At 70.3% G+C, this 56,281-nt stretch carries 58 protein-coding genes (2 of these 58 only partly in view); 40 read left to right on the top strand and 18 right to left on the bottom strand.

Going from position 1 to position 56,281, the window contains the following annotated elements; translation table 11 throughout:
* Positions 1-1,694: the 3' portion of a chromosome segregation protein SMC gene (gene smc, locus BJY18_RS13980; protein ID WP_184780394.1), read on the top strand. It extends 1,912 nt beyond the left edge of the window; 1,694 of the gene's 3,606 nt are visible here — the last part of the coding sequence; its start codon lies beyond the left edge, outside the window; it ends in the stop codon at positions 1,692-1,694.
* 44 nt (positions 1,695-1,738) lie between these two features.
* On the opposite strand, the gene BJY18_RS13975 is transcribed toward smc, so the two are convergent.
* A complete protein-coding gene (locus BJY18_RS13975; protein ID WP_184780393.1) occupies positions 1,739-3,304 on the bottom strand; it encodes a sodium:solute symporter in 1,566 nt (521 codons plus the stop codon).
* A 10-nt stretch (positions 3,305-3,314) separates the two neighbouring features.
* Positions 3,315-4,520, bottom strand: a complete 1,206-nt coding sequence (locus BJY18_RS13970; RefSeq protein WP_184780392.1) for an anhydro-N-acetylmuramic acid kinase — start codon at positions 4,518-4,520, stop codon at positions 3,315-3,317.
* A 154-nt stretch (positions 4,521-4,674) separates the two neighbouring features.
* On the opposite strand from BJY18_RS13970, the gene ftsY reads away from it, so the two are divergent.
* The 7 genes from ftsY to BJY18_RS13935 all read left to right on the top strand — a co-directional run bounded on the left by ftsY (position 4,675) and on the right by BJY18_RS13935 (position 10,252).
* The gene (gene ftsY, locus BJY18_RS13965) at positions 4,675-6,099 is read left to right on the top strand and encodes a signal recognition particle-docking protein FtsY (protein ID WP_184780391.1); all 1,425 of its coding nucleotides are present in this window, start codon (positions 4,675-4,677) and stop codon (positions 6,097-6,099) included.
* 100 nt (positions 6,100-6,199) lie between these two features.
* A complete protein-coding gene (locus BJY18_RS13960) occupies positions 6,200-6,793 on the top strand; it encodes a hypothetical protein (RefSeq protein ID WP_184780390.1) in 594 nt (197 codons plus the stop codon).
* Positions 6,793-8,109 (top strand): putative T7SS-secreted protein, encoded by a 1,317-nt coding sequence (locus BJY18_RS13955; RefSeq protein WP_184780389.1) that lies wholly within the window; start codon positions 6,793-6,795, stop codon positions 8,107-8,109. Before BJY18_RS13960 ends, BJY18_RS13955 begins: the two co-directional genes overlap by 1 nt.
* Positions 8,110-8,182: 73 nt before the next feature.
* Positions 8,183-8,653, top strand: coding sequence for a hypothetical protein (locus BJY18_RS13950; RefSeq protein WP_312873839.1), 471 nt, complete (start codon positions 8,183-8,185; stop codon positions 8,651-8,653).
* A complete protein-coding gene (locus BJY18_RS13945) occupies positions 8,650-9,138 on the top strand; it encodes a YbaB/EbfC family nucleoid-associated protein (RefSeq protein ID WP_184780387.1) in 489 nt (162 codons plus the stop codon). The genes BJY18_RS13950 and BJY18_RS13945 overlap by 4 nt, the downstream gene beginning before the upstream one ends.
* Complete coding sequence (locus BJY18_RS13940) at positions 9,135-9,926, top strand: hypothetical protein (RefSeq protein ID WP_184780386.1); 792 nt, start codon at positions 9,135-9,137, stop codon at positions 9,924-9,926. Before BJY18_RS13945 ends, BJY18_RS13940 begins: the two co-directional genes overlap by 4 nt.
* Before the next feature lie 11 nt (positions 9,927-9,937).
* Entirely contained in the window at positions 9,938-10,252 is a 315-nt protein-coding gene (locus tag BJY18_RS13935) for a DUF4333 domain-containing protein (RefSeq protein ID WP_184780385.1), read from the top strand.
* Positions 10,253-10,267: 15 nt separating this feature from the next.
* Here BJY18_RS13935 and BJY18_RS13930 read toward each other — a convergent pair whose 3' ends face one another.
* The gene (locus tag BJY18_RS13930) at positions 10,268-11,035 is read right to left on the bottom strand and encodes an IclR family transcriptional regulator (RefSeq protein WP_184780384.1); all 768 of its coding nucleotides are present in this window, start codon (positions 11,033-11,035) and stop codon (positions 10,268-10,270) included.
* A gap of 108 nt (positions 11,036-11,143) precedes the next feature.
* Here BJY18_RS13930 and aceB point away from each other — a divergent pair, with 108 nt between their 5' ends.
* Positions 11,144-12,718: a malate synthase A gene (gene aceB / locus BJY18_RS13925; protein ID WP_184780383.1), complete on the top strand. Its 1,575-nt coding sequence runs from the start codon at positions 11,144-11,146 to the stop codon at positions 12,716-12,718.
* Complete coding sequence (locus tag BJY18_RS13920) at positions 12,718-13,911, top strand: DUF6986 family protein (RefSeq protein ID WP_184780382.1); 1,194 nt, start codon at positions 12,718-12,720, stop codon at positions 13,909-13,911. Before aceB ends, BJY18_RS13920 begins: the two co-directional genes overlap by 1 nt.
* 67 nt (positions 13,912-13,978) lie before the next feature.
* Here BJY18_RS13920 and BJY18_RS13915 read toward each other — a convergent pair whose 3' ends face one another.
* Positions 13,979-16,963 (bottom strand): CARDB domain-containing protein, encoded by a 2,985-nt coding sequence (locus tag BJY18_RS13915; RefSeq protein WP_184780381.1) that lies wholly within the window; start codon positions 16,961-16,963, stop codon positions 13,979-13,981.
* A 281-nt stretch (positions 16,964-17,244) separates the two neighbouring features.
* On the opposite strand from BJY18_RS13915, the gene htpG reads away from it, so the two are divergent.
* Positions 17,245-19,152, top strand: coding sequence for a molecular chaperone HtpG (htpG, locus tag BJY18_RS13910; protein ID WP_184780380.1), 1,908 nt, complete (start codon positions 17,245-17,247; stop codon positions 19,150-19,152).
* A 65-nt stretch (positions 19,153-19,217) separates the two neighbouring features.
* Here the strand turns inward: htpG and BJY18_RS13905 are convergent, their stop codons facing one another.
* Positions 19,218-20,606 carry a helix-turn-helix domain-containing protein gene (locus BJY18_RS13905; protein ID WP_184780379.1) on the bottom strand — a complete coding sequence of 463 codons (1,389 nt, stop codon included), beginning with the start codon at positions 20,604-20,606 and terminating at the stop codon, positions 19,218-19,220.
* 124 nt (positions 20,607-20,730) lie between these two features.
* Here BJY18_RS13905 and BJY18_RS13900 point away from each other — a divergent pair, with 124 nt between their 5' ends.
* The 5 genes from BJY18_RS13900 to BJY18_RS13880 all read left to right on the top strand — a co-directional run bounded on the left by BJY18_RS13900 (position 20,731) and on the right by BJY18_RS13880 (position 26,596).
* Positions 20,731-21,585 (top strand): FAD binding domain-containing protein, encoded by an 855-nt coding sequence (locus BJY18_RS13900; RefSeq protein WP_184780378.1) that lies wholly within the window; start codon positions 20,731-20,733, stop codon positions 21,583-21,585.
* The gene (locus tag BJY18_RS13895) at positions 21,576-22,043 is read left to right on the top strand and encodes a (2Fe-2S)-binding protein (RefSeq protein ID WP_184780377.1); all 468 of its coding nucleotides are present in this window, start codon (positions 21,576-21,578) and stop codon (positions 22,041-22,043) included. Before BJY18_RS13900 ends, BJY18_RS13895 begins: the two co-directional genes overlap by 10 nt.
* Positions 22,040-23,380, top strand: a complete 1,341-nt coding sequence (locus BJY18_RS13890; protein WP_184780376.1) for an 8-oxoguanine deaminase — start codon at positions 22,040-22,042, stop codon at positions 23,378-23,380. Before BJY18_RS13895 ends, BJY18_RS13890 begins: the two co-directional genes overlap by 4 nt.
* Positions 23,377-25,641 (top strand): xanthine dehydrogenase subunit D, encoded by a 2,265-nt coding sequence (pucD, locus tag BJY18_RS13885; RefSeq protein ID WP_184780375.1) that lies wholly within the window; start codon positions 23,377-23,379, stop codon positions 25,639-25,641. The genes BJY18_RS13890 and pucD overlap by 4 nt, the downstream gene beginning before the upstream one ends.
* An 82-nt stretch (positions 25,642-25,723) precedes the next feature.
* Entirely contained in the window at positions 25,724-26,596 is an 873-nt protein-coding gene (locus tag BJY18_RS13880) for a TIGR03620 family F420-dependent LLM class oxidoreductase (protein ID WP_184780374.1), read from the top strand.
* On the opposite strand, the gene BJY18_RS13875 is transcribed toward BJY18_RS13880, so the two are convergent.
* The 6 genes from BJY18_RS13875 to BJY18_RS13850 all read right to left on the bottom strand — a co-directional run bounded on the left by BJY18_RS13875 (position 26,593) and on the right by BJY18_RS13850 (position 30,819).
* Positions 26,593-27,192 carry a TetR/AcrR family transcriptional regulator gene (locus tag BJY18_RS13875; RefSeq protein ID WP_184780373.1) on the bottom strand — a complete coding sequence of 200 codons (600 nt, stop codon included), beginning with the start codon at positions 27,190-27,192 and terminating at the stop codon, positions 26,593-26,595. The genes BJY18_RS13880 and BJY18_RS13875 overlap by 4 nt on opposite strands.
* Positions 27,189-28,532 carry a nucleobase:cation symporter-2 family protein gene (locus tag BJY18_RS13870; RefSeq protein WP_184780372.1) on the bottom strand — a complete coding sequence of 448 codons (1,344 nt, stop codon included), beginning with the start codon at positions 28,530-28,532 and terminating at the stop codon, positions 27,189-27,191. The genes BJY18_RS13875 and BJY18_RS13870 overlap by 4 nt, the downstream gene beginning before the upstream one ends.
* Positions 28,533-28,555: 23 nt before the next feature.
* Complete coding sequence (gene pucL / locus BJY18_RS13865; protein ID WP_184780371.1) at positions 28,556-29,446, bottom strand: factor-independent urate hydroxylase; 891 nt, start codon at positions 29,444-29,446, stop codon at positions 28,556-28,558.
* A gap of 12 nt (positions 29,447-29,458) precedes the next feature.
* Positions 29,459-29,773: a hydroxyisourate hydrolase gene (uraH, locus tag BJY18_RS13860; protein WP_184780370.1), complete on the bottom strand. Its 315-nt coding sequence runs from the start codon at positions 29,771-29,773 to the stop codon at positions 29,459-29,461.
* Entirely contained in the window at positions 29,770-30,255 is a 486-nt protein-coding gene (gene uraD, locus BJY18_RS13855) for a 2-oxo-4-hydroxy-4-carboxy-5-ureidoimidazoline decarboxylase (RefSeq protein WP_184780369.1), read from the bottom strand. Before uraD ends, uraH begins: the two co-directional genes overlap by 4 nt.
* An 87-nt stretch (positions 30,256-30,342) precedes the next feature.
* Positions 30,343-30,819, bottom strand: coding sequence for a helix-turn-helix domain-containing protein (locus BJY18_RS13850; protein ID WP_184780368.1), 477 nt, complete (start codon positions 30,817-30,819; stop codon positions 30,343-30,345).
* 134 nt (positions 30,820-30,953) lie between these two features.
* On the opposite strand from BJY18_RS13850, the gene allB reads away from it, so the two are divergent.
* Together allB and alc are read left to right on the top strand one after the other, a co-directional pair.
* Complete coding sequence (gene allB / locus BJY18_RS13845) at positions 30,954-32,282, top strand: allantoinase AllB (RefSeq protein ID WP_184780367.1); 1,329 nt, start codon at positions 30,954-30,956, stop codon at positions 32,280-32,282.
* 2 nt (positions 32,283-32,284) lie between these two features.
* Positions 32,285-33,301, top strand: a complete 1,017-nt coding sequence (alc, locus tag BJY18_RS13840; RefSeq protein ID WP_184780366.1) for an allantoicase — start codon at positions 32,285-32,287, stop codon at positions 33,299-33,301.
* Between the two features lie 36 nt (positions 33,302-33,337).
* Here alc and BJY18_RS13835 read toward each other — a convergent pair whose 3' ends face one another.
* Complete coding sequence (locus BJY18_RS13835; RefSeq protein ID WP_184780365.1) at positions 33,338-33,514, bottom strand: hypothetical protein; 177 nt, start codon at positions 33,512-33,514, stop codon at positions 33,338-33,340.
* 76 nt (positions 33,515-33,590) lie between these two features.
* Here BJY18_RS13835 and BJY18_RS13830 point away from each other — a divergent pair, with 76 nt between their 5' ends.
* Genes BJY18_RS13830 through BJY18_RS13820 form a run of 3 tightly spaced genes read left to right on the top strand, consistent with a single transcriptional unit; the run spans position 33,591 to position 34,919 of the window.
* The gene (locus tag BJY18_RS13830; protein WP_184780364.1) at positions 33,591-33,758 is read left to right on the top strand and encodes a ribbon-helix-helix protein, CopG family; all 168 of its coding nucleotides are present in this window, start codon (positions 33,591-33,593) and stop codon (positions 33,756-33,758) included.
* A complete protein-coding gene (locus BJY18_RS13825; RefSeq protein WP_184780363.1) occupies positions 33,751-34,074 on the top strand; it encodes a VOC family protein in 324 nt (107 codons plus the stop codon). The genes BJY18_RS13830 and BJY18_RS13825 overlap by 8 nt, the downstream gene beginning before the upstream one ends.
* Positions 34,071-34,919, top strand: coding sequence for a class I SAM-dependent methyltransferase (locus tag BJY18_RS13820; RefSeq protein WP_184780362.1), 849 nt, complete (start codon positions 34,071-34,073; stop codon positions 34,917-34,919). Before BJY18_RS13825 ends, BJY18_RS13820 begins: the two co-directional genes overlap by 4 nt.
* Here BJY18_RS13820 and BJY18_RS13815 read toward each other — a convergent pair.
* From BJY18_RS13815 to BJY18_RS13790, 6 genes are all read right to left on the bottom strand, one after another.
* Complete coding sequence (locus tag BJY18_RS13815) at positions 34,891-35,367, bottom strand: CoA-binding protein (RefSeq protein WP_184780361.1); 477 nt, start codon at positions 35,365-35,367, stop codon at positions 34,891-34,893. The genes BJY18_RS13820 and BJY18_RS13815 overlap by 29 nt on opposite strands.
* Entirely contained in the window at positions 35,364-36,650 is a 1,287-nt protein-coding gene (locus BJY18_RS13810) for an O-acetylhomoserine aminocarboxypropyltransferase/cysteine synthase family protein (RefSeq protein ID WP_184780360.1), read from the bottom strand. The genes BJY18_RS13815 and BJY18_RS13810 overlap by 4 nt, the downstream gene beginning before the upstream one ends.
* A gap of 194 nt (positions 36,651-36,844) precedes the next feature.
* Positions 36,845-38,062, bottom strand: coding sequence for a WXG100 family type VII secretion target (locus BJY18_RS13805; RefSeq protein ID WP_184780359.1), 1,218 nt, complete (start codon positions 38,060-38,062; stop codon positions 36,845-36,847).
* 1 nt (position 38,063) lies between these two features.
* The gene (locus BJY18_RS13800; RefSeq protein ID WP_312873838.1) at positions 38,064-38,642 is read right to left on the bottom strand and encodes a DUF3558 domain-containing protein; all 579 of its coding nucleotides are present in this window, start codon (positions 38,640-38,642) and stop codon (positions 38,064-38,066) included.
* A gap of 35 nt (positions 38,643-38,677) precedes the next feature.
* Entirely contained in the window at positions 38,678-39,076 is a 399-nt protein-coding gene (locus BJY18_RS13795; protein ID WP_184780357.1) for a hypothetical protein, read from the bottom strand.
* Between the two features lie 176 nt (positions 39,077-39,252).
* Entirely contained in the window at positions 39,253-40,104 is an 852-nt protein-coding gene (locus BJY18_RS13790; RefSeq protein WP_184780356.1) for a putative RNA methyltransferase, read from the bottom strand.
* Between the two features lie 176 nt (positions 40,105-40,280).
* Here BJY18_RS13790 and BJY18_RS13785 point away from each other — a divergent pair, with 176 nt between their 5' ends.
* From BJY18_RS13785 to BJY18_RS13695, 19 genes are all read left to right on the top strand, one after another.
* Positions 40,281-41,654 carry an ammonium transporter gene (locus BJY18_RS13785; protein ID WP_184780355.1) on the top strand — a complete coding sequence of 458 codons (1,374 nt, stop codon included), beginning with the start codon at positions 40,281-40,283 and terminating at the stop codon, positions 41,652-41,654.
* Positions 41,651-41,989 (top strand): P-II family nitrogen regulator, encoded by a 339-nt coding sequence (locus BJY18_RS13780; RefSeq protein WP_184780354.1) that lies wholly within the window; start codon positions 41,651-41,653, stop codon positions 41,987-41,989. Before BJY18_RS13785 ends, BJY18_RS13780 begins: the two co-directional genes overlap by 4 nt.
* Positions 41,990-41,998: 9 nt before the next feature.
* The gene (locus BJY18_RS13775) at positions 41,999-44,311 is read left to right on the top strand and encodes a [protein-PII] uridylyltransferase (RefSeq protein WP_184780353.1); all 2,313 of its coding nucleotides are present in this window, start codon (positions 41,999-42,001) and stop codon (positions 44,309-44,311) included.
* Between the two features lie 123 nt (positions 44,312-44,434).
* On the top strand, positions 44,435-44,815 hold the full coding sequence (locus BJY18_RS13770; RefSeq protein WP_184784608.1) for a hypothetical protein: 381 nt from the start codon (positions 44,435-44,437) through the stop codon (positions 44,813-44,815).
* A gap of 276 nt (positions 44,816-45,091) precedes the next feature.
* Positions 45,092-46,630, top strand: coding sequence for a signal recognition particle protein (gene ffh / locus BJY18_RS13765; protein ID WP_184780352.1), 1,539 nt, complete (start codon positions 45,092-45,094; stop codon positions 46,628-46,630).
* Positions 46,627-47,700, top strand: a complete 1,074-nt coding sequence (locus BJY18_RS13760; protein ID WP_184780351.1) for an amidohydrolase family protein — start codon at positions 46,627-46,629, stop codon at positions 47,698-47,700. The genes ffh and BJY18_RS13760 overlap by 4 nt, the downstream gene beginning before the upstream one ends.
* 43 nt (positions 47,701-47,743) lie before the next feature.
* Positions 47,744-48,466: a CPBP family intramembrane glutamic endopeptidase gene (locus BJY18_RS13755; protein WP_184780350.1), complete on the top strand. Its 723-nt coding sequence runs from the start codon at positions 47,744-47,746 to the stop codon at positions 48,464-48,466.
* An 87-nt stretch (positions 48,467-48,553) separates the two neighbouring features.
* Positions 48,554-49,351, top strand: coding sequence for a CPBP family intramembrane glutamic endopeptidase (locus tag BJY18_RS13750; RefSeq protein ID WP_184780349.1), 798 nt, complete (start codon positions 48,554-48,556; stop codon positions 49,349-49,351).
* A 213-nt stretch (positions 49,352-49,564) separates the two neighbouring features.
* A complete protein-coding gene (gene rpsP, locus BJY18_RS13745) occupies positions 49,565-50,014 on the top strand; it encodes a 30S ribosomal protein S16 (protein WP_184780348.1) in 450 nt (149 codons plus the stop codon).
* The gene (locus BJY18_RS13740) at positions 50,011-50,250 is read left to right on the top strand and encodes an RNA-binding protein (RefSeq protein ID WP_003103110.1); all 240 of its coding nucleotides are present in this window, start codon (positions 50,011-50,013) and stop codon (positions 50,248-50,250) included. The genes rpsP and BJY18_RS13740 overlap by 4 nt, the downstream gene beginning before the upstream one ends.
* A 31-nt stretch (positions 50,251-50,281) precedes the next feature.
* Positions 50,282-50,791, top strand: a complete 510-nt coding sequence (gene rimM / locus BJY18_RS13735) for a ribosome maturation factor RimM (RefSeq protein ID WP_184780347.1) — start codon at positions 50,282-50,284, stop codon at positions 50,789-50,791.
* Positions 50,788-51,507, top strand: a complete 720-nt coding sequence (locus tag BJY18_RS13730; protein WP_312873837.1) for a hypothetical protein — start codon at positions 50,788-50,790, stop codon at positions 51,505-51,507. The genes rimM and BJY18_RS13730 overlap by 4 nt, the downstream gene beginning before the upstream one ends.
* A 2-nt stretch (positions 51,508-51,509) precedes the next feature.
* Positions 51,510-52,256: a tRNA (guanosine(37)-N1)-methyltransferase TrmD gene (trmD, locus tag BJY18_RS13725; RefSeq protein WP_184784606.1), complete on the top strand. Its 747-nt coding sequence runs from the start codon at positions 51,510-51,512 to the stop codon at positions 52,254-52,256.
* A 193-nt stretch (positions 52,257-52,449) separates the two neighbouring features.
* A complete protein-coding gene (gene rplS, locus BJY18_RS13720) occupies positions 52,450-52,818 on the top strand; it encodes a 50S ribosomal protein L19 (RefSeq protein ID WP_184780346.1) in 369 nt (122 codons plus the stop codon).
* Positions 52,819-52,849: 31 nt separating this feature from the next.
* Positions 52,850-53,776 carry a signal peptidase I gene (lepB, locus tag BJY18_RS13715; protein ID WP_184780345.1) on the top strand — a complete coding sequence of 309 codons (927 nt, stop codon included), beginning with the start codon at positions 52,850-52,852 and terminating at the stop codon, positions 53,774-53,776.
* Positions 53,777-53,860: 84 nt separating this feature from the next.
* Complete coding sequence (locus BJY18_RS13710) at positions 53,861-54,649, top strand: ribonuclease HII (protein ID WP_184784605.1); 789 nt, start codon at positions 53,861-53,863, stop codon at positions 54,647-54,649.
* A complete protein-coding gene (locus tag BJY18_RS13705) occupies positions 54,646-54,969 on the top strand; it encodes a DUF2469 domain-containing protein (protein WP_003096226.1) in 324 nt (107 codons plus the stop codon). The genes BJY18_RS13710 and BJY18_RS13705 overlap by 4 nt, the downstream gene beginning before the upstream one ends.
* Before the next feature lie 328 nt (positions 54,970-55,297).
* The gene (locus BJY18_RS13700; protein WP_184780344.1) at positions 55,298-55,678 is read left to right on the top strand and encodes a YraN family protein; all 381 of its coding nucleotides are present in this window, start codon (positions 55,298-55,300) and stop codon (positions 55,676-55,678) included.
* On the top strand, positions 55,678-56,281 hold the 5' end (the start) of the coding sequence (locus BJY18_RS13695; RefSeq protein ID WP_184780343.1) for a YifB family Mg chelatase-like AAA ATPase. Its footprint extends 908 nt past the window's final position; the window shows 604 of its 1,512 coding nt (coding positions 1-604); the start codon lies at positions 55,678-55,680; the stop codon falls past the right edge of the window. The genes BJY18_RS13700 and BJY18_RS13695 overlap by 1 nt, the downstream gene beginning before the upstream one ends.

Genomic DNA, 56,281 nt, shown 5'->3' with positions numbered 1-56,281 from the left:
AAGGCGACGTGTTCGGCGCGCACTGGGTGGCCGGTGGTTCGGCCGCGCGGGAAAGCGTGATCGAGGTCCAGGCCGCGGTCGACGAGGCGCGGGAGCGGCTGCGCACCGCCGAGCGGTCGCTGGAGCGGTACTCCGCCGAGCTGGAAGGCGCGCGCGCCGAGCAGCAGGCCCGCCGTGACGAGGTCGGCCAGGCCAAGGAGTCGCTGAGCGAGGCGAAGGTCCGCAAGGCCCGGTCCTCGGAGCGGCTCAACCGGCTGGAGCAGGTCGCCCGGTCCGGCCGCGCCGAGGTGGAGCGGCTGACCACGCAGCGCGCGCAGGTCGAGCAGAGCCGGGAGCAGGCCCTCGAGCAGCTGGCCGAGCTGGAGGAGCGGCTGGCCGCGGTCGCCGAGCAGCCGGTGGAGAACGACCCGGACACCGCGGAGCGCGACGAAGCGGCCGAGCGGCTCGCCGTGGTGCGCCAGGAAGAAGTCGAGGCGCGGCTGGCCCAGCGCACCGCCGAGGAGCGTGCGCGCAGCATCGCCGGGCGGGCCGAGTCGCTGCGCCGCGCGGCGCACACCGAGCAGCAGGCCCGCGAACGGGCCGCGCGTGCCCGGGAATCCCGCCAGCGTGGTGCGGAGATCGCGAACGCGGTGGTCAACGCCGGTGAGTTCGCGCTGGAGCGGATCGAGCATTCGGTGCAGCGCGCGGCGGCCGAGCGGGACGAGGCGCAGGCCCAGCGCCAGACCCGGGAAACCGCGCTGACCGCGGTGCGGGCCAAGGTGCGCGAGCTGTCCGGAGAGCTGGAGAAGCTGACCGACGCGGTGCACCGCGACGAGGTGCTGCGGGCCGAGCAGCGGCTGCGGCTGGAAACCCTGGAAGCCAAGATCGCCGAGGACTTCGGCATCGGGCTCACCGATCTGGTCACCGAGTACGGCCCGGACGTGCCGGTGCCGCCGAGCGCGGGTGAGATGGCCGAGTACGAGGCGGCGAAGGAGCGTGGCGAGGAGGTCACCGCGCCGCCGCCGATGCCCTACGACCGCGCCACCCAGACCCGTCGTGCCAAGCGCGCGGAGAAGGACCTCTCCCTGCTGGGCAAGGTCAACCCGCTGGCGCTGGAGGAGTTCGCGGCGCTGGAGGAGCGGTACAAGTTCCTCTCCACCCAGCTCGAGGACCTCAAGGACACCCGCAAGGACCTCGAAGCCGTGATCAGGCAGGTCGACGAGAAGATCCTGGAGGTCTTCACCTCGGCCTACCACGACGTCGCGCGCGAGTTCGAGACGGTGTTCGGGGTGCTGTTCCCCGGCGGCGAGGGCCGGATGGTGCTCACCGAACCGGACGATCTGCTTTCCACCGGCGTCGACGTGGAGGCTCGCCCGCCGGGCAAGAAGGTCAAGCGGCTGTCACTGCTGTCCGGCGGGGAGAAGTCGCTGGTCGCGGTGGGCATGCTGGTGGCCATCTTCCGGGCCCGCCCGTCGCCGTTCTACGTGATGGACGAGGTCGAGGCGGCGCTGGACGACACCAACATGCGCCGGCTGATCGGGTTGCTCGAGCAGCTGCGGGATTCGTCGCAGCTGATCATCATCACCCACCAGAAGCCGACCATGGAGATCGCCGACGCGCTGTACGGCGTGAGCATGCAGGGCGACGGCATCACCAAGGTCATCTCCCAGCGCTTGCGCACCACCGAAGAGGAACCGGTCCCGGTCTCCTCGTGAGTGCGGAGGCCGGTTCTCACCGGCCCCCGACTCCCCGAGTGACGTCAGATGGTGGCCTCCTGCGGCTCTTCCACTTCCGCGAGTTTCGGGTCCGCGCCGCGGTGGCGCAGGGCGAGCAGGCCGCCCACGACCAGCGTGATCAGCACGCCGGCGAAGGTGTACCAGTAGGTCGCCAGCGGGACGAGTGTCTTCGTCGCGGAACCGAACTGCAGGTGCACCGCCGTGGTTTCCTTGTCGAACTTGACGAACAGGATCAGGAACGCCATGCCCACCACGGAACAGGCGAACCCGATCACCGCGTCGGACTGGCGGGCCTTGCGGATCAGCAGTCCGAGGAAGAACGAGCCGAGCAGGGCACCGTAGGTGTAGCCGACGATGCCGAGCCCCTGCTGGATCACCGGGTCCTTGGAGTTGGTGAACAGCGAGGCGAAGATCGCGAACACGACGGCCCAGATCAGTGTCCACATGCGACCGTGACGCAGCAGCTTGGAATCCTCGATCGCACGGTGCGTGAACCGCTGGTAGAGGTCGGCGATCGTGGACGTGGACAGGGCGTTCAGCGCGGAGGCCAGCGCACCCATGGTCGAGGCCAGGATGCCCGCGATGAGCAGCCCCGCCAGTCCGACCGGCAGATCGTTCACGATGAAGTTGGAGAACACGTCGTCGGGGGGCATCGTGCCGTTCGCGACGGCGGTCGCGGTGGCGCCGTTCTTGCCGCCGGTGAACACCCACAGCATCGCGCCGACCACGAGGAACAGCGCGAACTGCACGAACACCACGATGGACGAGCCGATCAGCGCGCGCTGGCCGTCGCGCAGGCTCCTGCACGACAGCAGCCTTCCGACGATCAGCTGGTCGGCGCCGTGCGAGGCCATTGACAGGAAGGCACCGCCGACCACCGCGCCGATGAAGGCGTACGGGCTGGTCACGATGTTGGACGCGAAGTCGGTGAGCTGGAAGCGGCCCTGGTCGGCCGCGGTGCCGATCCAGCCGTCCGGCAGCTTGGTGGACAGGAAGATCACCGCGCCGATCGCCCCGAGGATGTAGAGCGACCACTGGATCACGTCCACCCAGATCACCGACTTGATGCCGCCGACGAACGCGTAGATCAGCGTCAGCGCGGTCAGCAGCACCACGATGTGCCAGTAGGCGGTGTGGATGCCGTAGTGGTCGAGGATCGCCTTGATCGGGATCGCGCCCGCGAACAGCCGCAGGCCCTCGGCCAGCAGCCGGGTCACCACGAAGGTGACCGACGCGGTGCCCTGCAGCCCGCGGCCGAACCGGCGGCCGAGGAACTCGTAGGCACTCACGTAGTTCCCGCGGAAGTAGCGCGGCAGCAGCACGAAGGCGGCGATCACCCGGCCGATGATGTAGCCGAAGGCCACCTCGAGGAACAGGAACGCACTGCCGAAGACCAGGCCGGGCGTGGAGATGACGGTGAGCGTGGACGTCTCGGTGGCCACGACCGACAGCGTCACCGCCCACCAGGGCATGCTGCGTTCACCGACGAAGTAGTCGTTCGCGGACTTCTGTCTGCGGCCGACCAGTACGCCGATGACCGGCATCGCCGCGAGGTACACGATGACGATCACCAGATCGACGGGGTTCATGGGCTTTCTCCTACCGTGATGCGCCGGTTTCCGCGACCCGGAGCCGGGTCACGGCGCCCCCCAGTGGGGCCGGAAGAGACAGGGGGTGGCGGCCCGGCGTGAGTGCGCCGAGCAGCCGCGGGCCGCGGGCGCCGGTGGCCGAGGGCAGGGTCGCCGGGACCCCGCACCAGCTCAACCAGCCGAGCAACGCGGTGAGGTAGGCCTCCTTGCCCGCGCCGGGCAGGCCGAGGTCGTCACTCGTGCACAGCGATCCGGCGGGCAGGTGCCGGGCCAGCGCGGCCATCAGGGCCGGATTGGCCACACCGCCGCCGGACGTCACGACGGTCGCCGCGCCGCGGCGGCGGCATTCCGCCGCGACGGTGACCGCGGTCAGTTCGGTGAGGGTGGCCAGCAGGTCCTCGCCGTCCAGCGGCGGCAGGCCGGCCAGCGCGGTGTCGAGGTAGCCGCCGTGGAAATGTTCCTTGCCGGTGGATTTCGGTGGAGCGGCGGCGAAGTACGGGTCGGTCAGCAGCCGGTCGAGCAGGTCCATCCGCACCGAGCCGGCGAGTGCGAGCCGCCCGTCCACGTCGGCGTGCCGTTCGCCGCCGGTCACCCGGGCGGCGGCGAGGTCGAGCAGTGCGTTCGCCGGTCCGGTGTCGTAGGCGAGGACCGCGTCGCCCTCGGTGACCACGGTGATGTTCGCGATGCCACCCAGGTTCAGCGCCGCCACCGGCCGTCCGGTCTGCTCGGCGAGGCCACGCAGCCACAGTGCGTCGAGGGTGCTCGCCAGCGGGGCACCCTGGCCGCCCGCGGTGATGTCGCGGATGCGCAGGTCGGCGATCACCGGTGCGCCGGTGCGTTCGGCGATCCACGCGGGCTGGCCGAGCTGCAGGGTGCCGAGCGCGGCACCGTTCTCGACCCAGTGGAACACGGTCTGGCCGAGTGAGGAGATGACGTCCACCGGGCCGTGCTCGGCGATCCCGCGCTCCGCGGCTTCGCCGAAGGCCTGCCCGACGCGGGTGTCCAGCATCGTCAGCGCCCCGGCGCTGCTCGGGTGCGGTGGCAGGGCGTCGAGGATCGCGTCCCGCAGCTCGGCGGGGTAGGGCACTTCGAACGTGCCGAGCGGGGCGAGCACCACCGTCTCGTCTTCGGCGTGCAGTTCGGCGACGGCGACGTCGATGCCGTCGGCCGAGGTGCCCGACAGCAGCCCGAGGACGCGGAAGCGGTGGCTGGTCATCCGGAGTGGTCTAGTCCGGCAGCCGCGCCGGCGCAAGCGACTTCGTGAAGTCTTGGCCCAATCGGAACCCTCTGGGTTATCTCTTGGCGTACCGCCGGGTGTGCCCGGCGTGGGGTGTCCGGGCGGGCCGGGGCGCGGATGACAGGATGGTGGGGTGTCGAGCACCTGGTTCTGGATCGTCATCGCCGCCGTCGTCGTCCTGGTCGCCGTTCTGGTGTCCGGGCTGCTCATCGCGCGCAGGCGGCGGATCAGCATGGCCGAGCGCGCCGAGGTCGAGCAGAAGCCCAAGGGCGGTGGGTACGCCGCGAGCGGCGGCATCACCTTCGCGCCCGGCGGGGAGGCCGCACCCGGGACCGAACCCGCAGCCGAGCCTGCCGCCGAACCGGAAGCCGAGCCGGAAGCGCGTCCGGCTCCGCATCCGGTGGAGGACCGGCCGGAGGTCGACGGGCAGCCCGCGGTGGGTGACGACGCCGCCGTCCCGCGGGATTCCGGTCAGCGTTCGGTGCGCGACGTCACCCTTCCCGAGCCTCCGGAAGAGGCTCCGCAGGCGGTCGTCCCCGGCACCGTGGAGCCGATCGAACCGGTCGAGGAAGATGCGCCGGTCGCGCCCGCCGAGACTCTCGAGCCGGCCGAGCTGGACGAGATCGAGCCCGCGGCCGGCCGGCTGGAGCGGCTGCGCGGACGGCTGTCGAAGTCGCGTTCGATGTTCGGGCAGAGCCTGCTGGGCCTGCTCGGCGGTGGTGACCTCGACGAGGACTCGTGGCAGGACGTCGAGGACACGCTGCTGGTCGCCGATCTCGGCGCGGCTACCACGACACAGATCGTGGAGCGGCTGCGTGACGAGCTGGGCCGCCGCGCGGTCCGCACGTCCGCGGAGGCCCGCGAAGTGCTGCACGAGGTGCTGACCGCTGCGCTGTCCACCGGCGCGGAGCGTTCGGTGCGCGCGCTGCCGCACGAGGTGGACGGGAAGAAGCAGCCCGCCGTGGTGCTCGTCGCCGGTGTGAACGGCACCGGCAAGACGACCACGACGGGCAAGCTCGCCCGCGTTCTCGTGGCGCAGGGCGGCACCGTGGTGCTCGGCGCGGCCGACACGTTCCGCGCCGCGGCCGCCGACCAGCTGCAGACCTGGGCCGAACGCGTGGGTGCGTCGGTGGTGCGCGGCAAGGAAGGCGCGGACCCGGCCGCGGTCGCCTTCGACGCCGTCAAGCAGGGCATCACCGAGGGCGTGGACGCGGTGCTGGTGGACACCGCCGGTCGCCTGCACACGAAGACCGGCCTGATGGACGAGCTGGGCAAGGTCAAGCGGGTGGTGGAGAAGCAGGCCAGGGTGGACGAGGTGCTGCTGGTGCTGGACGCGACCACCGGCCAGAACGGGCTGGCCCAGGCGCGGGTGTTCGCCGAGGTCATCGACGTGACCGGCATCGTGCTGACCAAACTGGACGGCACCGCCAAGGGCGGCATCGTGTTCCAGGTGCAGCGGGAACTCGGGGTACCGGTGAAGCTCGTCGGCCTCGGCGAGGGCCCGGACGATCTGGCCCCCTTCGAACCGGGTGCGTTCGTGGACGCCCTCCTCGGCTGACCCGAACGGGTGATAACAGCCCGAATACCCCTGGCGACCCCCGGTTTCTGCCAGGTTGATCGCTGGTGATCAACAACCGGTGATCGAGGGGTCCGAGGGGATGACTGGTGGTTTCGGCACGGTGCCGGAAGAACTCGCCGATGCGGCGAACAGCATCGGCGACGCGGTGGGCCGGGTCGGTGAAATGCCGTGGCCCGGTCCCAGTGGCGACTACGGCCACGCCGGCGTGCAGCAAGGCTGGCAGACGTATCTCGAGGACGCGGAGTCCGTCGTCGACCGGCTGATCGAGAAGGCCCGGGAACACGGCGACGCACTACGCAGGGCCGCGAGCTGGTACACGCTCGGCGACGAGCAGGCCGGAGACGAGATCGGCACGTTCGGCGCCCGCGCCCTCGACGCGCTGGGGCTGGACGGTGGAGCGAAGATCGGCGCCGGCCTGAGCGGTGTGCCCGGCGGCGGGTTCACCGGCGGTCTCACCCCGTCCCAGCTGGACGAACGCCTCGGCCGCCCGGCGCCGGGCGGCTGGACCGGCGCGGCCACGGGGCGGATCAGCGGGTCGATCGAGGACGATCCGGCGGGGGTGCTGAATCCGCGGCGTTCCCGGGAGCTGTTCCCCGGCGCGGCCGGGGGAGCCGGTGACTCTGCTGATCCCGGTGACTTCGGCGATCCCAGCGGCGAAGGACCGGTGTTCTGATGGCGGCCGAACTGGGGGAGACGACCGACCCCAAGGAACTCGTCCCCGGCGAACCGCAGCTCATCTCGGGGGATCTCAAGCAGCTCGCGGGCACCATCCGGAAGATGGCCGGAATCTCCGACGAGCTGTCCGGGATCGACGCCGAACAATGGACCGGCGCCGCCGCCGACGAGTTCCGCCAGGCGTTCGGAGCGGAGCCGAAGAAGTGGCTGGACGCCATCGGCTCACTCGGCCAGGGCGCCGCGGCGCTCGCGGACTACGGTGACGCGCTGACCAAGAGCCAGTCCGACGCGCAGCGTGCGATCGAGCTGTACACCCAGGGGCAGGCCGCCACCCGGGCGGCCACCGCGCAGTGGAACGCCCGGCTGGTCCAGTCGCTGGCCACCGGAGGCCCGTGGCCGTCGTTCACCGACCCCGGCCAGGCCGCGACCCGCCAAGCGGAACAGATCCTCGCCGCCGCCCGCCGAACCGTCGAGGAAACCGGCGACGAGGTCGCCAAGAAACTCGGCTTCACGAAGGACTCCGACGGCACCTTCACGAAGGACCTGGGAAGTCGGGAATTCTCCAAGGGCAAGAGCTGGAACGCCGAGTGGGGCACCGAGCAGTCCGACGGGATGCTCGTCGACAAGTGGGGCGGTGTGCTCGAGAAGCTCGGCATCGACACGTCCGAGGACACGGTCTCCGCTTCCGCCGACGTCTCCCTGCTCGACGGGTCGTTGGACGGCAAGTTCGGCGACGGCACGTTCGGTGGCAGTGGCAAGATCGAAGGTGCGGTGCTGGGCGCCGGTGCGGGAGCGCACGCGGGCGCGAGCAATCTGGGAGTCAACGCGGGTGCGTACGCGGAGGCCTATCTCGCCAAGGGCAGTGCCGAGGGCGAACTGCACTACGGTGACCATGTCTCGGTGAAAGGCGACGTCTCGGGCGAGATCGGTGCCAAGGCTTCCGCGGAGGGCACGGCCGGCTGGACCGGGGTGCAGGGAAAGGCCGAGGCCTTCGCCGGCGGGAAGATCGAAGGCAACGCGAGCGCCGAAGTCGCCGGTGTCACCGCTGGTGTGCACGGTGAGGCCTGGGCCGGAGTCGGGGCCGAGGCCAGTGGCCAGCTCGGCATGGGCGACGACGGGAAGTTCCACATCGGTGCCTCGCTCGGCGTGGCGGTCGGGATCGGCGGGAAGGTCGGTTTCGACATCGCCATCGATCCGGCGGAAGTCGTCGATACCGTGCAGGACGTGGCCGGAGACGTCGCCGACGTGGCCTCCGACGTGGGCAACGGTATCGCCGACGCGGCCGGTGCGGTGGGCGATTTCCTCGGCTTCTGAGCTCAGTCCGGGCAGATTCGTGTAGACAGCAGATTCGGAGCAGCAAGTGGCAGGCACTCTTCCCGTCCCGATCGTGTTCGAGTTGCCGGACGGATGGCGATCGGTTCCGCCCGGCGAGGTCGGTACTCCCGAGGCGGCGTTTGTCGCGCTCAACCCCGGGGCGGCCCGCGAAGGATTCGTCGCGAACATCACGATCACCGGCGAGGTGCGGGATGACGACGTACCGCTCACGACGGTCGGTGACGAGGCGGTCGACAAACTGCGTGACGCCGGTGCGCAGGGCGTGAAACTCGGGCGGCGCAACGAGGTCGGTTCCGCGGAAAACCCGGGTCTCACCCAGGCCGTGCGGCTGATCGCCGGCGTCAACGGCAAGCAGCTGGAACTGGTCCAGTTCCAGGTCTTCCTGGCGCTGCGCGACCAGCAGGAGCCGGCGCGGCGGGCGGTGCTGCACGTCGTGTTGTCCGCCTTGCTGGCCGATCAGTTCGAACACGTCATCGACGACTTCCAGAAGTTCCTCGCCACGATCGAGCCGGAGCAGGCATGAACGAGACAGCACGACAGCTGCTGGCCCGCATCGAAACGATCGACGCGTCCGCGGCGGACAACCGCCTGCGTGCGGAGGCCTATCAGCGCGTTGCCGGCGAGCTGAAGAACGCGTCCGGCAAGGCCACCTCGCCGGACGGCGTCGTCACCGTGGTCGCTGGTCCGGGCGGGGTCATTTCGTCGGTCATCTTCAGCGAGCGTGCCCGGGAGACGGATCCCTCGGTGCTCTCGGCGGATGTCATGCAGGCGATCAGCGAGGCGCAGTCCACCGTGGCCTGGGCACAGGCCGACGTCGTGCGGCGAGGCCTGGGCGACACCGAGTTGCTCGACCGGGTGCTCGATTCCGACGAGCGGTTGTTCGGTGCTTCCCGCCCGGAGTCCGTGCTGCCGCCGGCGCCGGAGCCGGAGCGCTCGGAACCGGACGTGGTGGATGAGGAGTACTTCGAGGAATTCGATCTGTTCGACGACGACGAGCCCGCGCGGTGAGCACGGCGCTCATCCTGGTCATCGTCATTGGTGGCACGCTCGTGTTCGCCGGTCTGATGACCTGGTTCTTCGTCTGGAACAGTCGCTCTTCCCATCGCGCCGAGGCGCGTGCGCTGAGCCGGCTGTGGCAGGAAGGGCCGCGGCGGGGCTGGCGGTTCGACGTGCGCAACGACGCCTATTGTGACTACTACAACGAGGCCGTCAACGCGCCCGCGGACTACTGGCGCAGCAATCGTACTGTCGTGGACGAAGTTCTCATTCCGCGAGAGCCGTTCTATCGGCCGCCCCGTGCGGTCAAAGCGCGCAACGTCATCACCGGGATGCATCGGGGCCGTCCGTTCCTCGCCGCGGAGTTCTACCGGCGGCACCGGGAGGACAACGGCTGGAAGAGGGAGATATGGGTACGTCTCCCTGGCAGTTTCCCGCCGCTGCGGGTACGGGTGGGCGTGCCGCTCGCGAGCCGGATCAACCAGGCGATCGGGCGTGGTGACGTCGTGGTCGGCGATCAGGAATTCGACGATCGGTTCGAGGTCGCCGCTGCCGACGAGCAGTTCGCCCGTGCGGTGCTGGCCCCGCCGGTGACCCATTTCCTGAAAACCGATCCGCGGAAGTTCAAGGGGTTCACGATCAACGGTCCGTACCTCGACTTCATGGACCCGTTCTACCAGCACAGCAATCCCGAGGAGCGGACGTCCTCGTTCGACCACCGGGATCCCGAACTGCTCATTCCCGCACTGGATCTCCGGTGCGATCTGCTCGATCTGATTCCCCGTTCCGTCTGGGCCTGAGGAGGCTTGCGGTGTTCCGTCGTGTGGTGCTGGCTGCGTGTGCGGCCGGGTTGGTGGTGTCCGGGTGTTCCGCGCATGTCGAGGTCGGCCGGCAGGTGGCGAAGGCCGAACTCGAGAAGGGGATTTCCGACGCGCTGGAGAAGTCGGTCGGGCAGCGGCCGGATTCGATCGTGTGTCCGGGGCCGATCAAGGCGGTGCAGGGCGAGCACATGCGGTGCGAGCTGCTGAGCGGGTCCACGAAGCTCGGCCTCACCGCCACCATCAACTCCGTCGACGGCAGCGACGTGCGGTACGGCGTCCAGGTCGACGACAAGCCGATGTCGTGACACCCCGGGGAGACCTCAGCTGACCGGCAGTTGCTGTGCGAGCCGGTCGGCGATCTTCTGCACCACCGGGGCGATGTGGCCGACCGCCTCGGCGGTGAGCCGTCCGGACGGGCCGGACACCGACACCGCGGCCGGGACCGGGGCTCCGGGGACCGCGACGGCGATGCAGCGTACGCCCAGCTCCTGTTCGGACTCGTCCAGCGCGTAGCCCTGGCCCGCGATCTTCTTCAGCTCGCCGGCCAGCGCGTCCGGGTCGGCGAAGGTGTGCTCGGTGTAGGCGGGCATACCGGTGCGCGAGAGCAGCGCCGCCACGTCGGCGGCGGGCAGCTGCGCCAGCATCGCCTTGCCGACACCGGTGCCGTGCGGCAGCAGCCGGCGGCCCACCTCGGTGAACATCCGCATCGAATGCTTCGACGGCACCTGCGCCACGTACACCACTTCGTCGCGCTCCAGCACCGCCAGGTTCGCCGTCTCGCCGACCTCCTCGACCAGCTCCGCCAGCAGCGGACGCGCCCACGAGCCGAACTGCGTGCTCGCGTTCTCGCCCAGCCGGATCAGCCGGGCGCCCAGCGCGTAGTGCCGGTTGCTGTTCTGCCGGACGTACCCCAAGTCCACGAGCGTCCGGATCAGCCGGTGGATCGTCGGCATCGGCAACCCGGACAGGGTCGCCAGCTCCGACAGACTGGCCTCGCCGCCCGTGTCCGCCAGGTGTTCCAGCAGCTCGAACGCGCGCTGCAGGGACTGCACGCCGCCGCCATCCCGTCCGCTCTTCTCCGCCGCCACCGGTGGTCCTCCTCACAGCCCCGATTGAGCTTCCGCTATGCAGAAACTATAGTCCGTGATGTAAAAACCGTAGGGACGTTATCCAAACCAGTACTCGGGGTGTTTCGCATGTCTGAAGCCCAGGTCCTCGGCGGATCGGTCGAGCGCGGGGACGAGATCCTGACGCCGGAAGCCCTCGCCTTCGTGGCGGGGCTGCACGACGCCTTCGCTGCGCGCCGGGACGAGCTGCTCGTCGCCCGCGGCAAGCGCCGCGAGGAGGCCCGCACCACCGGCCGGCTCGACTTCCTGCCCGAGACGAAGGAAATCCGCGACGGTGACTGGCAGGTCGCCGAGGCGCCCGGCGCGCTGCGTGACCGCCGGACCGAGATCACCGGCCCGACCGACCGCAAGATGACCATCAACGCGCTCAACTCCGGTGCCAAGGTGTGGCTCGCCGACTTCGAGGACGCCAACACGCCGCACTGGGCCAACGTCGTCGGCGGCCAGGTCAACCTGCACGACGCCGTGCGCGGTGGCATCACGCTCGACCAGAACGGCAAGCACTACGAGCTGAAGGACGACGTCGAGCACGCCACGATCGTGGTCCGCCCGCGTGGCTGGCACCTCGACGAGCGCAACCTGAGCTTCGGCGGGCGCAAGGCCGTCGGTGCGCTGGTCGACTTCGGGCTCTACTTCTTCCACAACGTGCGTGCCCTGCTGGCGCACGACAAGGGCCCGTACTTCTACCTGCCGAAGATGGAAAGCCACCTCGAAGCGCGACTGTGGAACGACGTGTTCACCCACGCCGAGAAGGAGCTGGGTATCGAGCACGGCACCGTCCGCGCGACCGTGTTGATCGAGACCATCCCGGCCGCGTTCGAGATGGAAGAGATCCTCTACGAACTGCGTGAGCACGCCTCCGGGCTGAACGCGGGCCGCTGGGACTACCTGTTCAGCGTGATCAAGTACTTCCGCGACGCGGGTGAGAAGTTCGTGCTGCCGGACCGCAACTCGGTCACCATGACCGCGCCGTTCATGCGCGCCTACACCGAGCTGCTGGTGCGCACCTGCCACAAGCGCGGTGCGTTCGCGATCGGCGGGATGGCCGCGTTCATCCCGAGCAAGGACCCGGACACGAACAAGGGTGCCTTCGAGAAGGTGCACGCCGACAAGGCGCGCGAGGCGGGTGACGGCTTCGACGGCTCCTGGGTCGCACACCCCGGCATGGTCGCGCTGTGCAAGGAAGAGTTCGACAAGGTCCTCGGCGACAAGCCGAACCAGCTGGAGCGCACTCGCGACGAGGTGAGCGTGACCGCGGACCAGCTGCTCGACGTCGCGTCGACCCCCGGCAGCGCCACTGCGGCCGGGCTGCGTGCCGCGGTCGACGTCGGCGTCCGCTACATCGCGTCGTGGTTGGGAGGCAACGGCGCGGCGGCCATCCACAACCTGATGGAGGATGCCGCCACGGCCGAGATTTCGCGGTCGCAGGTGTGGCAGTGGGTGAAGAACGGTACCGAGCTCGACAGCGGCGACAAGGTCACCGCGGAGCTGGTTCGCGGCGTCGTCGCGGACGTGCGCGGCGAGCTGTCCTCCGAGGTGCCCGAGGAGCTGCTCAAGCCGGCCGTCGAGCTGTTCGAGCAGGTCGCGCTGGCCGACGAGTTCCCCGACTTCCTGACGCTGCCGGCCTACGAGCACATCCAGTAATGGCGGGACGGCTCACCGAGGAGGTCTACACCGCGGCCGACGCGCGCCTGGCCGAGGCCGACGCGCGCGTCGCGGCGAGCTATCCCGGTGAGCCGCCGGGGCGCCGGCCCGTGCACACGGTGTACGTGCCGGCGTCGCGGTACCGCACGCGCCTGGTCGCTGACTGGGGCAAGCAGGCGATGCGGGTGTTCGTGGAGCACGCGGACCTGCTCGAGCTGGATCCGGCTGTCGCCGAGCGGGTCCGGGAGAAGCTGCTCACCGAGCCGATCGAAGACCTCCGGATCGACTTCGAGGACGGCTACGGCCACCCGGACGACGACGTGGAGGACGCGGCCGCGTTGTCGGCCGGGCGCACTCTCGCGACCACGGGAGGCACGCCGTTCACCGGCATCCGGTTCAAGAGTTTCGAAGCCGCCACGCGCCGTCGCGGGATCCGCACGCTGGACCTGTTCCTGTCCGGCCTGCTGGAGGAAGGGCCGCTGCCGGGCGGCTTCGTGGTGACGCTGCCGAAGGTCACCGCGGTGGAGCAGGTCGAGGCCGCCGCGGAGGTGCTGGCGCGGTTGGAGTCCGCGTACGGGCTGTCCGAGGGCGCGCTGCGGTTCGAGGTGCAGATCGAGACCGCGCAGTCGATTCTGGCGACTGACGGGACGGTGTCGGTGGCGCGGATCATCCAGGCCGCGGACGGCCGGTGTTCCGGACTGCACTACGGCACCTACGACTACAGCGCGGGCCTGGGCATCGGGGCGGCTTACCAGAGCATGGCGCATCCGGCGGCGGACTTCGCGAAGCAGTTCATGCAGGTGGCCGCAGCGGGCACCGGCGTGCGGCTGTCCGACGGTTCGACCAACCGGCTGCCGGTGGGCGACGACTTGGCCGGTGCGTGGGCAGAGCACCTGCGGTTGGTGCGCCGTTCGCTCGAGAACGGCTTCTACCAGGGCTGGGACCTCCATCCGCACCAGCTGCCGACCCGGTTCGCCGCGACGTACGCCTTCTATCGCGAAGGCGCTCCGGCAGCAGCGAAACGATTGCAGGACTACGCGTCGGACACCGCCGGCGGAGTGCTGGACGAGCCGGCTACCGCGGAGGCGTTGGCGCGGTACCTGCTCGGCGGATACCACTGCGGCGCGCTGGCCCAGGCGGAGCTGCCGTTCGAACCCGCCCGGCTGGACGCCTACGCGCGGCGCTTGGCCTGAGTTCAGAAAGGAACCCTGAGGGAATCCGATTCCCTCAGGGTTCCCCGCACGGACTCTTGCCGGTGCGTCAGCGGTCCTCGCGGCGCGCTATCGCCGGGTCCGGCCCGCCGTTGACGACGAACGTCGAGCCCGGTTCGATCACGACGTCGCCCTTGGCCGAGTTCGTGATCGTCACGTCCTTCAGTGTCGCCGAGCCGCGGGCGCCGCCCATGGCGAGAATGCCCGCGCCGTTGTTCGACTTGTCGATCGTGACGTTCGAGATCGTCACGTCCGGCAGGTTCCCGCCGCCGGTCTTGAACTGGATCCCGTCGTAGGTCGAATCGTGGATTTCGGTGTCGCGCAGTGTGACCCCGGGAATGTCGCCGCTCTGCGGGAAGAACGTGATCGCGCCGAACTGCTGCGCCTCGCCCCAGAAGACGCCGCCGCAGCGGTGGAGGGCGTTGTCCGCGATCAGCGTCTGCCCGGAAAACGGCAGCGGATCATGGTCGGTGGCCAGCATGATGCCCGGGTAGTTCATCGTGTCGGACACGATGTTGTGCTCGATCGTGTTCCCGTGCCCGCCGTAGATCGCCAGCCCGTTCGCCCGCCATGGCAGCTGGATCGTGTTGTTGGCGAACCGGTTGTCGTGCGCGACGTCGGTCGCCGGATCCTGCACGTACTTGTTCGCCCACACCGCGAGCGAATCGTCGCCGGTGGTGCGGAACGACGAGTTCACCACCTGCGAATTGCGCGTCCCGTTGGTGAAGTTGATCCCGTCGGCGTAGGTGTCGCGAATGCGCATGCCGCTGAACTCCAGCCCGTCGGCCGGTCCCCACCGGGCCGGGATGTTGCTGTAGTCCCGGCCGACCCACACCCCGACGTTCGAGTGCTCGATCCACACGTTCGAGATCTTCGTGCCGGTGCCGAACCGGCCGTTGAGCCCGATCCCGCCCTCCGCGCCGCCGTCGCCGCCGCGGATCCGCCCGGACCCGAAGATCGCCAGGTCGGAGATCTGCACGTTCTTGTCGATGTCGAATCCGAAGTTGCCCTCGTGCGGATGGTTGATGCCGCCCGCGTCCTGCGGCTGGATCAGCGAGTACAGCTGCGAATGCCACATGCCCGCGCCGCGGATCGTCGCGTTCGAGATGCCCACCTGGTTGTACCCGGTGCGCGTCGGGTCGGGGGTGAGGATCTTCGCCTCCTGCCGCCACTGGCCCGGCGGGATCCAGACGCAGCTGATCTTGCCGTTCTGGTTGTCCGTCACCGCTTTCTGGATCGCGGGCGCGTCGTCGACGTCGTCGCCGGGCACCGCGCCGTACTCGGTGATCGACGTGCAGCCGGCCGGTTTCGGCAGCGCCGGGGCGATCTGTTCCAGGTCGATCAGGTCGACGATGTAGAACGAGGCGGTGTCGTCGCTGTCGCGCTGCAGCGTGAACTTGGTGCCTGGCGGATACGATTTCGACAACAGCGCGTGCGACTCGTCGAACAGCCGTCGCGCGTCACCGCCGGGCCGGTCGGTCAGTCCTTCCGGATCGTCCGTGTTGCCGTAAAGCCAGCTGTGCACCGATGAAAGTGTCAGCTTCTGTGCGAAGGTCCCGTTGACGTACAGGCTGAGCGAGTAGTCCTGCCCGCCGCCCGCGGGTGCGTCCGGCACCGAATTGCGCACCACGATCGAGTTGGTCTGGTTGGTCGAGGTGAACTCCACGTACTGGCCCTGCTCGGTCAGCCGGACCGAGGCGCGGCCGGAGGACTCGGTCGCGAAGTTCGTGTGGCCGAACGTCCGCAGCGGATCGGTGTGCAGCAGCTCTCCCTGGTACTTCGCGTTCTCCGCTTCGTACTCGGTGTAGGGCAGTGCGGCGCCGCGGCCGATCACCATCGACCGGGCGAACCGGTTGTTGGCCTCGTTCGTTTCCTCGACCTGGCCGGTCGCGTCCGCCGTGGCGGCGAGCGTCACGCCGCCGTCGGCCGCGGTCCAGGCCCCCGTCATCGCGACCTGCTCGGTGTCGCCTGCCGCGAGCTCACCGGTCGGACCGTCCACTGTGGTCCCGCCGACGGTCAGCCGGGTCACCGACGCGGGTGCGGCGCTCGTGCCGCGGTTGTGCACCGCGACGGTGAAGGACACCTTCGCGCCCGCCACCGGATTGGCCGGGTCGGAGGAAATGCCCGTGACTTCCAGATCCGGTCCCGGCGCCTGGCCGATCACCAGCTGGTCCGGCGAGGTGTAGGTGTTGTTGGTTTCGTCCTGTTCGGCCACCTTGCCGTCGGGGTCGACGGTCGCGGCGACCGGGTACTCGCCTTGCGGCCGGGTTCCCGCTTTCACCGTCACCGTGGCGGATTCGCCCGCGGCGAGCGCACCGACCGGTGTGCTGCCCGCGACGGTGCCGCCGACACTGATGGTGGCGGTGGTGGCCGCTGCGTCGGCAGTGCCCGCGTTGCGCACTGTCGCGGACACGTCGACCGGGTTGGTCTCGGTCGGGTCCTCCGGGGTCCAGCTCGTTGCGGTGACGACCAGATCGGGGTTCGGCGCCGGAGTGCCGAAGGCCCGCAGTTCGGCGATTTGCGCGCCGGCAGCTCCGGAGTTGGCGGAGAACCGCAGCCGGAGGTCGGCGGCCCGGCCTTCGAGCGGGACGGTCACCGTGTTGTCGTTGCCGGCCGGATCGAACAGGTAGTCCGCACCGGCTTTCAGCGTGCGGAAATCGGTGGCGCCTTGCGCCCGCCCGAGGACTTCGAAGTGCTGCGTGCGCGCGGCCCAGGCCGGGTCCGGGGCGAGCTGCACGACGAGCGAGTCGAGGTCCGCGTCGGTCCCGAGCTTGACGGTGAGATCGGCCGGGTAGCCCGCGGTGGACTCCCAGTAGGTGCCGAGGTCGCCGTCGTTGGCGTGGGCCGCCGGATACGGATCCAGCGCGGTGGACGCTTCGACCGGTTTGCCCGCGGCGAGATCGGTCGGGCCACCCCGGGCCACGGCGTGGCCGGGTGGACTGGCGGCGGCGGTGTCGACCGCGGAGATCCCGAGTACGGAGAGCCCGGCGGCGGCGAGCCCGGCGACGAACCGGGCGAGGCGCATGCGTGTCATGGCGTCTTCTCTTCTTTGAGATCGGCAGGGGACGAGCCAGAGCGGGACGAGCATGCAACGGCACGGCTACGAAAAGCAATATCAAGACATATTTACGCAAATTTACGACGGATACGGGTCAGTAGCGCGTCCGGGCGCGGCAGGCGGACCGGCATCGCCGCGCAAGCCGGCCGGACCGCTGCGGATGGTGGTCCGCGTCCTGCGGCCCGCACCCGCGGCGGCGCGTCTCCCGATAGACTTCCGGCCGGTCTTTTCAGGGCGGGAAAGGAAACGCACAAGTCATGGCTGAGGAAACCGGGCAGGTCGAGACGCTGGAGTTCCAGTCCGAGGCGCGGCAGCTGCTGCAGCTGATGATCCACTCGATCTACTCGAACAAGGACATCTTCCTGCGCGAGCTGGTGTCGAACGCGTCCGACGCGCTGGACAAGCTGCGGCTGGAAACCTACCGCGACAAGGAGCTGCAGGCCGACACCGACGACCTGCACATCGAGATCGCGCTGGACGACGAGGCACGCACGGTCACCGTGCGCGACAACGGCATCGGCATGTCGCGCGACGACGTGGTGAACCTGATCGGCACCATCGCCAAATCGGGCACCGCGGAGTTCCTGCGCAAGCTCAAGGAGTCGAAGGAGGAGTCGAAGGGCACCGTCGGGCAGGACCTGATCGGCCAGTTCGGCGTCGGCTTCTACTCCGGCTTCATGGTCGCGGACAAGGTCACGCTGGTCAGCCGCCGCGCAGGCACCGACGAGGGCGTGCGCTGGGAGTCCTCGGGCGAGGGCACCTACACCATCGAATCGGTGGCCGACGCGCCGCAGGGCACCGCGGTCACGCTGCACCTCAAGCCGGCCGACGACGAGGACCACCTCTACGACTACACGTCGCCGTGGAAGGTCCGCGAGATCGTCAAGCGCTACTCCGACTTCATCACCTGGCCGGTCCGGATGGCCAAGACCGGGGACGGCGAAGAAGGTGCGGCCGGTGAACTCGAGACCGTCAACTCGATGAAGGCGCTGTGGGCGCGTTCGAAGGACGAGGTCTCCGACGAGGAGTACCACGAGTTCTACAAGCACATCAGTCACGACTGGACCGATCCGCTCGAGACCGTGCGGATGCAGGCCGAGGGCACCTTCGAGTACCAGGCGCTGCTGTTCCTGCCGTCGCGGGCGCCGATGGACCTGTTCATGCGGGACGCGAAGCGCGGTGTGCAGCTCTACGTCAAGCGCGTGTTCATCATGGACGACTGCGAAGCGCTGATGCCGAATTACCTGCGTTTCGTGAAGGGTGTCGTCGACGCGCAGGACCTCTCGCTGAACGTTTCGCGTGAAATTCTCCAGCAGGACCGGCAGATTCGGGCGATCCGGCGGCGGCTGGAGAAGAAGGTCCTCACCACGATCAAGACGATGATGACCGAGGACGCGGAGAAGTACGCGACCCTGTGGGGCGAGTTCGGCCGCGCGATCAAGGAGGGCCTGCTCGACGATCCGGAGAACCGGGAGCAGATCCTGGAAATCTCGTCGTTCGCCTCGACGCACCACGCGGAGAAGCCGACCTCGCTGCGGGACTACGTGTCGCGGATGCCCGAGGACCAGGAGCACATCTACTACGCGACCGGCGAATCGCGCGCCGCGATCGAGAACTCGCCGCATCTGGAAGCGTTCCGCGCCAAGGGGTACGAGGTGCTGATCCTCACCGACCCGGTGGACGAGATGTGGGTCGACGGGGTCACCGGATTCGACGGCAAGTCCTTCCAGTCGGTCGCCAAGGGCGAGGTCGACCTCGGTGACGACAAGACCTCCGAGGAGCAGAAGGCGGACTACGCCGACCTGCTGACGTGGATGTCGGCGACGCTGGCGGAGACGGTCAAGGAGGTCCGGCTGTCCTCGCGGCTGACCACCTCGCCGTCGTGTGTGGTGGGTGACTCGGGCGATCTCACGCCGACGCTGGAGAAGATGTACCGCGCGATGGGTCAGGAACTGCCGCAGGTCAAGCGGATCCTGGAACTGAACCCGGAGCACCCGCTGGTGACCGGCCTGCGCAAGGCCTACGGGGAGAACCCGTCCGACGCGACGCTGACCGAGACCGCGGAGCTGCTGCACGGCATGGCGCTGCTGGCCGAGGGCGGCGAGCTGGGCGACCCGAGCCGGTTCCTGAGCCTGGTGGCCGACCGCGCCGCCAAGGCCCTCTGAGGCACGCGCACCGACGAAATCCGTGAAGGCCTCCTGCCGGGAATCCAGTTCCCCGCAGGAGGCCTTCACGGCTGTCCGGCCCTCAACGCCAGGTACACGTCGACCTGGGTGGTGAAGTCGGTCAGGTCCTCGCCGAGGAGTTCGGCTGCCCGGCCGATCCGGTAGCGCAGGGTGTTCACATGGATGTGCAGAGCTTTCGCGGCCCGGGTCGGGGAGCCGGAGCATTCCAGGTACGCCCGGACCGTGCGCACCAGGTCCGAATGCTGTTCGGCGTCGTAGTCGAGCAGCGGGCCGAGCAGGCGCCGGCGTAACGCGCTGCGCAGCTTCGGGGACGCGCCGGCCAGCAGGAGCTGGTGCACGCCCACCTCGTCGGCCGGGACCACGGCCGCCGGTCCCGGCCGGGCGGCCGCGAGGCCGCGCGCCTGCCGGGCGAGTTCCAGCGCGCCGTCGGCCTCGGCCGCGGGCACGGCGTCGGCGAAGCCGGCCACCAGGCGGGAAGCCCGCAGCAGTGGCTCCACTGTGGACAACGCGGTGGTCGCGGCGGTTGCCCAGCCCTCGGGCCAGGAGGGGCCGGGAACCAGGGCGAACGCCTCGTCCGGGCCGGTGCTGGAGTACGTGAACGGGGCCGGGGCGAGCAGTTCGGCCAGGACGTCGGCGGCCTCGGCGGACCCTTCGGTGCGCAGGGCGATCGCCCGCACCGGCCCCTCGGTGACCGCGGCCGGTTCGTGGCGCTCCCGCGCCCGGGCGAACCCGATCAGGCCGGCCAGTTCCTGGGCGAGCTCGGCGTGGGCGCCGTTCAACGGGCCTTCGACGGCCAGCAGCCACGGCACCGCCTGCCGGCCTTCCACCGGCAGCACGGTGAGCCCGCCAGCCGCGGTCGGGCGGCCGCGGGAGCCGGCGAAGTGGCGGACCGCTTCGGACGGGTCGATCGGCAGCTCCGCGGTTCCGGCGACGACGCGGGACACCGCGGAAAGCACCCAGCACGGCGTGCCCAGCTCCTCGGCGGCGCGAGCGAGCAAGCCGGCCACGGGCGTGCCTTCGGCCGCGGCGGTCAGCAAGCGTTTGCGTGCCCCGTCCGCGGCGGCCGCGAGCGCGAGCACCACCCGTTCGGTGACCACGGCGAACGACAGGTCCGGCGGCACCTCCAGCAGCGCGACGCCATGTCGTTCGCACGCGGTGACGACGTCGTCGGGGATCCCGTTCGAATCGGCGCCGGACGCGGCGAGCGCGGCGGCTCCACCGTCGGCCAGCGCGGCCACGAACGGGTCCGCGTCGCCCGGTTCCCGCCACCACAGCAGCCCGGACAGCACGAGTTCGCCCGCGGTCAGGTACCGGCCGGGATCGCGCAGCTCGGTCGCGTACAGCCGGGTCACGGCCCGGTCGAGCAGCGCGTCGGCAGTCCCCGGGTGCCGGCGCAGCCCGGGCAGGCCCAGCAGGGTTCGCACGGTCGTCATCAGGCTTGTAGGAAAGCACAAACGGGTGGTCTCGCGCTGCGGTGGCTTTCATGGCGTGCCGCCGTTGCCCGGTGCCGGGCGGGCGGCGTGTACTGGGACGTCCGCCCCGAGAAGAGGAGCCCGCGTGGAGTTCCTGCGCCCCGAATCGCTCGGCGAAGCCCTCGCGGCCCGCGCCGAACACCCCGACGCCGTGCCGATCGCCGGTGGCACCGACGTGATGGTCGAGCTGAACTTCGACCACCGGCGCCCGGCCGCGCTGCTCGATCTGACGCGGGTGCCGGAGCTGGCCGAATGGTCCACTTCGGACGGCGAGGTACGGCTCGGCGCGGCCGTGCCGTACGCGCGGGTCATCACCGAGCTGGGGGACCGGTTGCCGGGCCTGGCGATGGCTTCGCGCACGGTCGGCTCACCGCAGATCCGCAACCGGGGCACGGTCGGGGGCAACCTCGGCGCGGCCTCGCCCGCCGGGGACACCCATCCGGTCCTGCTGGCGCTCGGCGGCCGGGTGGAGGTCGCCTCGACCCGGGGCACGCGAATAGTGCCGGCCGAGGAGTTCTACCTCGGGGTCAAGCGGAACGCGCTGGAACCCGATGAGCTGATCACCGCGGTGCACCTGCCCGCGGACGCCGGGCCACAGCAGTTCAGCAAAGTGGGTACCCGGAACGCGATGGTGATCGCTGTGTGTTCCTTCGCGCTGGTCCTGCGCCCGGATCGGCGGACGGTGCGTGCTGCGCTCGGTTCCGCCGCTCCGGTGCCGCGCCGTGCGCTGGCGGCGGAGGAATTCGTCACGGGGGAATTGCCGTGGGACCGGCCGGTGCCGCTGGAGGATGGGCTGCTGCGGCGTTTCGGTGAGCTGGCGGCGGAAGCCGCGGCGCCGATCGATGACGTGCGGGGTAGTGCGGGATATCGGCGGCACGCGTTGTCGGTGCTGGCGAGGCGGACCTTGGGTTGGGCGTGGACGGAGTACTCATGCGCGTGAACGTGACGGTGAACGGTGAGGGCCGGCAGGCGGATGACGTGTGGGAGGGCGAAAGCCTGCTGTACGTGCTGCGGGAGCGGTTGGGGTTGCCGGGCTCGAAAAACGCGTGCGAGCAGGGCGAATGTGGTTCGTGCACGGTGTATCTCGACGGAGTGCCGGTCTGCTCCTGTCTGGTCGCGGCGGGACAGGTGGAGGGGCGAGAGGTCCGTACGGTCGAGGGGCTGGCAGAGGGGGACCGCCTCGATCCGGTGCAGCAGTCCTTCGTGGACGCCGGCGCTGTGCAATGTGGCTTCTGCACTCCGGGGTTGATCGTGGCCGCCCACGATCTGCTCGGCCGGATCCCCGAGCCGAGCGACGCCGAGATCCGTGAGGCGCTGGCGGGAAACCTCTGCCGCTGCACGGGATACGAGAAGATCCTCGACGCGGTGCGCCTCGTCGCCAAGGGAGGTGCCGCATGAGGACGGTCGTGGAGAACGCGGCGATCGCCACCGTCAGCGGTCCGGAGTACCGCAGTGGGTATGTGCTGATTGACAACGACCGTATTTCCGCGGTGGGTGAAGGAGCGTTCACCGGCGAGGCCGACGAGCGCGTGGACGCCGCCGGCTGCCTCGTCACCCCTGGCCTGGTGAACACCCACCACCACCTGTACCAGTGGGCCACCCGCGGGCTCGCGGCCGACCACACGCTGTTTGACTGGCTGGTCTCGCTGTACCCGGTGTGGGGCCGGATGAATGCGGAAAGCACGCACGCGGCCGGCACCGCGGGAATGGCGCGGCTGGCGCTGAGCGGCTGCACGACGGTAGCCGACCATCACTACGTCTTCCCCTCCGACGGGGGCGATCAGGTGGAAGCGCTGGTCGCCGCGCGGCAGCGGATCGGTCTCCGCCTGCACGTGGTGCGGGGTTCGATGGACCGCGGCGAGTCCGAGGGCGGCCTCCCGCCGGACCATCTGGTGGAGAGCACCGAGGACGCGCTGCTCGGCACCGAAGCGGCGATCGACCGCTTCCACGACGCCGGTCCCGGCGCGCACCTGCAGATCGCGGCCGGCCCGTGTTCGCCGTTCACCGTGACCGAGCGGCTGATGGCCGGCGCCGCGGAACTGGGCCGGCGCAAGGGTGTCCGGCTGCACACCCACCTCGCCGAAACGCTGGACGAGGAACGTCAGTGCCTGGCCGAAACCGGGATGACGCCCGCCGAGTACGCGGACAAGCTGGGCTGGCTGGCCTCGGACGTGTGGCTGGCGCACACCGTGCACCTCGCTCCGGACGCGGTGCGCCGGTTCGGCGCCACCGGCACCGGCTCCGCGCACTGTCCGACGTCGAACGGGCGGCTGGGCAGCGGGATCGCCCCGGTGCGGGATCTGCTCGACGCGGGCGCGCCGGTCGGTCTGGGGGTCGACGGTGCGGCGTCCAGCGAATCGGGCGGGCTCGGACAGGAGCTGCACCAGGCGTTGCTCCAGGCTCGGCAACGCGGCGGCCCGACGGCTCTGACCACGAGGGAAGCGTTGTGGCTGGGCACGATGGGCGGTGCGCGCTGCCTCGGCCGGGAGGCCGAACTGGGGTCGCTGGAAGCCGGCAAGCTGGCGGACCTGGCGGTGTGGGACCTCTCCGGGCTGAACCACGCGGGCATCGACGATCCGGTGGCCGCGCTCGTACTGGCCGCGACGCCGTCGCTGGCGCGGGTCTTCGTGGGCGGCGAAACGGTGGTGGAGCAGGGCCGGCTGAAGGCGGCGGACGAGTCCGTGATCGCCCGCGAGCTGGCGGCTGTGAGCGCGCGGCTGCGGGGGGACCGATGACGACCACGGAGCAGGCGACGACCACCGCGAACGGCGTCGGCGCGAGCGCGGCCCGTCCGGACGGCACGGTGAAGGTGCGCGGGGAATTCGCGTACGCCTCGGATCTCTGGCACGAGGACATGTCGTGGGGTGTCACGCTGCGCAGCCCGCACCCGTACGCGCGGATCACCGGGATCGACCTGACCGAAGCGTTGCGGGTGCCCGGGGTGCACGCGGTGCTGACCCACGAGGACGTGCCGGGCGTGAACCGGTACGGCCTCGAACACGCCGACCAGCCGGTGCTCGCCGACGAGGTCGTGCGCTACCAGGGTGAACCGGTCGCGCTCGTCGCCGCCGACCATCCGGAGACCGCGCGGCGCGCGATGAAGCGGATCAAGGTGACCTACGAGGAGCTGACCCCGGTCACCGACTCCGAAGCGGCGGTCGCGGGTGCGGGGCCCGAGCTGCATCCGGGCGGCAACGTCGTGCGGCACGTGCCGATCCGGCGTGGCCTTCTCGAGGTGCCGGCCGACGTGGTGGTGTCCGGGGTATACGAGGTCGGCATGCAGGACCAGGCTTTCCTCGGTCCCGAGTCGGGGCTCGCGGTGCCGGACACCGAGGGCGGTGTCGACTTGTACGTGGCGACGCAGTGGTTGCACGTCGACCAGCAGCAGATCGTGGCCGCGCTCGGGCTGCCGGTGGAGAAGGTGCGGCTCACCCTCGGCGGTGTCGGCGGTGCGTTCGGCGGCCGCGAAGATTTGTCGATGCAGGTGCACGCGTGCCTGCTGGCACTGCACACCGGCAAGCCGGTGAAAATGGTCTACAACCGCGAGGAATCCTTCTACGGCCACGTGCACCGGCATCCGGCGAGGATGTACTACGAACACGGGGCCACCCGCGATGGCCGTCTCGTGTATGTCCGGGCACGGATTTTCCTCGACGGCGGCGCGTACGCCTCGTCCACCGGTGCGGTGGTGGCGAATGCCGCCACGCTCGGCATCGGTCCGTACACAGTGGACAACGCGTCGGTGGATTGCTGGGGCACGTACACGAACAATCCACCGTGCGGTGCGATGCGCGGTTTCGGTGCGGTGCAGGCGGCGTTCGGCTACGAGTCCCAGATGGACAAGCTGGCGCAGGCGTGCGGTATCGATCCGGTGGAGATCCGCGTGCGCAACGCGATGCGCGAGGGGTCGGTCATGCCGACCGGGCAGGTCGTGGACTCCGCCGCGCCGGTCGTCGAGCTGCTGGAACGCGTGCGGGACAAGCCGTTGCCCGCGGAACGGGGCAGCGATCTGCGGAACCTGCCTGGCGGGGTTTCCAACACCACGCACGGCGAGGGCGTGGTCCGCGGGGTCGGTTACGCGGTGGGAATCAAGAACATCTGCTTCTCCGAAGGGTTCGACGACTACTCGACGGCCCGGGTACGGCTTCAGGTCGTGGGCGGTGAACCGGCTGCCACCGTGCACACCGCCGCGTGCGAGGTCGGTCAGGGCCTGGTCACCGTGCTGCAGCAGATCGTGCGGACCGAGCTGGGGGTCGAGCAGGTGACTGTGCTGCCGATGGACACCTCGATCGGCAACGGCGGGTCCACGTCCGCGTCCCGCCAGACCTACGTGACCGGAGGAGCGGTGCGCTCGGCCTGCGCCGCGGTCCGGGCTCGGCTGCTGGAGCACGCCTCGCTCGAACCGCGGACCCGGCTCAGCGGCGGCAAACTGCTGTCCGTCGGCGGGGAGGTCGTCGCGGACCTGCTTTCCGTGCTGGCGGACGAGCAGTTCGACGAGACGCGGGAATGGCGGCACCGCCCGACCACCGCGCTGGACCCGGAAAGCGGCCAGGGCGACGCCCATGTCCAGTACGGTTTCGCGGCCCACCGGGCGGTGGTCGACGTGGACGTGGAGCTGGGCCTGGTCAAGGTCGTGCAGCTGGACTGCGCGCAGGACGTCGGGAAGGCGATGAATCCGCAGGCCGTACTGGGGCAGATCCAGGGTGGGTCGGCGCAGGGACTGGGCCTGGCGGTGATGGAGGAGATCCAGGTGGTGGACGGGAAGGTGCGGAACCCGTCGTTCACCGACTACCTGATCCCGACCGTGCTGGACATGCCGCCGATGTCGATCGACGTGCTGGAACGGCCGGACCCGCACGCCCCCTACGGCCTGCGCGGAGTCGGTGAACCACCCACCATCTCGTCCACCCCGGCCATCGTGGCGGCGATCCGCGCGGCCACCGGGCTGGCGCTGCCCCGGGTCCCGGTGCGCCCGGAGCACCTCACCGGGACGTGAGCCCGCGACGATCACGAAGACTGATCCGAGCGCATGGATTCCGGTTCTGGTTCACCGGGGGAGGCCGTGCTGGACTCGTCGCATGAGCATCGAACTGGGTCTGCTCGGCGCACACCTGCGTGCGCACGAAGTGAGTCCCGAGAAGGCCGTGGAGGTCGAGCGGGCCGGTTACGGCACGGTGTGGCTGGATGCCTCGCCGCCGGCGGATCTCGCCTTGGCGGAGCGGCTGCTGGAGGCCACTTCCGGGCTGGTCGTCGGAACCAGCGTGGTGAACGTGTGGACCGCCGAGGCGGGTGCGGTCGCCGCTTCCTACCACCGGATCGTCGCGAGGTATCCCGATCGGTTCCTCCTCGGCGTGGGGATCGGGCATCGTGAGGTGCACGCCGAGTATGCCTCGCCCTACGCGACGCTCGCGTCCTATGTGGACGAGCTGACCGCGGCTGGAGTGCCGTCCGGCCGGGTGGTGCTGGCCGCGCTCGGACCGCGGATGCTGCGGCTGGCGAGGGACCGCACCGCCGGATCCGTCCCGTGCATGGTCACTCCCGAGCACACCCGGCAGGCAAGGGAAATCCTCGGCGTCGACAAACTACTGCTGCCCGGCCACTTCGCGGTCATGGAACCCGACGCGACGCGGGCGCGTGAGCTGGCCCGGTCCGCGCCGGCCGCAACCGGGCTGCAGGTCACCAACTACGCCAGCAACCTGCGACGGCTCGGCTTCACCGACCACGACCTCGCCGGGTCCGGCAGCGACCGGCTCATCGACGCGCTCGTCCTGTACGGCGCCCCCGCGACCGTGGCGGCGGGCATCGTCGCGCACTTGGACGCCGGCGCGGACCACGTCGGCATCTACCCGCTCGGCGACGACCCGATCGACACTCTCCGCCGGGTCGCCGAAGCGGTGGGTGCCGTCCGCGCACCACGCCGAGCGCCGCGGTCAGCCAGTGGCCAGGCCTAGCTCAGCCGTTTCCCGTCCTGGCCGAGTTCGGCCAGCAGCCGGCGGGCGACGTCCACCACCGAGGCGCCGGCCACCGCCATCGGTTCCGTCGAGCGCATCGAACGGGCCAGGACGAACGCGCCTTCCAGGTTGTTGATCAGTGCGATGGTCAGCGTGCGTGCGGTGTCCTCGGGCAGGCCGAACACGGCGAACTTCTCCGTGCCCGCGTCGATCCAGGCGGTGAACACGTCGGCGGTCGCCTTGCGTAGCGGTTCGTTCGTCGTCGCCACTTCCAGTGCGACGGTCGCGATCGGGCAGCCCTCCACGTAGTCGGTGTCCAGCAGCGTGGTCACCGCCGCCGCGAAGAACGTCTCGAGGCCGCTGACCAGGTCCGGGGCCGGTCCGACGAACAGATCGAACAGTTCGATGTACTGCATGCCCGACGTCCGCACGGCTTCCTCGCCCAGCTGCTCCTTGCCGCCGGGAAAGAAGTGGTAGAGCGACCCGAACGGCGCGCCGGCCTTCTCGACGATCTGCTTCACGCCCGTGCCGCTGTAGCCGCCGTGGCGGAACAGCTCCGCGCCCGCGGCGAGGATCCGGTCTTTCGTCCCTGTCACGACACCGAGGATAGCTCTTCTGCGGTAGAGCGTTCTATCAAGCGCGGTCCGAACGCCAGGTTCAGCACCACCGCGGTCACGCAGCCGGCGCTGATCCCCGAGTTCAGCACCACCTGGAGCGCGGCGGGGAAGCCCGAGTAGAAGCCCGGCATGGCGATCGGGATCAGCCCGACGCCGAGCGAGGCGGCGACGATGGCCACGTTCGCCGGATGCTCGAACGACGCCTTCGCCAGCGTCCGCACGCCGCTGACCGCGACGCTGCCGAACAGCACCAGTCCGGCGCCGCCGAGCACCGGCTGCGGTACCAGCGCGATGATCCCGCCGGTGATCGGGAACGCTCCCAGCAGCACGAGCACCACGCCGCCGGCCGCGACCACGTACCGGCTGTACATGCGGGTCAGCGAAACGAGGCCGATGTTCTGCGCGAACGCCGTGCAGGCGAAACCGCCGAAGACGGTGCCCACCGCGGTCGCCAGCCCGTCCGCGCGCAGTCCGTCGGCCAGCGTGCGGCTGGTCGTCGGGCGGCCCACGATCTCGCCGAGCGCCAGCAGGTCGGCGGTGCTTTCGGCCATCGTCACCAGCATCACGACGAGCATCGAGACGATCGCGGCCACGTCGAACTCCGGGGCGCCGAAGTGAAACGGCGGTGCGATGCCGAACACCGGCGCCTCCCGCAGGGTCGACGTGTCGACTTGCCCGAGCGGCCACGCCACGAGGGTGCCCACGACCAGGCCGAGCAGCAGCGCGATCCGGCTCCAGAAGCCGTGCAGGAACCGCGTGAACACCAGCACCGCGGCCAGCGTGACGCCGGCCAGCAGCAGCCCGGACGGGCGGGCTGCGGACTGTTGCGCGGAAATCCACTGCACGGCCACCGGCAGCAGCGAAATGCCGATGAGCGTGATGACGGTCCCGGTCACCACCGGTGGGAAGAATCGCGTGAGTTTCGAGAAGAACGGTGCGGCCAGCACCACGAACACGCCACCGGTGAGCGTCGCTCCGAAGACGATGCCCAGTGCGTTGCCGGAACGGTGCTGGGCCGCGATGGACAGGATCGGCGCGACGGCGGCGAAGGTGACGCCGTTGACCAGCGGCAGCCGCGAGCCGAAGCGCCAGATCCCCAGGGTCTGCAACAGCGTGGCCAGTCCCGCGGTGAACAGTGCGGCGCTGATCAGCAGCGCCAGCTGCCCGGGGGACAGCCCGACCGCGGCGCCGATCACCAGTGGCGGGGCCACCACGCCGGCGTACATGGCCGCGACGTGCTGCACACCGCCGAGCACGAGCTGCGGCAACGGGGGAGCCGCGTCGACGGGATGCCGAGAAGGTCGTTCCTTGGCTGACATGCGCTCTCCCGGTGGGGTCGGGGCTAGAGCACGGCGTCGGTCCAGGCCGGGCCGGGCTCTTCGGCTTCGTCGCGGATCGCGGAGCCCTCGATGAGGCCGTACGGGCGATCGGCGGCGTGGAACACCTCGCCTGGGTTCTCGAGGCCGAACGGGCTCAGATCGACGAGGAAGTGGTGTTTGTTCGGCAGGGAAAGCCGAACCTCGGCGACCTCCGGCCGTGCCCGCAGCACGGCTTCGCCCATCGCGTACAGGGTCTGCTGCAACGACAGGCTGTGCTTGGTGGCGAACGTTTCCAGCATCGTCCGCCGGATTTCGCGGTGGCTTTCGGCCCAGCCGATCCCGCTGTCGCCCTGGTACCGCCACCGCGCGGTGACGGCGGTGGCGAGGATCCGGTCGTCGGTCTCGGCGAGCGTGGTGTACTCGTCGCGCGGGAAGCCGTGGAACTCCGAACCGGTGGACTTGAGCACCACCAGACCGTCCACACCGGACACGATCCACGCCCGATCCTGCGCTACGGTCACGGTGGTGGTGCGGGATTCGCCGCCGGAGCGGCTGAACGCGTGCTCGTGCGGCACGCCGTCGACCGGGATCCGGTCCCAGCCGTGCTCGGCGACGGTGATCCGGGCGGTCCTGATCTTCTCCTGGGTGCCGACGAAATGCCGGCCCAGCCGCAACGCGAAGTCTTCGATCTCGCCGACGTCCTGCTGCTTGGCGAACGCGTACACGGTGTTCTTCTGCGTGTCGGTGGCCAGCACAGCGGAGTTGTCGCCGGTGAGATGCGTGTCGGTCAGGTCGCCGCGCAGCGCGCTGGACACGGTGAGGTCGCGCAGGTGGTGCACCGCACCGTCGCGGCGCACCGTGACCATCCGGACCTCGGCCTTGCCGTACTGGTTGGGGCCCAAGGAGATTCCCACGTCAGCTCCCTTTCAACTGCCACGGTAGGTCGAGTAGGCGAACGGACTCAGCAGGACCGGCACGTGGTGGTGCGCGGTGCCGTCGGAGATCCGGAAGGCGATCGTCACCTCCGGGAAGAACGCCTCCGGTCCCAGGTACGCGGCGGTGTCGAAAACCAGCCGGTAGACGCCCGGTTCGAGGGTGTCCGGGCCGAGATCGCGGATCCGGCCGTCGGCATCGGTGACGCCTTCGGCGAGCAGCCTGCCCTCGTGCTCGAACCGGACCGCGATCCCGGCGGCGGGTTTCCCGGCCGCGGTGTCGAGGACGTGGGTGGTCACGAGACTCATGCCGTCACCGCCTTCGCCAGACGCAGCTGCGCGATCTCGGCCAGCTCGGCGCCGGCGACGTCCAGTTCGGACAGTGGGTCGTTGGCCAGCCGCGCACGCAGGTTCGCCAGCAGCTCGCCACCGCTCCGGCCGTGGGCGCAGACCAGGAACACGTGACCGAAGCGGGCTTCGTACTCGGCGTTGGCGGCGGCGAACTCGTCCGCGTTGTCCACTCCGGACTGTTCCGAACGTGACCACTCGCCTTCGGTGCCGGTGTCCTTCGGCTGTTCCCCGATTCTCGGGTGGGCGGCGATGGCGGCCCGCACCTCGTCGCGGCGCAGCGGCGTCGCGCTGTCCGCGGCGGCGAGCAGTGCGGCGAAATCGGCGTACGGCCGGCCGTCCACCACCGTCTCCACCCAGCGTGGCACCGCCAGGCAGGCAGTGAGCACCGGCCTGATTTCGGCGGCTTCGGCGGAGTTGAACTCGGCGAGTGCGAGTGGCACGGGATCTCCTCGCGGCGGGGGAGCTGGGCGTTCCGCTGACCGTACGGCCGTGCCGCGCCGCCGTCAACATTTTGTTGAACGCGCTGGTCAGTCGGCTTCGCGGTTGAGGTAGTTGTAGACGGTGAAGCGGGTGACGCCGAGTGCCTCGGCCACCGCGGACACCGATTTCCGCAGGTGGAACGCGCCGCGTTCGCGCAGCAGCCGCACCGCGCGTTGTTTGCCGGGGCGGTCCAGTTCACCCAGTTTCGCGCCCAGCTCCCGTTCCACGTCGGCGATCAGCCGGGACAGCGCGCCGTTCAGCTCGACCGCCTGGCCGGGTTCGGGTTCGTCGGTCCGCCGCAGCTGCAGGGTGACGCGGGTGGCGCCACCTTCGAGCGCGGCCCGCGCGATGGCGGGCAGGGACTGCAGGAGCTCGTCCGTGCTGCCCCGGGCGAGTGTGCCGAGGGGCCCGAAGTCGGTGTCGAGACCGGCTTCGTCCGCCGCGTCGCGGGCGCGGACCGCGTGGTCCGGCGGGGCCCCTTCGCCGCGGAACGGTTCGCTGGTGAACTCGGCTTCCAACTCCACCCGCTGACCGTAACGTGGACGGTGCGGCGTTGACGAGCCGCGAACGCCGTGGTTAATCTCGTTTGGCGAAACAGTCTTTCCGTAGCGTGAAATTCCCGGTGCCGCGTGCGCCGGGGTGAGGAGTGTGCCCGCAGATGGATCTCGTGGTACGCGCCGCGCGTGCGGTGACCCCCGGCGGCGAGGGGCCGGTGACGATCGGGATCGAAGGCGGCCGGATCGCCGTCGTGGAACCGGGAATCACGGAGCTGCCGGGGACCCGGGTGGTCGACCTCGCCGGGGACGAGGTGCTGCTGCCCGGACTGGTCGACACCCATGTGCACGTGAACGACCCGGGTCGCGCGGAGTGGGAAGGGTTCGAGACCGCCACCCGCGCGGCCGCGGCAGGCGGCGTGACCACGATCGTGGACATGCCGCTCAACAGCCTGCCGCCGACGGTCGACGTGCCCGCGCTGGCGGTCAAACGCAAGGCCGCCACCGGCCGGGTACACGTGGACGTCGGGTTCTGGGGTGGTGCGATCCCGGGCAACGAGGGTGAACTGCGCGGGCTGCACGACGAGGGCGTGTTCGGGTTCAAGTGCTTCCTGCTGCACTCCGGGGTGGACGAGTTCCCGCCGCTGGACCCGGCCGGGCTGGAGTCGGCGATGCGGGAGCTGGCCTCCTTCGACGCGCAGCTGATCGTGCACGCGGAGGACTCCGACGCGATCGACGACGCACCGGATCCCCACGGCGAGCGGTATTCCGACTTCCTGTCCTCCCGTCCGCGTGGCGCGGAGAACCTGGCCATCACGCACGTGATCGAGGGAGCCCGGCGCACCGGCGTACGGGCGCACGTCCTGCATCTGTCCTCTTCGGACGCGTTGCCGCTGATCGCCGGCGCCCGGCGCGAGAGTGTGGCGTTGTCGGTGGAGACCTGTCCGCACTACCTGAGCTTCGTGGCCGAGGAAATCCGCGACGGGGCAACGCAGTTCAAGTGCTGCCCGCCGATTCGTGAGGCCGGGAACCGGGAACTGCTGTGGCAGGGTCTCGCCGACGGCCTCATCGAGACCATCGTGAGCGACCATTCGCCGTGCACGCCGGAGCTGAAACGCCTCGACACCGGGGACTTCGGGCTCGCCTGGGGCGGGATCTCCAGTCTGCAGCTGGGCCTTCCGGCGATCTGGACGCAGGCCCGGGCCCGGGGGTTCACCCTGGCCGACGTGGTGCGGTGGATGGCCGCGAACCCGGCCGCGCAGGTCGGCATGCGGAACAAGGGACGGCTCGCGCCCGGCTGCGACGCGGACTTCTGCGTGTTCGCTCCCGACGAGGCGTTCGTGGTGGACGTGGCGAAGCTGGCGCACCGCAACCGGGTGAGCGCCTACGACCAGCGTCCGCTGGCCGGGGTCGTGCGCGGCACCTGGCTGCGTGGGAAACCGGTGACCGGCGACGAGCCGCACGGACAACTGCTCACCCGAGGCAACTGCTAGAGATGGAGGAACCCGTGTCCGACCGTCCGGAGTGGACTGTCCAGCCCGATCTGGCCTCGCGGAGCTTCGGCGGCACCGTCATGTGGGCGACCGACGAACTGTTCGCGGAGAAGGAGAACCTGGTCAACCCGTGGCGGCCGGCCCACCGGGCGGAGACCTTCGGCCCGAAGGGCCAGGTCTACGACGGCTGGGAGACCCGGCGGCACCGCGAACCCGGTGACGACCACGCGATCGTGCGGCTCGGCCTCGGCGGCGTGGTGTCCGGCGTGGTGGTGGACACGGCGTTCTTCAAAGGCAACTACCCGCCGTTCGTCTCGGTCGCGGCCACCTCGGTGCCGGGCTATCCGAGCGCGGACGAGCTGCGCGGTGCCGACTGGGAGGTGCTGGTGGACCGCGAGCCCGCGGCCGGGCACACGGAGAACTTCTTCGAGGTCACCTCGCCGCGCCGGTACACGCACGTGCGGCTGACCCAGCACCCGGACGGCGGCGTGGCCCGGCTGCGCGTGCACGGGTCGCCGGTGCCCGATCCGGCCTTGCTGGACCCGCGGTCGCTGGACCTCGCCGCTCTGGAGAACGGCGCGTACGTCACCGGCTGCAGCAACATGTTCTACTCGTCGCCGAACAACCTGCTCTCGCCCGGCCTCGCCGCGCATCAGGCCGAGGGCTGGGAAACCGCCCGCCGCCGCGACGACGGCAACGACTGGGTGACCCTCGCGCTGGCCGGCGCGGGCGTCGTCCGATTCGCCGAACTCGACACGAGCAACCTCAAGGGAAACGCTCCGGGCTGGGCCGCGGTGAGCGGCCGGCTCGGCGAAGGCGAGTGGGTGCCGCTGCTGCCACGCACCCGGCTGCAACCCGACACCCGCCACCGTTTCGCGCTGGCGGACGGCCCGGAGATCACCGAAGCCCGCCTGGACATCTATCCCGACGGCGGAATGGCCCGCCTGCGCCTGCCCGGCGAACTGACCGAACGCGGCCGCGCAGCGGTCACCGCCCGGTTCACCGAAACCACCGGCTGACCGCTGACGCCGGGGAGCCTCGAACGGCGCGGAGCGTCAGTTGCGCGCGCTCGGCCGGTTCAGGTAGGCGGAGAACGAGGACAGCAGGCACGCGACCGCCACGATCGCGCTGACCCACCACGGCCCGCCGACGACCAGGTTCCACACGAGCGCGACGGCCATGATCACCGCGGCCAGGATGTTGCGGATCTGCAGTGCGGAGGGTTTCGCCATGCCCCCACTTTCTCACGGCATCCGGCCGAACCGGCCGCGGCTTGTCCGGCCGCGGCTAGCTTGCTAGCATTCTAGGATGGGCAGGGACGAGGTCAAGCAGTTCAACGTGTACCTGCCGGTCGAGCTGGTCAAGCAGGTCAAGGTCCGGGCGATCGAGACCGAGCAGTCGCTGTCCGCGCTGGTCGCGGCGGCTTTGCGGGCGTATCTCGACGTCCCTTCCGGAGAGGACGAGAAGCATGGGTGAGGGTATTGCCGCGGTCTTCCTGGAGACCCGGAACTGGGGGAAGACGGCGAAGTTCCTCCAGCGGGTGGGGTTCACCCTGGATTTCGAGACCGACCACAGTTCCGGGCAGCTGAGCCGCGGCGACGGTCCACCGGTCTTCGTGGCCGAGGTGCCGGACCGGGAACCGTCCGCGTCGCTGGTCGTGCCGGTGCCGGACGAGTCGCTGGACCCCGCGCTCGAGGTGCTCACCCCGTTCGAGGACACCCACTACGGCACGCGCGAAGCGTCCGTCCGGGATCCCGACGGCCGGGTCTGGGTCCTGCGGGTGGCGTCGTGACCGCGCCGGACCACACCGCGGTGCGGGTGGCGCTCTGGCGGGCGCTGCACCTGGCCGACGCACCGCCGCACGTGCTGGCCGACGAGGTCGGCCTCCGGCTCGCCGGTCCGGACGAGGGCTGGCGCGACCGGCCGGACATGGATATGGCCACCACCGCGCGGTTCCGGGCGAGCATCGTCGCGCGGAGCCGGTTCGTGGAGGACCTGGTGCGGGAGCGGGCCGTGCCGCAGTACGTGCTGCTGGGTGCCGGGCTGGACACCTTCGCCCAGCGAGCGCCGGGTGGGGTACGGGTGTTCGAGATCGACCAGCCGGGCACTCAGGAATGGAAGCGGGCGCGGCTGATGGAGCTGGGATTGCCGCTGCCGTACCGATTCGTGCCGGTCGATTTCGAGGCCGGCGAGAACTGGGTGGCCCGGCTCGTCGCGGCCGGGTTCGACCCCGCACGCCCGGCCGTGGTCGCCTCGACCGGGGTGAGCATGTACCTCACCCGGGAGGCGAACGCCGCCACGCTGCGCGCGTTGGCCGCCTTCGCCGCGGGCACGGTGGTGGCCATGACGTTCCAGACGCCGGTCGAGTCGTTGTCCGAAGAGGACCGCGCGGGCAGGCAGATGGCTGTCGACGGCGCGAAGGCCGCGGGCACGCCGTTCCTGAGCTTCTTCGCGCCGGAGGAAATGCTGGAGCTGGCGAGGGAATGCGGTTTCGCGGACGTCCGGCACGTCAGCGCCGCCGAGCTGAACCGGCGCTACTTCGCCGGCCGTCCGGACGGGCTGGCCACCTCGAAGGGCGAGGAGTTCCTCGTCGCGACGACCGGAGACGTCAGGGAGCGGTCTGCCGGCGGGAGCTGATCACGCCGGTGTTGAAGCCGGCCAGGTGCAGCCCGCCGGCGAACCGCGCGTGCTCGATTTTCACGCAGCGGTTCATCACCACGTCGAGACCCGCCTCCCGTGCCCGGTCTGCCACCGGTTCGTGCCACAGTCCCAGCTGGAGCCACAGGGTGCGGGCACCGGCCTCGATGACCTCCTCGGCCACCCCGGGCAGGTCGTCGTGCTTGCGGAACACGCTGACCAGGTCGACGCCGCCGGGCACGTCCTTCAGCGACGGGTAGACCGGCCGGCCGAGCAGGGTGTCCAGCCGCGGGTTGACGAAGTTGACCCGGTACCGCGTGGACGAGAGCAGGTAGGTCGCCACGAAGAAGCTCGGACGGGCCGGATTCGCCGACGCGCCCACCACCGTGACCGATTCCGTGCGGCCCAGGATCTGCTGCCGCGCCACCGCGCCGATCTCGTGGCTCATGCGGTCACCGCCTTGTCCAGCGCCTGGTCGAGATCCCACAGCAGGTCCTCGGCGTCCTCCAGCCCGACCGACAGCCGGATCAGGTCCGGGCCGACGCCACCTGCCGCCAGCTGCTCCTCGGACAGCTGCGCGTGCGTGGTCGACGCCGGGTGGATCACCAGCGTGCGCGCGTCCCCGACGTTCGCCAGATGCGACAGCAGCTCGACGGATTCCACGAACTTCTCGCCCGCCGCGCGGCCACCGCGGACGCCGAACGAGAACACCGCGCCCGGTCCGGCCGGCAGGTACCGCGCGGCCCGCTCGTGGTGCGGATGGTCCGGCAGCCCGGCGTAGGAAACCCAGGCCACGCGGGGGTCACCGGCCAGGTACTCGGCGACCGTGCGCGCGTTGGCCACGTGCGCGTCCATGCGCTGCGGCAGCGTTTCCACGCCCTGCAGCAGCAGGAACGCCGAATGCGGCGAGAGGACGGCGCCGATGTCACGCAGCTGCTCGGCGCGCAGCCGGGTGCAGAAGGCGTATTCGCCGAAGTTCTCCCAGTACTTGAGACCGCCGTAGCTGTCGACAGTTTCGGTCATGCGCGGGAAGTTGCCGTTGCCCCAGTCGAAGGTGCCCGCTTCCACCACCACTCCGCCGAGGGTGGTGCCATGTCCGCCGAGGAACTTCGTCGCCGAATGCAGCACGATGTCCGCGCCGTGCTCGATCGGACGGCACAGGTACGGCGTGGCGAGCGTCGCGTCGACCACGAGCGGGATGCCGTGGGCGTGCGCGAGGTCGGCCAGCCCGGCGAGGTCGGCGACGTTTCCGCTCGGGTTGCCGATGATCTCGGTGTAGATCAGCTTCGTGCGGTCGGTGATCGCTTTCGCGTAGTCCTCGACTTCGCCGCTGACGAACGTGGTCTCGACGCCGAAGCGCGCGAGCGTGCCGGTGAGCTGGGTGACTGTGCCGCCGTAGAGCCCGCTGGCCGACACGATGTGGTCACCGGCCTCGACGAGCGAGGAGAAGGTGAGGAACTCCGCGGCCTGCCCGCTGGCCGTGGCGACCCCGCCGATGCCCCCTTCGAGGCTCGCGATGCGCTCTTCGAACGCGGCGACGGTGGGGTTGCCGATACGGCTGTAGATGTTGCCGTACTTCTGCAGCGCGAACAGGTTCGCCGCGTCGGTCGCGTCCTCGAACACGAAGCTGGTGGACTGGTAGATCGGCACGGCCCGCGCGCCGGTCGCCGGATCGGGCGTCCCGCCGGCGTGCAACGCGCGCGTGCGGAAGCCCCAGGTGCGCTCACTCATCGCACGCCACGCTACCCAGGCGCGCGCCCCGTGGCCATGCCTCCCGCAGGGTGGTCCCCGAAGGCCCGGCTGCCGGGACCTTCGTGCCTGCTCTCCGTGGTGCGCTCGTCCGGCCCGGCCGGTGCCGTCGGTGTCGATCGTCGGTGGTGTCGGGCCGGCCGCGGTGGGTTGTGGAGCCGCGCGGGCCGGTCTGGTCAGGCGCCGAGCGTCGGGGGTACCGGGCGCATGCCGGTCGCCGGATCGACTGCCTTGTCGTCGTCGGCGAAGAGGTCGACGTCGAGCACGTACTTGCGTTCGTGCTCCTCGTCCTCTTCCTTCTTGCCGCGCTGGCCGCCGGGGGCCGCCGCGCCGGACATGCCCTTCGCGCCCGCTGTGCCACGGCCGCCACCGACCCGGCTCGCCGCGCTTTCCCCGGCGCCGCTGCCCGACCGCGCGCCCGGACCTGCCTCGGGACCACCGGCCGTGCCGCCGCTGCCGAACCGCGCGGACGTCCCGCCGCCTCCGCCGAGCCGCGCCGCGATGCCGCCGCCGGCCGCGCCCGCTCCGCCGAAGCCGCCCGCGAACCCCGGGCCGGATCCCGGGCCGGATCCGGGGCCGTAGCCGTTCGGTCCGTTCCCGCCGCCCGGAACCAGCGGCCCGGACGACGGTGGAACGGATCCGGCGGTCGTCGTCTGGTCGCTTCCCGTGCCACTCCCCGCGCCGGTTCCAGGTGCCGAGGGGTCCTGCCCGGGCAGGTGCTGGGTGGCCGGCGCAGTTCCGGGGCCGGGGGTGCTTCCGGGGGCGGTCGGGGCGCCGCCGCTCGGTCCGTTCGGTCCCGGCCCGCCCGTGGACTTCTGCGGGCCGGGGGACTGCCGGTCGATCGTCACGTCCCCGCCGTCGTAGGCGCCGATCGTGCCGTAGTCGGTCTTGAGCTGCTGCGAGTTGCCCTGGGTCTGGGTGGTGAAGTCCTGGTACAGCTCGAGGTTCTGCTGTGCGGTGTCGTTGTACTCGGTGACCTTGGACAGCATGTCGTAGTCGTACCAGTCCACCCGGCTGCCGGGGGCGAGCCCCGGTTTGGGCGGAAGCGGGGTCAGCCGGTTGCGCAGGGCGTCGTGCATCGAGATGCCGGTCGTGTGGGTGCCGCCGTTGTCGGTGAAGGTCTGGCCCCCGTCGATCGTCGAAGCACGGAGCTTCTGCATCCGCGACGCCGCCAGCTCCGAGGACTGCCCGCTCCAGGTCGACTCCAGCTTCGCCAGCGTCCGGCTCAGATCCTGGCTCAGCGCCTCCTGCTCGGTGGCCAGCTCCCGCGCCGCCGTCGCCCCCTCGTGCCAGCCCCCGGTGTCCCCGGCCAGCACCTGACTGACGATCTCCTCGATCGGCACCGGCCCCGGCAGTTTCGCGAAGTACTCCTTGGCCGCCTCGGCGAAGTCCATGTCACCGCCCGGCTTTCTGCTTCAACGTGGTGACCACGTCCCCCGCCACCTGCGCGGCGAGCGGGCAGGGATCGACTTTGCCGGACTTGTCCCTGCGCGGGAAGGCTTCCACGCTGAAGGCCAGGTGGTCAGTCACTCCGACGTCCACGTCGCACGACATCGAGTAGGGGCCAGGCTGCTTGTCGTAGGCGACGGCAGGGAAGCCTTGAACGAGTGGAAGTGCCTCGAACCGTTTCATCTGCGGCCGGACGACGGCGTACGTGTTGCTGAGGCCGTCGCTGTTCTTGCCGTCGAAGGAGACACCGATGAAGCTGCCGGTGTTCGAATTGGTCCAGTTGCAGAGCCGGTCGATTGCTTTTCCGGGTTTGCCGGGGACGGCGGAACCGAGCCAGTAGGTGAGCTGTTGCGGAGTGAGTGCTTCACATGGGTCTCCTGACAGCACTGTGTCCGGCAGCGGGTGTTCGACTTTGGGCGCACCGCCATAGGGCGCGGACGGCTTCGCTGGTACGGACGAACTCATCGTCGGTGCCGAGGTCGCGGTGCCTGGTGTTGTGCTCGAGCAGCCGGTGAGGAGCAGCACGGCGCCGATTGCCGTGACCGTCAAGCGTAGTTTCATCACATGTGTCCCGAGGGAGTGTCAGCACCCGGGAGGGCCGCTGCTTGAGCCTGATCGGTCTCGCCGATAGCCGTCAGGGCCTTGGCGATCCTGTCGATCAACTCCCGAACGTAAGCCAGTTGCAGATCGATATGTCCGCCTCCGTAGGAGAAAGCCCCCAACTTTCCGCTGCCGTCGCCGACTCGGGCCACATGCATCGCCATGGTCGCCGGATCCTCCGACGGTGCCGCCATACTGCACAGGTTCTGTGCCTTCTGGTGCATCGCGAGCAATCTGTCCTCGTACCCCCGCAATTCCTTCAGCACCTGTTTCGCCTCGTCCGGTTGGAGTGCGAATCCGTTGGGTGCCGTGCTCCACCCGCCTGGGTCGAGTACCGAGAACTGGACGTCCTCCCACATGCCCCGGTCCTCCCCATGATCGGTGTCGGCAAATGGAAACAGCTAACACCGTAGCCGATCACTCACCGCTTGTGTGACGTTCTCCGGAAAATGGTGAATGACAAGACATTAATGCTCTGATAACCCATTCTATGGACAATTGGAGAATGGTGTGAAATGCCTGCGTGTGGGCTTGTTCAGTCGTTCCGTCGCCAGACGCCGACCGCGACCGCGAGCGTCACGTTCCTGGCGGGGGTCCAGCGGAGCCGTTCCCGCCGTCCGTCGCGGTCCAGGTGGAAGCCGGCCGGGCCCATCGCGACCACGTCGTGCACCTGCCGGGTGGTGAAGGGGCTCGTGTGGACGACCTCGGTGACCGATTCCCGGGTGAAATAGGCACCCAGGGTGGTTTCCAGGCGCTGTTCCTTCCGCTCGTCCACCGCGAGCACGAGGTCGCCCAGTTCGGCGAGGTGGCCGGGCAGCGGCGCGGCCACCACAAGCAGTCCGCCGGGCTTCAGGACGCGGTGGAACTCCGCGGCGTTGCGCGGGGAGAAGACGTCCAGCACCACGTCCGCGACCCCGTCGGCGACCGGCCACGGTTCCCACAGGTTCCACACCGCGGCACCCAGCCGCGCGTGCGCCCGCGCGGCACGGCGCAGCGCGATCGCCGAGACGTCCAGCGCCAGCCCGACCGCGGAGGGCGCCGCGTCGAGCACGCGCGAGAGGTAGTAGCCCGGCCCGGCGCCGGCATCGACGACCAAGCCAGACGGCGTCCCGGCCGCTGCCGCGACGGCGTTCGCGAGCGGTGCGTAGGCGCCGGAGGCGAGGAACGCCGACCGCGCCTCCACCATCGGTGCGGTGTCGGCCGTGCCGGCGGGGATCCGTGCGTGCAACAGGTTGACGTAACCCTGCCGGGCCAGGTCGAACGAGTGACGCCGTTCGCACCGCAGCGTGCGTCCTGCTAACCCGACCGGGGCGCCACAGACCGAACAGCGCAAGGCTTCCACGACCCGGCGTGGCAGTGGGTCATTTCCGGGTCCGGCCGCCGTCATGCGGTCATTCGACCACGACGTTTCGCAACCGGACACGCCACCCCGTGCAGGCGGAAACCTCGCCGTAACAAGCCCGGTGCCGGTGTTCACGCCGGGGAAACCTGCCGCGCCGCTGCGGGAAACACTCGCGCCGAAGACTTTCCGCCCAGCGACCCCAGTGCACGGGAGGAAAGATTGTGCTGAACGCAGGAGACACCGCGTGGGTGTTGATCAGCGCCGCGCTGGTCATGCTCATGACGCCAGGACTCGCGTTCTTCTACGGCGGGATGGTCCGCGCGAAGAGCGTCCTGAACATGCTGATGATGAACTTCGTCGCGCTGGCCGTGGTCGGGGTGCTGTGGGTGCTCTTCGGCTTCTCGCTGACGTTCGGCGAGGACTCCTTCGGCGGGCTGATCGGGAACTTCGACTTCGCCGGGCTGTCGAACGCCGCGGGCGCGCTGGTCGGGTTCGCCGCGGACGGACCGCCGCCGGTGCCGTGGCCGGGGCCGGACGCGTTGCCGCTGCTCGCGTTCTGCATGTTCCAGCTGATGTTCGCGATCATCACCCCGGCACTGATCTCCGGCGCGATCGCCGACCGGGCGAAGTTCTGGGGCTGGACGTTGTTCGTGGTGATCTGGGCCGTCATCGTGTACTTCCCGGTCGCGCACTGGGTGTTCTCCTTCGACGGTTTCCTCGGCCCGGACGCGACCGGCGGCTGGATCGCCAACCAGCTGGGGGCACTCGACTTCGCCGGTGGCACCGCGGTGCACATCAACGCAGGCGCCGCCGGTCTCGCGCTGGCCATCGTGCTCGGCAGGCGCAAGGGCTGGCCCAAGGACACCGGCCGCCCGCACAACGTGCCGTTCGTGCTGCTCGGTGCTTCCCTGCTGTGGTTCGGCTGGTACGGCTTCAACGCTGGTTCTTCGCTCGGCGCGAACGACCTGGCCGGTGTCGCGTTCACCAACACCACCGTGGCCACCGCGGCCGCCGTGCTCGGCTGGCTGATCGTGGAGCAGCTCAAGTTCGGCAAGCCGACCACGCTCGGCGCGGCCTCGGGCGCGGTCGCCGGGCTCGTCGCGATCACCCCGGCGTGCGGGTTCGTCAGCCCGCTCGGCTCGATCGCGATCGGCGTGATCGCCGGGGTGCTGTGCGCGCTGGCGGTGTCGCTCAAGTACCGCCTCGGGTTCGACGATTCACTCGACGTGGTGGGCGTGCACCTGGTCGGTGGTCTCGTCGGCACCGTCCTGATCGGCTTCTTCGGCACCACGAGCGTGAACTCCGCCGGTGCCGACGGGCTGTTCTACGGTGGCGGCTTCGGACAGCTGGGCATCCAGGTGGTCGCGGCACTCGCGGTGCTGGCCTACTCGTTCGTGCTGTCGCTGGTGATCGGCTTCGCGATCAAGAAGGCCGGCGGGTTCCGGGTCAGCGCCGAGCACGAGGTGAGCGGGATCGACGAGGCGCAGCACGCGGAGAGCGCCTACGACTTCACCGGGATGGGCGGGATCGGGCAGCACAGCACCTTCCCGGTGAAGCACCCGGCCGCCACGAAACTCGAGGAGACCAAGGCATGAAGCTGATCACCGCGATTGTCAAGCCGTTCACGCTGGACGACGTCCGCTCCGCGCTCGAGCAGCTGGGCGTGCTCGGCATGACGGTGAGCGAGGTGCAGGGCTACGGCAGGCAGAAGGGACACACCGAGGTCTACCGGGGTGCCGAGTACTCGGTGGACTTCGTGGCCAAGCTGAAGATCGAGGTCGTCACCGACGACACGGCGGTGGAGAAGGTGCTCGACGCGGTCACCACCGCCGCGCACACCGGCAAGATCGGCGACGGCAAGGTGTGGGTCACGCCGGTGGAGACGGTGATCCGGGTCCGGACCGGCGAACGCGGCGCGGACGCGCTGTAGGCCGGGCGGATGGCCGACGGGGGTGAGCTGACCAGGGCGACCGCGCGGTTGCTCGAGGGCAGGCACGGCCGGCTGGGGGCCGCCGCACTGCGGGCGGCGCTGGTCGACCTGTACGAGTTCTGGCTCGGCAAGGGCGCCACGGCGGCCGGCGTGGACACCGCGGAACCGGGTGTCGCGCTGGTCGCCGTCGGCGGGCTCGGACGACGGGAGCTGGTGCCCTTCTCCGACCTCGACCTGGTGCTCGTGCACAACGGGAATCCTCGCGTCGGCGACATGGCCGACGCGCTGTGGTACCCGCTGTGGGACGCGAAGGTCGGGTTGGACCACGCTGTGCGGACACCCGGCGAGGCGCTGAAGGTCGCCTCGGAGGATCTGCGGACCGCGCTCGGCTTGCTCGACCTCCGGCACCTTGCCGGGGACGCGGAGCTGGCCGCGCGGCTCGCCTCCGCCGCGCGTGACCAGTGGCGCCGCACAGCCCGCAAACGGATCGACGAGCTCACGGATTCCGTGCACACGCGCTGGCGGCGCAGCGGTGAGATCGCGCAGTCGGCGGAACCGGACCTGAAGCACGGCCGCGGTGGGCTGCGGGACTTCGCCGTGCTGGAGGCCTTGGCAGTAGCCCAGCTGACGGACCGGCCAGGTGAGGAACTGCTGACGGCGAAGGAGCTTCTCCTCGACGTACGCACCGAGCTGCGCCGTGAGCTACGGCGCGAGCGTGACGTGCTGAGCGCTCCGGAGGCTGATCCGGTGGCTGCCGAACTCGGGTTCAGCGACCGGTTCACACTGGCACGCAAGCTTTCCGGCGCTGGACGCGTGGTGGCGTACGCGGTGGACGTCGCCCTGCGGTCCACGGTGGAACCGTCGCGGTCCCGGTTCGGACGGCGTCCCGCGCGCACTCCGTTGGCCGAAGGCGTGGTGCTGCACGGCGTCGAGGTCGCACTCGCGCGCGATGCTGTACCGGCTAAGGATCCTGCGCTGTTGCTACGGGTCGCTGCGGCTTCCGCGCGTACCCGTAAGCCGATCTCGCACGGGACGCTCCGGGCGTTGGCGGAGTCGGCGCCGGAGCTGCGCACGCCGTGGCCGGACGACGCGCGCAACGCCCTCGTGGAGCTGCTGGGCGCGGGGGAGGGGCTGGTCGACGCCGTCGAGGCGCTGGACCGGACTGGCCTGTGGGCACGGCTCTTCCCCGAGTGGGGCGCGATCCGCGACCTGCCGCCGCGGTCGCCGGTGCACCAGTGGACGGTGGACCGGCACCTGATCCAGGCGTGCGTCGAGGCGGCGAAGCTGACGACCACTGTCTCGCGTCCGGACCTGCTGTTGATCGGCGCGCTGCTGCACGACATCGGCAAGGGCCGCGACGCCGACCATTCGGAACTGGGCGCGAAGATCTCCGCACAGGTGGCCGAGCGGCTCGGGCTGCCGCCGGCGGACGTCGCGACAGTGTCCGCCGCGGTCCGCCACCACCTGCTGCTGCCGCACACTGCGACGCGGCGTGACATCGCCGACGCTGCGACCGTGTCGCGTGTGGCGAAGACGCTGGACAGCGATGTGGTGCTGCTCGAGCTGCTGCACGCGCTGACCCGTGCCGATTCGCTGGCCACGGGACCGGGCGTGTGGACCGACTGGAAGGACCGTCTGCTCGCCGAACTCGTCGCGAGTTGCGAAGCAACGATGCACGGCAAGGGGTTCAGCCCGCCCGAGCCGTTGGACGAAGAGCAACGAGAACTGGTCGCCCAGGCCGCGCGTACCGGACTCGGGCAGGTACGGATCACCGCGCACGGCAAGGTGGTCACGGCTGTGCTGGCCGTCCCCGCGGGGCGCGAACTGCTCGCTCCGGCCGCTGGAGTGCTGGCGCTGAACTCACTGGAGGTTCACGGAGCTGCCCTGCGTGAGCACGACGACGGCCGCGCGGGCGTGTTCACCGCATCCCCGAAGTTCGGCTCCCTGCCGGACCCGGCGCTGCTGCGGGAGCAGTTCGCGCGCGCCGTCGCAGGCACACTCCCACTGACCGAGCGAATAGCGGCGAAGGAACGTGACTACTCCACCTCGTCGGTCGCGGTCGTCGCACCGCATGTGCGCTGGTTCGACGGCGAGACCAGTGGTCCGAACGCAGTGGTGCTCGAACTCCGCGCTGCGGACCGTATCGGCCTGCTGTTCCGCGTGGCGGGTGCGCTTCGCGGCGAAGCCCACGTGCTGTGGGCGAAGGCCGCCACCCTCGGCGGCGCAGTGGTCGACTCGTTCGCGCTGTCGCCGCGACGCGGCTCCGTCACCGCGCAGTGGCGCGCGAAGGTGGTCGAAGCCGTGCTCGCTGCGGTGTCCTGAGCGGACTGCGTTCGGCCGTACGGGCTACCTGCGCGGGGTGTCGGGGGCATACCGGCCGCTTCCGGTGGCAGGATGGCGCGGGTTCGAGGAGGGTGCGAGCGGGGGTGAGCACGAGTGAGCACGATGCGGAATCCGGAACCCGGCCTCCCGGGGCTTTCGCTGCCGCCGACGGTGGTCGCCGGCCACCTGCGGTCCTGCGCCGAGGAGCTGGCCGGGTCGCTGCGCGGGCACCACGAGGCCGCCACTCTCGGCGAGCTGGCCGAGGTCGTCACCCAGCTCGTCGCGGGGCAGCACGCGCTCGCGCACGCGCTGGCCGGGCTCGCCGGGCGCGTGGACGTCCGCAACGGCGCACTGGCCGCGGCGTCGACGGTCGACGTCGAGGTGGTCACCGAAATCCTGCAGGCGGCGGCGTGCGCGGCCGGCTGTTCGGCCGAGGCGCTCGCCGATGCCCAGCCCTCCTTCGACTGCGTCCGTGAGTCGGCCGGACCCGAAACCCGCGTCTGAGTAGTTCCACCCAGTCCCGGTTGGGGGATTTCACGCTGCCGCACCCCCGTGCACGCGCGGCAGACTCCACGTCAACGCGGTGGACGAAAGGCGTTCCTCCGCGTGCTCGCGGCGGAGGCCACCCGGGGAGGTGTGGTGCTCCGCCCCGGTTCCGGGAGCGGTCGTGGGGAGCGGCCGCGTCCCGGAACCCCCGGAGCGGCTACCCTCGGGGGATGCCGGGGCGGCTGTGTGCTGCCCGGCACGCGAACTCTCGACCCAGCTGGAGCGTGCACCCCCGTGTTCGACACCCTCTCCGATCGGCTCACCTCGGCCCTTCAGTCGCTCTCGCGCAAGGGCCGGCTGTCCGACGCCGACATCGACGCCACCGCGCGTGAGATCCGTATCGCGCTGCTCGAAGCGGACGTCGCGCTCCCGGTGGTCAAGGCGTTCGTCGCGCGGATCAAGGAACGTGCGAAGGGCGCCGAGGTCTCCCAGGCGCTGAACCCGGCGCAGCAGGTCATCAAGATCGTCAACGAGGAGCTCGTGGCGATCCTCGGCGGCGAGACGCGCCGGCTGAACCTGGCGAAGAACCCGCCGTCGGTGATCATGCTCGCGGGCCTGCAGGGCGCCGGTAAGACGACGCTGGCGGGCAAGCTCGCGCAGTGGCTGAAGAAGCAGGGCCACGCGCCGATGCTGGTCGCCTGTGACCTGCAGCGGCCCAACGCGGTCACCCAGCTGCAGGTGGTCGGCGAGCGCGCCGGGGTGCCCACGTTCGCGCCCGAGCCGGGCAACGGCGTCGGCGATCCGGTCGACGTCGCCCGCCGCGCCATCGACGAGGCCCGCCACGCACAGCACGACATCGTCGTCGTCGACACCGCGGGCCGTCTCGGTGTCGACGAAGAGCTGATGAAGCAGGCCAGCGACATCCGCGAAGCCGTCGACCCGGACGAGGTCCTGTTCGTGGTCGACGCCATGATCGGCCAGGACGCGGTCACCACCGCGGAGGCGTTCCGCGACGGCGTCGGCTTCACCGGCGTCGTGCTGACGAAGCTGGACGGCGACGCCCGCGGTGGGGCCGCGCTGAGCGTCCGCGAGGTCACCGGCCAGCCGATCCTCTTCGCGTCCAACGGCGAGAAGCTCGAGGACTTCGACACCTTCCACCCGGACCGGATGGCTTCGCGCATCCTCGGCATGGGTGACGTGCTCACCCTGATCGAGCAGGCCGAGCAGCACTTCGACCAGGAGCAGGCCGAACAGGCCGCGCAGAAGCTGACCAGCGGCCAGCTGACCCTGGAGGACTTCCTCGAGCAGATGCTCGCGGTGCGCAAGATGGGCCCGATCGGCAACCTGCTCGGCATGCTGCCCGGCGCCGGGCAGATGAAGGACCAGCTCGCCGAGGTCGACGACAAGCACCTGGACAAGCTGCAGGCGATCATCCGCGGGATGACCCCGGCCGAGCGGGCCGATCCCAAGCTGATCAACGGATCCCGCCGGCTGCGCATCGCCAACGGGTCGGGCGTGGCCGTGCGCGACGTGAACGATCTGGTCAACCGCTTCTTCGAGGCGCGCAAGATGATGGCGCAGATGGCCGGCCGGTTCGGCTTCGGCGGGGGCGGCGGCAGCAAGTCCCGCAAGGGCAAGAAGGGGAAGAAGGGCAAGGGCCGCGGCCCCACGCAGCCGAAGGTGCGCGGCGGGATGCCCGGCGGCATGCCGATGCTGCCCCCGGGCGGAGCCGGCGGCGGGATGCCGGACCTGTCCCAGCTCGGCGGCATGAACGACGTACCCGGCTTCGACCCGTCGAAGTTCAAGCTGCCGAAGGACCCCAAGAAGAAGTGAGCGCGCTGCACCTGTCCGGCACTGTCCTGCCCGACGGTGAGCCGCGTGCGCTGTGGATCGACGGCGGACGGATCTCGTTCGAACCGCTTCCCGGCGCGCAGACGCTGTCCACCGGCGGGTTCCTGGTGCCTGGCCTCGTCGACGCGCACTGCCACCCGGGAATCGGTCCGGGTGGCGCGGTGCCGCTGGAGGAAGCGGCGCAGCAGGCGCGCACCGACCGCGACGCGGGAACCCTGCTGATCCGCGACTGCGGCCTGCCGATCGACGTCCGGCCCCTGCAGTCGCGTACGGACCTGCCCACGATCATCCGCTGCGGCCGGCACCTCGCACTGCCCAAGCGGTACCTGCCGGGTTACGCGATCGAGCTGGACGATCCGGCGTCGCTGCCCGAGGCCGTCGCGGAACAGGCCCGGGCCGGCGACGGCTGGGTGAAGCTCGTCGGCGACTGGATCGACCGGGCGGAAGGCGATCTCGCGCCGTTGTGGCCGGACGACGTGCTCGCCGAAGCCATCCGCGTCGCACACAGCCTCGGCGCACGCGTGACGGCGCACGTCTTCGGCGAGGCTGCGTTGCCGGGGCTGATCGAAGCCGGCATCGACTGTCTCGAACACGGCACGGCGTTGTCCGCGGACCAGCTCGCCGAACTGGCCCGCCGCGACGTGGCCCTCGTGCCCACGCTGATCAACATCGAGAACTTCCCGGGCATCGCGGACAAGGCCGCGAAGTACCCGACGTACGCGGCCCATATGCGCGCGCTGCACGCAGGCGTCGGCGAGATGGTGTCTTCGGCCGTCGAAGCCGGCGTACGCGTCTTCGCGGGCACAGACGCTGGCGGCATGGTCGAGCACGGCCTCATCGCCGACGAAGTCGAGGCGCTGCACAAGGCCGGTATGTCACGCACACAGGCGCTCGCGAGCGCGTCGTGGGCGGCTCGCGAATGGCTCGGCCACCCCGGCATCGAGCACGGCGCACCCGCCGACCTGATCGTCTACCCCGCGGACCCGCGCGAGGACCTGTCCGTACTCCGGCACCCGAAGCACATCGTGCTGGGCGGCGTCCTCTTCGACTGACCCCGCCGCGCCGCGCCACTGCACCGGCACCTAGCGTGAGCCCGTGGTCGAGAACAGCGGCGGCAGACGGGTGTTCGGTGCCCACTGGGCGTTCGTCGCGTTCTTCGCCGGAGTCGTCGGCTACCACCTCGTCACGCTCGTCACCACGGCCGCGGTCAACCACCAGACCGGGGACGACGACCCGCTCGATCTGCCCGCCGGTCCGGCCCTGCTGCTGGCTTTCCTGCCGAACCTGGTGCTCGGTCTCGGCCCGGTCGCCGGCTCGCTGCGCTTCGGAGCCGGCCTCGAACGCGACTTCGGGCTGCGGGCGACCTGGCGGGACATCCGCATCGGCCTCGCCTGCGGAGCCCTCGCGCTCGTCGTCGGCTACCTGCTCAACCTCGGCGTCCTCGCGGTCTACGGCGGCGACGACGTGTCCGACAGCCCGCTCACCGACCTCCCCGACGTGTCCGACGGCAGCTACGCGTGGGTCGCCGCGGCTGCCGCGATCCTGATCGTCGTCGTCCCGCTCACCGAGGAACTGCTCGTGCGCGGGACGCTGTGGAACGCCCTCGTGCACCACCGGGTGCCGTCGTGGGTGGTACTGGTGCTCACCGCGCTCGTTTTCGCGCAGTTGCACGGGGAATCGACCCGCATGATCGCGTTGTTCGGCCAGGGCCTGGTCCTCGGGCTGGCGCGTTACCGGTCCGGCCGCACGGCGGCGAGCATGGTGGCCCACGCCGCCAACAACCTGCCGCCCGCGGTGCTGCTCTTCACCGGACATTGATCATCCACGTGATCATTCGAGTACTGTGCGAAGCCGTCCGGCCGGTTAGGCTCGACCGGTGATCCGCGCGACCACCGGAGGACCGGCGTGACGACTTCCCAGCACCGGGAGCCCTTCCCGGGCGGCACGCCGATCGTGGGAGAGGACTCGGTGCCCGACTTCGCCGAATTTCCCGCGCACCGCTGGGGTTTCGGGGCGTTCCTGCTGGTCGAGGTGGTGCTGCTGGCCTCGGCCGCGTTCGTCAGCGTGCTCGTCGGCGAACCGGGCCCCGGACAGCCGCTGCCGATCAGTTCGGTCCTGCTCGGCACCATGCTGCCCACCATGATCGCGGCCGGCGTCGCGCTGCTGGTCACCGTGCTGCGCGGCAACGGCCCGGTCCTCGACCTGCGGATGCGCTGGTGCTGGGCGGACGTGAAGGTGGGGCTCAAGTTCGGGCTGGTCGGACTGGTGGTCGCCGCGCTGGGCGCCTACGTGTGGACCGAGATCGTCGGCTCGGCGGACGCCACCTCGGCGATCAGCGCGCTGGTGGACGACCGCAAGATGTCCGTTCCCGCGGCCGCGGTGATGTTCGCCTACCTCTGGCTGATCGGGCCGGTCTGCGAGGAGATCATCTACCGCGGGCTGCTCTGGGGTGCGGTCGAACGGCTGAAGTGGCGCAGCGAGCGCATGTGCCGCATCGCCGCCCTCCTGCTGTCCACCGCGGTGTTCGCGGCCAGCCACCTGGAACCGTTGCGTACCACGCTGCTGCTGGTCATCGCGATCCCGATCGGACTGGCCCGGCTCGCCACCGGACGGCTCGCGAGCAGCGTCGTGGCACACTCGGTGAACAACTTCCTGCCCGCGGTGGCGATCCTGCTCGGCGCGCTCGGGGTCACCTCGATCTGACTTGGAACCGATTCGGATCCGGCTCGGATCTCCGCGCCGCCGGGGTCTGCGCGAGTCCGTCCGCGCCGTCTGGCAGAATGTTTGCTTGCCCGCTTCCGCCGGACCCTCTCACCGCGTGGAAGCTCCTGACCTCCGGGTGCCCGCGACTCTGTCCCCACGGGGTTCCGCGTGCGCCCGCACCGCACCAGAGAGCACTGAGGAGTACCCACACCCGTGGCCGTCAAGATCAAGCTGCAGCGCCTCGGCAAGATCCGTGCGCCGTACTACCGCATCATCGTCGCCGACGCGCGCACCCGCCGGGACGGCAAGGCCATCGAGACCATCGGCAAGTACCACCCGAAGGAAGAGCCGAGCCTCATCGAGGTCGACACCGACCGCGCGCAGTACTGGCTGGGTGTCGGCGCGCAGCCGACCGAGCCGGTGCAGCGCATCCTCGAGGTCACCGGCGACTGGCAGAAGTTCAAGGGCCTGCCGGGCGCCGAGGGCACCCTGAAGGTCGCCGAGCCGAAGCCGTCCAAGCAGGACCTGTTCAACGCGGCGCTGGCCGCGGCGGGCGAGGAGCCTGCCGCCGAGGCCACCACGCCGAAGAAGAAGGCCCCGAAGAAGGCCGACGACAAGGCTGCTGAGAAGGCCGAGGCCGGCGAGGGCGAGAAGTCGGAGTGAGCTTCCTCGCCGACTCCCTCGAGCACCTGGTGCGCGGGATCGTCGACAACCCGGACGAGGTCCGGGTCGAGCTGCTGACCACGCGCCGTGGCCGCACGCTCGAGGTGCACGTGCACCCGGACGACCTCGGCAAGGTGATCGGCCGGGGCGGACGCACCGCGACCGCCCTGCGCACCGTGATGGGCGGCATCGGTGGCCGCGGCGTCCGCGTGGACGTCGTCGACACCGACCGCTGACCCGGCCGCACCCAGGATTCGGACGGTCAGGATGGACGTCGTAGTCGGCCGCATCGCGAAAGCGCACGGCATCCGCGGCGAGCTCGCGGTGGACGTGCGCACCGATGCGCCGCAGGAGCGGTTCGCGCTCGGCGCGGTCGTCACGACGAAGCTGCGAGACGGCAGCGAGAGGGACCTCACCATTGCAGCCGCCCGCGAACACAGCGGGCGGCTGCTGGTGCGTTTCGAGCAGGTGCTCACCCGCGACGTCGCCGAGACGCTGCGCGGTGCCCTGCTCACCGTGGACACCGATGCGCTGCCGCCCACCGGTGATCCCGAGGAGTTCTACGACCACGAGCTGGCCGGGCTGCGCGCCGAGCTGGCCGACGGCACGGTCGTGGGCACCGTCGCCGAGGTCGTGCACTCCCCGGCAGGGGAGCTGCTCGCACTCGACGCCGAGGGCCGCGAGGTGCTCGTGCCGTTCGTGCTGGCGATCGTGCCGACGGTGGACATCGCCGGCGGGCGCGTGGTCATCGACCCACCGGAAGGTCTGCTGGAGTGAAGAGCCGCGCAGTGCGTACCGCCGTGGTGCTGTTTTCCGCCGCTCTCGCCACTGCCGGCCTGATCACGCCGGCAGTTGCCGCCGCGCCGGTCTACGGCGACTTCTCGATGATGTTCGGCCGCACCGCGGGCCAGTACGCGCCGCCCGGCGAAGCGGCCTTCCAATGGGCGTGGAACCCGCAGTCGGCCACCGAGTCCCACATCTCGTGGGGCGACCTGCAATCGTGGCCGCCGGGTGATGCGGAGCACTTCGTGCACGAGGGCGACTGGGTGCTGCTGGACGGCTGGGAAGGCAACGGCACGTACTACACCCAGCGAGTGACCAGCGAATCACTGTGCCACGGAGACGAGTGCACCCCGATCCCGTCGGACGGCGGACGCCAGCACTACGTGCAGTGGACCGTGCCGGCGCAGGACTACCGCCTCGTCGCCGAGGGCACCGTCACCGAGCAGAGCAGCGGCAAGACGTTCCGCTTCCGGCACGCGCAGACCTGGGGTGCGCCGGCGCCGTGCAGCTCGGCCCGGTTCGGTGAGCGCACCTGCATCACGCAGAGCGAATCGTGGTCGGAGGACAAGGATTCGCCGGCCGGCTCGCCGCTGCACGAGACGTTGCGCCGGGACATCCGGATCGCCCAAGGCCTGGGCATGGCGTTCTCGATCGACCAGCAGGTGCCCTCGCCGTGGCACGCGGAAGCCACCGAGTACTGGAACTGGTAGCCGTGCGCATCGACGTCGTCACGATCTTCCCCGAATACCTCGACCCGCTGCGTGCCGCGCTGCTGGGCCGGGCGATCGACCGCGGTCTCGTCGAGGTCGGCGTGCACGACCTGCGCGACTGGACGCACGACGTGCACCGAGCGGTCGACGACGCGCCGTACGGCGGCGGCCCCGGCATGGTGATGAAGCCGGAGATCTGGGGTCCGGCGCTGGACGACGTCTGCCGTCCGGAAACCCGGCTCGTGGTGCCGACGCCGGCCGGGCGGCCGTTCACCCAGGACCTCGCGCACCAGTACGCGGCCGAGCCGCACCTGGTGTTCGCGTGTGGCCGGTACGAGGGTATCGACCAGCGAGTGGTGGACGACGCGGCGAGCCGGATGCCGGTCGACGAGGTGTCCATCGGCGACTACGTGCTGGTCGGCGGCGAGGCCGCGGTGCTGGTCATGGTCGAGGCCGTGGTCCGGCTGTTGCCCGGGGTCCTCGGCAACGCGCGCTCGGCGGCCGAGGACTCGTTCTCCGACGGACTGCTCGAAGGACCCAGCTACACCCGTCCGGAGGTGTGGCGCGAGCTGGCGGTACCGGAGGTGCTGCGCTCGGGCAACCACGCGCTGATCGAGCGCTGGCGCCGGGACCAGGCGCTCGTGCGCACCGCCGGCCGCCGTCCGGATCTGCTCGCCCGGCTGCCCGAAGGCAGCCTGGACAAGCGGGACCACGAGGTACTCGGCCGGCTCGGCGAAGATCCCGGCTAGACCCCCTGCGTTCGGTGGCGAGCCACCAATGCCATAATGGTTCGGTTGGCGTGACGCGCGACCGTCGGCACCTGCCAAGGGCCGGTAACCGCGACGCTGATTGTGAATGCCATCAGCCCCGGGCTAGTCGCAGTCGAGTTCACTGCGCGCTCAAGCTGTACGTAAGCCACACGAATACGAGGACGGACCACCGATGAACACCCTGGACGCGCTGGACGCGCAGTCACTGCGTTCCGACATTCCGGACTTCCGCCCGGGCGACACGCTCAAGGTCCACGTCCGCGTCATCGAGGGCAACCGCGAGCGCAACCAGGTCTTCCAGGGCGTCGTGATCCGCCGTCAGGGCGGCGGCATCCGGGAGACCTTCACCGTCCGCAAGATCTCCTTCGGCGTCGGCGTCGAGCGCACCTTCCCGGTGCACTCGCCGAACCTCGCCCAGGTCGAGGTCTTCAAGCGCGGTGACGTGCGCCGGGCGAAGCTGTACTACCTGCGTGAGCTGCGCGGCAAGAAGGCCAAGATCAAGGAGCGCCGCGAAAACCGCGAGACCACCTCTGCGCGCTGAGTGCCGGTGCGGTTACCGGTAGCCTGGCGACGTGGTCGAACCCGTGTCCCGGAACACCGCTGACGACGACCCCGATCGCCCGGACGAGGAGCACGAATCCTCTGCCGGGCGCGGGGGGTCGCATCGGCGGAGCAAGTCCCAGAAGAAGCGGTCGTTCTGGAAGGAACTGCCGATCCTGATCGCGATCGCCCTGGTGCTCACGATCCTGATCCAGGCGTTCCTCGCGAAGGTCTACATGATCCCCTCGGGGTCCATGGAGAGCACGCTGCACGGCTGTCCGACCTGCACGGGCGACCGGATCCTGGTCGACCGGGTCACCTACGACTTCACCGATCCCTCCCCGGGTGACGTGGTCGTGTTCAAGGGCCCGCCCGCATGGACCGAGAACGAGATCGCGCCGCAGGAGTCGAGCAACGTCGTCGTCCGCGCGCTGCGTGGCCTCGGCTCGCTGGTCGGGTTCGCCCCGCCGGACGAGCGCGACTTCGTCAAGCGGGTGATCGCGACCGGCGGGCAGACAGTGCAGTGCTGTGATCCGCAGAACCGCGTGATCGTCGACGGCAAGGCACTCGACGAGCCCTACATCCACTGGGAAGACGAGGGGCACCAGCGGCAGGAAACCTTCGCCCCGGTGAAGGTTCCGCAGGGCGCGCTCTGGGTGATGGGCGACAACCGCAACAACTCGTCCGACTCGCGTTACCAGGGCGGCGGCGGGGCCAACGGTGCGGTGCCGGTCGACGACGTCATCGGCAAGGCACGGCTGATCGTGCTGCCGCCGAGCCGCTGGAACGTCATCTCGGCCCCCAATCCGCAGGAGAACGCCCAGCCGGTGGCGCTCGGAGCCCCGGCGTGGCAGCAGGGCCTCCCGCTCGGCGCGGGCTTCGCCGCGGCCGTGCCCACGCTCTACCTGGGACGGCGACTGAAGTCCGGCCTCCGCAGGGCGGCCGGCCGGAGACGGTAAGTGCACCCCGTCCGAGAAGGCAGCAGGGTGAGCATCGTTCCCGTTCCCCGGATCCCGGCCGAGCCACCGCGCCCGCCGCGTGCCGTGGTGCGTGGCGAGCTGTTCTGGGGTCTGCAGGGTGCCCTGGAGCGGCGTGGCCTGGGCCCGGTGGCCGGGGTGGACGAGGCCGGGGCAGGGGCGTGCGCCGGTCCGCTGGTGGTGGCCTCCTGCGTGCTGCGCCCGGGAGACGGCGTGCGGCTGCCCGAGTTGACCGATTCGAAGATGCTCACCGCGAAGGCCCGCGACCGGGTCTACGACCGCGTGCTGCAGCGTGCACTCGACTACGCCATCGTCGTGATTCCCACCGAGCAGGTCGATCTGCTCGGCATTCGGGTGATGAATCTGGAGGGGATGCGACGCGCGGTGGCGGCGTTGCGCTCGCATCCGGGGTACGTGCTCACCGACGGGTTCCCCGTGCCCGGAATTCCGGCCCCGAACGCCGCGGTGATCAAGGGAGACCGCAGCGTGGCGGCCATCGCGGCGGCGTCGGTGCTGGCGAAGGTGACCCGGGACCGTTTCATGACGGGCCTGCACGGGGAGCTGCCGCACTACGGGTTCGATGTGCACAAGGGCTACAGCACTTCCGACCACCTCGCCGCCCTGCGCGAGCACGGCCCGAGCCCGGCGCACCGCTGGTCCTACACGAATGTGGCCACCGTGGCCGCCGCACACGGGCTCACTCCGCCGCATCCGGTCGTGCTGACCTACGCTGCTTTGGAGAACTCCCTGGAAAAACCGGGCGGGCCGGTCCGTGCCACGGGCCGCTCGGTGGGTAAGAATGAACGCTCCGCCGCCGGAGCAGGACGAACGCGAGGAGGGGCGCGGATCACATGAGCGCAGAGGATCTCGAGAAGTACGAGACCGAGATGGAGCTCTCGCTGTACCGCGAGTACCGCGACATCGTCGGCCAGTTCTCGTACGTGGTGGAGACCGAGCGGCGGTTCTACCTGGCCAACGCAGTAGACGTGCAGGTCCGCGACGGCGGCGGCGAGGTCTACTTCGAAGTCCGGATGTCCGACGCCTGGGTGTGGGACATGTACCGGCCGGCCCGCTTCGTCAAGCACGTCCGGGTCATCACGTTCAAGGACGTCAACGTCGAAGAGCTGGACAAGCCCGACCTCCGGCTCCCGGAGGACGGCCCGTTCTCGGGCTGACCCACTCCATCTGTCGAGGCCACGCGCACCGTTTCTCCGGTCGCGCGTGGCCTTTGACGTTTCTCGCCGGCTTGTCGTCGCTGTACCCGGCCGGTGGTGTCGCGACCCCGTTTTCGCCGCCAGAGGGGCTTCGCCGGGTGAGCTTCGCCGGGGAAGCACTTCGCTCCGACAGTCCCTGCCGATTCCGCCTGCGTTGCCCGGGTTGATCCACAACCCCCCAGTTGTCCACAGGTGAGCCCGGAAGGGCTGGCATCGCGGTCGGTGACGCTGCGATGGTGGATGGAACACGCACCGTGATCACAGGTGCTCCACCGGTCGAGGGGGACAGATGAACGACGAGCCGCACCCCGGCGCGCTCTGGTGCCGGGTGTTCGGGCGCTGGGGGGAGAACCTGGCACTCCGGCACCTGCAGGAGGCCGGGATGGTCCTGCTCAGCCGCAACTGGCGTTGCCGGGAGGGCGAACTCGATCTCGTCCTCGCCGACCAGGACCGGGTCGTGTTCTGCGAGGTGAAGACCCGCTCCGGGGATGCCTACGGAGCACCCGGCGAGACCGTCACGCCGGAAAAGATCGCCCGCGTGCACCGCGCGGCCATGCGCTGGCTGCGAGAACACCGCGTCGGCTGGTGCCGCACCCGGTACGACGTGGTCACGGTCTACGCCCGGGCCGGGGAGCAGCCGGTCGTGCGGCATCTGGCCGGTGCGTTCTGATGCCGCACGCGAAATCCTGGTCCGTGGCCCTGGTCGGCATCGACGGCCGCGTCGTCGAGATCGAAGCCGACCTCGGTGGCGGCCTGAGCCGCGTCACCCTCGTCGGCCTGCCGGACGCCGGCCTGCGCGAGGCGAAGGACCGCGTGCGCTCCGCGGTGCGCAACTCCGGTCAGCCGTGGCCGGACGGCAAGATCACCCTCGCGCTGTCCCCGGCCAATCTGCCGAAGATGGGTTCGGGATACGACCTCGGCATCGCCGCCGCGGTCCTCGCCGCCACCGGGGCCGTGCCCGCCACGAAGCTGTTCCACACCATTCTGCTCGGCGAACTCGCGCTCGACGGCCGGATCCGCCCGGTCCGCGGCGTCCTGCCCGGGCTGCTGGCCGCGCGCGCCGCCGGGCACGAGCGTGCCATCGTCCCGGCCGAATCCCTGTACGAAGCCGCGCTCGTCGACGGGCTCGAGGTCGCCGGCGCCTCCCGCCTCGCCGATCTGGTCGCCTGGCTGAAAGACGAGGGAGAGCTCGTCGCGCCGCCGCCTCCGGCCGTCCCCGCAGCCGAGCCGGCGCCCGACCTCGCCGATGTCGTCGGCCAGCCGGAGGCCCGCT

The sequence above is a fragment of the Amycolatopsis jiangsuensis genome (assembly GCF_014204865.1).
Classification (GTDB): Bacteria; Actinomycetota; Actinomycetes; order Mycobacteriales; family Pseudonocardiaceae; genus Amycolatopsis; species Amycolatopsis jiangsuensis.
The sequence above is the reverse complement of the archived record's forward strand: the minus strand, read 5'-3'. Positions and strand labels throughout refer to the sequence as shown.

Coding starts and splice junctions, on each gene's coding strand:
- BJY18_RS13975 (WP_184780393.1), bottom strand. CDS start 3,304: ATGAACCCCGTCGATCTGGTGATCGTCATCGTGTACCTCGCGGCGATG.
- BJY18_RS13970 (WP_184780392.1), bottom strand. CDS start 4,520: ATGACCAGCCACCGCTTCCGCGTCCTCGGGCTGCTGTCGGGCACCTCG.
- BJY18_RS13960 (WP_184780390.1), top strand. CDS start 6,200: ATGACTGGTGGTTTCGGCACGGTGCCGGAAGAACTCGCCGATGCGGCG.
- BJY18_RS13955 (WP_184780389.1), top strand. CDS start 6,793: ATGGCGGCCGAACTGGGGGAGACGACCGACCCCAAGGAACTCGTCCCC.
- BJY18_RS13945 (WP_184780387.1), top strand. CDS start 8,650: ATGAACGAGACAGCACGACAGCTGCTGGCCCGCATCGAAACGATCGAC.
- aceB (WP_184780383.1), top strand. CDS start 11,144: ATGTCTGAAGCCCAGGTCCTCGGCGGATCGGTCGAGCGCGGGGACGAG.
- BJY18_RS13920 (WP_184780382.1), top strand. CDS start 12,718: ATGGCGGGACGGCTCACCGAGGAGGTCTACACCGCGGCCGACGCGCGC.
- BJY18_RS13915 (WP_184780381.1), bottom strand. CDS start 16,963: ATGACACGCATGCGCCTCGCCCGGTTCGTCGCCGGGCTCGCCGCCGCC.
- htpG (WP_184780380.1), top strand. CDS start 17,245: ATGGCTGAGGAAACCGGGCAGGTCGAGACGCTGGAGTTCCAGTCCGAG.
- BJY18_RS13905 (WP_184780379.1), bottom strand. CDS start 20,606: ATGACGACCGTGCGAACCCTGCTGGGCCTGCCCGGGCTGCGCCGGCAC.
- BJY18_RS13895 (WP_184780377.1), top strand. CDS start 21,576: ATGCGCGTGAACGTGACGGTGAACGGTGAGGGCCGGCAGGCGGATGAC.
- BJY18_RS13890 (WP_184780376.1), top strand. CDS start 22,040: ATGAGGACGGTCGTGGAGAACGCGGCGATCGCCACCGTCAGCGGTCCG.
- pucD (WP_184780375.1), top strand. CDS start 23,377: ATGACGACCACGGAGCAGGCGACGACCACCGCGAACGGCGTCGGCGCG.
- BJY18_RS13880 (WP_184780374.1), top strand. CDS start 25,724: ATGAGCATCGAACTGGGTCTGCTCGGCGCACACCTGCGTGCGCACGAA.
- BJY18_RS13870 (WP_184780372.1), bottom strand. CDS start 28,532: ATGTCAGCCAAGGAACGACCTTCTCGGCATCCCGTCGACGCGGCTCCC.
- uraH (WP_184780370.1), bottom strand. CDS start 29,773: ATGAGTCTCGTGACCACCCACGTCCTCGACACCGCGGCCGGGAAACCC.
- allB (WP_184780367.1), top strand. CDS start 30,954: ATGGATCTCGTGGTACGCGCCGCGCGTGCGGTGACCCCCGGCGGCGAG.
- alc (WP_184780366.1), top strand. CDS start 32,285: ATGGAGGAACCCGTGTCCGACCGTCCGGAGTGGACTGTCCAGCCCGAT.
- BJY18_RS13835 (WP_184780365.1), bottom strand. CDS start 33,514: ATGGCGAAACCCTCCGCACTGCAGATCCGCAACATCCTGGCCGCGGTG.
- BJY18_RS13830 (WP_184780364.1), top strand. CDS start 33,591: ATGGGCAGGGACGAGGTCAAGCAGTTCAACGTGTACCTGCCGGTCGAG.
- BJY18_RS13825 (WP_184780363.1), top strand. CDS start 33,751: ATGGGTGAGGGTATTGCCGCGGTCTTCCTGGAGACCCGGAACTGGGGG.
- BJY18_RS13815 (WP_184780361.1), bottom strand. CDS start 35,367: ATGAGCCACGAGATCGGCGCGGTGGCGCGGCAGCAGATCCTGGGCCGC.
- BJY18_RS13810 (WP_184780360.1), bottom strand. CDS start 36,650: ATGAGTGAGCGCACCTGGGGCTTCCGCACGCGCGCGTTGCACGCCGGC.
- BJY18_RS13805 (WP_184780359.1), bottom strand. CDS start 38,062: ATGGACTTCGCCGAGGCGGCCAAGGAGTACTTCGCGAAACTGCCGGGG.
- BJY18_RS13795 (WP_184780357.1), bottom strand. CDS start 39,076: ATGTGGGAGGACGTCCAGTTCTCGGTACTCGACCCAGGCGGGTGGAGC.
- BJY18_RS13790 (WP_184780356.1), bottom strand. CDS start 40,104: ATGACGGCGGCCGGACCCGGAAATGACCCACTGCCACGCCGGGTCGTG.
- BJY18_RS13780 (WP_184780354.1), top strand. CDS start 41,651: ATGAAGCTGATCACCGCGATTGTCAAGCCGTTCACGCTGGACGACGTC.
- BJY18_RS13775 (WP_184780353.1), top strand. CDS start 41,999: ATGGCCGACGGGGGTGAGCTGACCAGGGCGACCGCGCGGTTGCTCGAG.
- BJY18_RS13770 (WP_184784608.1), top strand. CDS start 44,435: ATGCGGAATCCGGAACCCGGCCTCCCGGGGCTTTCGCTGCCGCCGACG.
- rimM (WP_184780347.1), top strand. CDS start 50,282: ATGGACGTCGTAGTCGGCCGCATCGCGAAAGCGCACGGCATCCGCGGC.
- rplS (WP_184780346.1), top strand. CDS start 52,450: ATGAACACCCTGGACGCGCTGGACGCGCAGTCACTGCGTTCCGACATT.
- BJY18_RS13705 (WP_003096226.1), top strand. CDS start 54,646: ATGAGCGCAGAGGATCTCGAGAAGTACGAGACCGAGATGGAGCTCTCG.
- BJY18_RS13700 (WP_184780344.1), top strand. CDS start 55,298: ATGAACGACGAGCCGCACCCCGGCGCGCTCTGGTGCCGGGTGTTCGGG.